This is a genomic window from Pseudomonas sp. P179 (assembly GCF_000478485.2).
GTDB lineage: Bacteria > Pseudomonadota > Gammaproteobacteria > Pseudomonadales > Pseudomonadaceae > Pseudomonas > Pseudomonas aeruginosa.
On record NZ_KI517354.1, the window covers coordinates 4,174,794 to 4,229,804 of the forward strand.

Annotated in this window: 48 protein-coding genes, 2 tRNA genes and 3 rRNA genes (1 of these 53 cut by a window edge); 28 read left to right on the top strand and 25 right to left on the bottom strand. The window is 64.0% G+C overall.

Annotation, left to right across the window (positions count from 1 at the left end; genetic code table 11):
• The 12 genes from acs to dksA form a co-directional block, all read right to left on the bottom strand.
• Positions 1–1,514 carry the 5' portion of an acetate--CoA ligase gene (gene acs, locus HMPREF1224_RS31675; protein ID WP_003095161.1) on the bottom strand. It extends 424 nt beyond the left edge of the window, so only the first 1,514 of its 1,938 coding nucleotides appear in the window; it begins with the start codon at positions 1,512–1,514; the stop codon falls past the left edge of the window.
• A gap of 193 nt (positions 1,515–1,707) precedes the next feature.
• Positions 1,708–3,372, bottom strand: coding sequence for a glucose-6-phosphate isomerase (pgi, locus tag HMPREF1224_RS31680; protein ID WP_003100194.1), 1,665 nt, complete (start codon positions 3,370–3,372; stop codon positions 1,708–1,710).
• 89 nt (positions 3,373–3,461) lie between these two features.
• Positions 3,462–3,842, bottom strand: a complete 381-nt coding sequence (gene panD / locus HMPREF1224_RS31685; protein ID WP_010793740.1) for an aspartate 1-decarboxylase — start codon at positions 3,840–3,842, stop codon at positions 3,462–3,464.
• A 93-nt stretch (positions 3,843–3,935) separates the two neighbouring features.
• Positions 3,936–4,787, bottom strand: coding sequence for a pantoate--beta-alanine ligase (gene panC / locus HMPREF1224_RS31690; protein WP_003109313.1), 852 nt, complete (start codon positions 4,785–4,787; stop codon positions 3,936–3,938).
• Positions 4,784–5,584 carry a 3-methyl-2-oxobutanoate hydroxymethyltransferase gene (gene panB / locus HMPREF1224_RS31695; RefSeq protein ID WP_003095147.1) on the bottom strand — a complete coding sequence of 267 codons (801 nt, stop codon included), beginning with the start codon at positions 5,582–5,584 and terminating at the stop codon, positions 4,784–4,786. The genes panC and panB overlap by 4 nt, the downstream gene beginning before the upstream one ends.
• A gap of 249 nt (positions 5,585–5,833) precedes the next feature.
• Complete coding sequence (gene folK / locus HMPREF1224_RS31700; protein WP_003095144.1) at positions 5,834–6,322, bottom strand: 2-amino-4-hydroxy-6-hydroxymethyldihydropteridine diphosphokinase; 489 nt, start codon at positions 6,320–6,322, stop codon at positions 5,834–5,836.
• Positions 6,319–7,722 carry a polynucleotide adenylyltransferase PcnB gene (locus tag HMPREF1224_RS31705; protein ID WP_010793741.1) on the bottom strand — a complete coding sequence of 468 codons (1,404 nt, stop codon included), beginning with the start codon at positions 7,720–7,722 and terminating at the stop codon, positions 6,319–6,321. The genes folK and HMPREF1224_RS31705 overlap by 4 nt, the downstream gene beginning before the upstream one ends.
• Before the next feature lie 900 nt (positions 7,723–8,622).
• Positions 8,623–10,059: a two-component system response regulator CbrB gene (gene cbrB / locus HMPREF1224_RS31710; protein WP_003095138.1), complete on the bottom strand. Its 1,437-nt coding sequence runs from the start codon at positions 10,057–10,059 to the stop codon at positions 8,623–8,625.
• 26 nt (positions 10,060–10,085) lie between these two features.
• On the bottom strand, positions 10,086–13,037 hold the full coding sequence (cbrA, locus tag HMPREF1224_RS31715; protein WP_003095132.1) for a two-component system sensor histidine kinase CbrA: 2,952 nt from the start codon (positions 13,035–13,037) through the stop codon (positions 10,086–10,088).
• A complete protein-coding gene (locus HMPREF1224_RS31720; RefSeq protein ID WP_003095129.1) occupies positions 13,021–13,197 on the bottom strand; it encodes a hypothetical protein in 177 nt (58 codons plus the stop codon). Before HMPREF1224_RS31720 ends, cbrA begins: the two co-directional genes overlap by 17 nt.
• Before the next feature lie 69 nt (positions 13,198–13,266).
• Positions 13,267–14,148: a tRNA glutamyl-Q(34) synthetase GluQRS gene (gene gluQRS, locus HMPREF1224_RS31725; RefSeq protein WP_003116072.1), complete on the bottom strand. Its 882-nt coding sequence runs from the start codon at positions 14,146–14,148 to the stop codon at positions 13,267–13,269.
• 67 nt (positions 14,149–14,215) lie between these two features.
• Positions 14,216–14,662 carry an RNA polymerase-binding protein DksA gene (gene dksA, locus HMPREF1224_RS31730; protein ID WP_003095122.1) on the bottom strand — a complete coding sequence of 149 codons (447 nt, stop codon included), beginning with the start codon at positions 14,660–14,662 and terminating at the stop codon, positions 14,216–14,218.
• Between the two features lie 192 nt (positions 14,663–14,854).
• Here dksA and HMPREF1224_RS31735 point away from each other — a divergent pair, with 192 nt between their 5' ends.
• Positions 14,855–16,027 (top strand): pyridoxal phosphate-dependent aminotransferase, encoded by a 1,173-nt coding sequence (locus HMPREF1224_RS31735; protein WP_003113459.1) that lies wholly within the window; start codon positions 14,855–14,857, stop codon positions 16,025–16,027.
• Positions 16,027–16,734: a DNA/RNA nuclease SfsA gene (gene sfsA, locus HMPREF1224_RS31740; RefSeq protein WP_003100180.1), complete on the top strand. Its 708-nt coding sequence runs from the start codon at positions 16,027–16,029 to the stop codon at positions 16,732–16,734. Before HMPREF1224_RS31735 ends, sfsA begins: the two co-directional genes overlap by 1 nt.
• Before the next feature lie 31 nt (positions 16,735–16,765).
• Here sfsA and trmA read toward each other — a convergent pair whose 3' ends face one another.
• Positions 16,766–17,857: a tRNA (uridine(54)-C5)-methyltransferase TrmA gene (gene trmA / locus HMPREF1224_RS31745; protein WP_010793742.1), complete on the bottom strand. Its 1,092-nt coding sequence runs from the start codon at positions 17,855–17,857 to the stop codon at positions 16,766–16,768.
• Positions 17,854–19,149, bottom strand: coding sequence for an NCS2 family permease (locus tag HMPREF1224_RS31750; RefSeq protein ID WP_003095114.1), 1,296 nt, complete (start codon positions 19,147–19,149; stop codon positions 17,854–17,856). Before HMPREF1224_RS31750 ends, trmA begins: the two co-directional genes overlap by 4 nt.
• A 413-nt stretch (positions 19,150–19,562) precedes the next feature.
• Between HMPREF1224_RS31750 and HMPREF1224_RS31755 the strand changes: the two genes are divergently transcribed.
• Entirely contained in the window at positions 19,563–20,039 is a 477-nt protein-coding gene (locus tag HMPREF1224_RS31755; RefSeq protein ID WP_010793743.1) for a SecDF P1 head subdomain-containing protein, read from the top strand.
• A gap of 21 nt (positions 20,040–20,060) precedes the next feature.
• Here HMPREF1224_RS31755 and HMPREF1224_RS31760 read toward each other — a convergent pair whose 3' ends face one another.
• On the bottom strand, positions 20,061–20,954 hold the full coding sequence (locus HMPREF1224_RS31760; RefSeq protein ID WP_003095112.1) for a KPN_02809 family neutral zinc metallopeptidase: 894 nt from the start codon (positions 20,952–20,954) through the stop codon (positions 20,061–20,063).
• 67 nt (positions 20,955–21,021) lie between these two features.
• Positions 21,022–21,876 (bottom strand): PhzF family phenazine biosynthesis protein, encoded by an 855-nt coding sequence (locus HMPREF1224_RS31765; RefSeq protein WP_003116070.1) that lies wholly within the window; start codon positions 21,874–21,876, stop codon positions 21,022–21,024.
• Positions 21,877–22,045: 169 nt separating this feature from the next.
• Here HMPREF1224_RS31765 and alaC point away from each other — a divergent pair, with 169 nt between their 5' ends.
• Positions 22,046–23,281, top strand: coding sequence for an alanine transaminase (gene alaC / locus HMPREF1224_RS31770; RefSeq protein WP_003100170.1), 1,236 nt, complete (start codon positions 22,046–22,048; stop codon positions 23,279–23,281).
• A gap of 58 nt (positions 23,282–23,339) precedes the next feature.
• Here the strand turns inward: alaC and HMPREF1224_RS31775 are convergent, their stop codons facing one another.
• Positions 23,340–23,789 (bottom strand): DUF411 domain-containing protein, encoded by a 450-nt coding sequence (locus tag HMPREF1224_RS31775; RefSeq protein ID WP_003095106.1) that lies wholly within the window; start codon positions 23,787–23,789, stop codon positions 23,340–23,342.
• A 248-nt stretch (positions 23,790–24,037) separates the two neighbouring features.
• Here HMPREF1224_RS31775 and HMPREF1224_RS31780 point away from each other — a divergent pair, with 248 nt between their 5' ends.
• Positions 24,038–24,487 carry a DUF4345 family protein gene (locus HMPREF1224_RS31780; protein WP_003095105.1) on the top strand — a complete coding sequence of 150 codons (450 nt, stop codon included), beginning with the start codon at positions 24,038–24,040 and terminating at the stop codon, positions 24,485–24,487.
• A 3-nt stretch (positions 24,488–24,490) separates the two neighbouring features.
• On the opposite strand, the gene HMPREF1224_RS31785 is transcribed toward HMPREF1224_RS31780, so the two are convergent.
• The 3 genes from HMPREF1224_RS31785 to phuR all read right to left on the bottom strand — a co-directional run bounded on the left by HMPREF1224_RS31785 (position 24,491) and on the right by phuR (position 27,828).
• The gene (locus tag HMPREF1224_RS31785; protein WP_003100166.1) at positions 24,491–25,003 is read right to left on the bottom strand and encodes a DUF4136 domain-containing protein; all 513 of its coding nucleotides are present in this window, start codon (positions 25,001–25,003) and stop codon (positions 24,491–24,493) included.
• A gap of 80 nt (positions 25,004–25,083) precedes the next feature.
• Positions 25,084–25,431 carry a Rieske (2Fe-2S) protein gene (locus HMPREF1224_RS31790; protein WP_003121065.1) on the bottom strand — a complete coding sequence of 116 codons (348 nt, stop codon included), beginning with the start codon at positions 25,429–25,431 and terminating at the stop codon, positions 25,084–25,086.
• 102 nt (positions 25,432–25,533) lie between these two features.
• Positions 25,534–27,828 carry a heme/hemoglobin uptake receptor PhuR gene (gene phuR, locus HMPREF1224_RS31795; protein WP_010793744.1) on the bottom strand — a complete coding sequence of 765 codons (2,295 nt, stop codon included), beginning with the start codon at positions 27,826–27,828 and terminating at the stop codon, positions 25,534–25,536.
• Positions 27,829–28,008: 180 nt separating this feature from the next.
• Here phuR and HMPREF1224_RS31800 point away from each other — a divergent pair, with 180 nt between their 5' ends.
• Genes HMPREF1224_RS31800 through HMPREF1224_RS31820 form a run of 5 tightly spaced genes read left to right on the top strand, consistent with a single transcriptional unit; the run spans position 28,009 to position 32,675 of the window.
• Positions 28,009–29,073: a hemin-degrading factor gene (locus tag HMPREF1224_RS31800; protein ID WP_003113452.1), complete on the top strand. Its 1,065-nt coding sequence runs from the start codon at positions 28,009–28,011 to the stop codon at positions 29,071–29,073.
• 9 nt (positions 29,074–29,082) lie between these two features.
• Positions 29,083–29,976: a hemin ABC transporter substrate-binding protein gene (locus HMPREF1224_RS31805; protein ID WP_010793745.1), complete on the top strand. Its 894-nt coding sequence runs from the start codon at positions 29,083–29,085 to the stop codon at positions 29,974–29,976.
• Between the two features lie 50 nt (positions 29,977–30,026).
• Positions 30,027–31,010 (top strand): FecCD family ABC transporter permease, encoded by a 984-nt coding sequence (locus tag HMPREF1224_RS31810; protein ID WP_010793746.1) that lies wholly within the window; start codon positions 30,027–30,029, stop codon positions 31,008–31,010.
• Complete coding sequence (locus tag HMPREF1224_RS31815; protein ID WP_003095098.1) at positions 31,010–31,777, top strand: heme ABC transporter ATP-binding protein; 768 nt, start codon at positions 31,010–31,012, stop codon at positions 31,775–31,777. The genes HMPREF1224_RS31810 and HMPREF1224_RS31815 overlap by 1 nt, the downstream gene beginning before the upstream one ends.
• A 10-nt stretch (positions 31,778–31,787) precedes the next feature.
• Positions 31,788–32,675: a ChaN family lipoprotein gene (locus HMPREF1224_RS31820; protein ID WP_010793747.1), complete on the top strand. Its 888-nt coding sequence runs from the start codon at positions 31,788–31,790 to the stop codon at positions 32,673–32,675.
• A 463-nt stretch (positions 32,676–33,138) separates the two neighbouring features.
• Here HMPREF1224_RS31820 and cbpA read toward each other — a convergent pair whose 3' ends face one another.
• The 4 genes from cbpA to HMPREF1224_RS31840 form a co-directional block, all read right to left on the bottom strand.
• Entirely contained in the window at positions 33,139–33,936 is a 798-nt protein-coding gene (gene cbpA, locus HMPREF1224_RS31825; protein ID WP_003095096.1) for a cAMP-binding protein CbpA, read from the bottom strand.
• A gap of 105 nt (positions 33,937–34,041) precedes the next feature.
• On the bottom strand, positions 34,042–34,314 hold the full coding sequence (locus HMPREF1224_RS31830; protein WP_003095094.1) for a TfoX/Sxy family protein: 273 nt from the start codon (positions 34,312–34,314) through the stop codon (positions 34,042–34,044).
• A 225-nt stretch (positions 34,315–34,539) separates the two neighbouring features.
• The gene (locus HMPREF1224_RS31835) at positions 34,540–34,887 is read right to left on the bottom strand and encodes a pentapeptide repeat-containing protein (RefSeq protein ID WP_003095090.1); all 348 of its coding nucleotides are present in this window, start codon (positions 34,885–34,887) and stop codon (positions 34,540–34,542) included.
• 91 nt (positions 34,888–34,978) lie between these two features.
• On the bottom strand, positions 34,979–36,541 hold the full coding sequence (locus HMPREF1224_RS31840; RefSeq protein ID WP_010793748.1) for a bifunctional aminoglycoside phosphotransferase/ATP-binding protein: 1,563 nt from the start codon (positions 36,539–36,541) through the stop codon (positions 34,979–34,981).
• Positions 36,542–36,753: 212 nt separating this feature from the next.
• On the opposite strand from HMPREF1224_RS31840, the gene mrcB reads away from it, so the two are divergent.
• The 3 genes from mrcB to HMPREF1224_RS31855 are packed head-to-tail and all read left to right on the top strand — an operon-like array spanning position 36,754 to position 40,203.
• Positions 36,754–39,078, top strand: coding sequence for a penicillin-binding protein 1B (mrcB, locus tag HMPREF1224_RS31845; RefSeq protein WP_010793749.1), 2,325 nt, complete (start codon positions 36,754–36,756; stop codon positions 39,076–39,078).
• Positions 39,079–39,094: 16 nt separating this feature from the next.
• Positions 39,095–39,874 (top strand): penicillin-binding protein activator LpoP, encoded by a 780-nt coding sequence (gene lpoP, locus HMPREF1224_RS31850; protein ID WP_010793750.1) that lies wholly within the window; start codon positions 39,095–39,097, stop codon positions 39,872–39,874.
• Positions 39,874–40,203, top strand: a complete 330-nt coding sequence (locus HMPREF1224_RS31855) for a YqcC family protein (protein WP_003123490.1) — start codon at positions 39,874–39,876, stop codon at positions 40,201–40,203. Before lpoP ends, HMPREF1224_RS31855 begins: the two co-directional genes overlap by 1 nt.
• 107 nt (positions 40,204–40,310) lie before the next feature.
• Here the strand turns inward: HMPREF1224_RS31855 and HMPREF1224_RS31860 are convergent, their stop codons facing one another.
• Complete coding sequence (locus HMPREF1224_RS31860) at positions 40,311–40,763, bottom strand: DUF4124 domain-containing protein (protein WP_003095076.1); 453 nt, start codon at positions 40,761–40,763, stop codon at positions 40,311–40,313.
• Here HMPREF1224_RS31860 and HMPREF1224_RS45420 point away from each other — a divergent pair.
• From HMPREF1224_RS45420 to HMPREF1224_RS31930, 15 genes are all read left to right on the top strand, one after another.
• The gene (locus HMPREF1224_RS45420) at positions 40,753–41,025 is read left to right on the top strand and encodes a hypothetical protein (RefSeq protein ID WP_152934532.1); all 273 of its coding nucleotides are present in this window, start codon (positions 40,753–40,755) and stop codon (positions 41,023–41,025) included. The two genes, HMPREF1224_RS31860 and HMPREF1224_RS45420, sit on opposite strands and share 11 nt — an antisense overlap.
• A 288-nt stretch (positions 41,026–41,313) precedes the next feature.
• The gene (locus tag HMPREF1224_RS31865) at positions 41,314–43,038 is read left to right on the top strand and encodes an acetolactate synthase 3 large subunit (protein ID WP_003095071.1); all 1,725 of its coding nucleotides are present in this window, start codon (positions 41,314–41,316) and stop codon (positions 43,036–43,038) included.
• 2 nt (positions 43,039–43,040) lie between these two features.
• Positions 43,041–43,532 (top strand): acetolactate synthase small subunit, encoded by a 492-nt coding sequence (ilvN, locus tag HMPREF1224_RS31870; protein WP_003095069.1) that lies wholly within the window; start codon positions 43,041–43,043, stop codon positions 43,530–43,532.
• A 42-nt stretch (positions 43,533–43,574) separates the two neighbouring features.
• The gene (ilvC, locus tag HMPREF1224_RS31875; RefSeq protein WP_003095066.1) at positions 43,575–44,591 is read left to right on the top strand and encodes a ketol-acid reductoisomerase; all 1,017 of its coding nucleotides are present in this window, start codon (positions 43,575–43,577) and stop codon (positions 44,589–44,591) included.
• Positions 44,592–44,745: 154 nt separating this feature from the next.
• Positions 44,746–45,561 (top strand): CDP-diacylglycerol--serine O-phosphatidyltransferase, encoded by an 816-nt coding sequence (gene pssA, locus HMPREF1224_RS31880; RefSeq protein ID WP_003095061.1) that lies wholly within the window; start codon positions 44,746–44,748, stop codon positions 45,559–45,561.
• A 60-nt stretch (positions 45,562–45,621) separates the two neighbouring features.
• Positions 45,622–46,635, top strand: coding sequence for a protein-methionine-sulfoxide reductase catalytic subunit MsrP (gene msrP / locus HMPREF1224_RS31885; RefSeq protein ID WP_003100146.1), 1,014 nt, complete (start codon positions 45,622–45,624; stop codon positions 46,633–46,635).
• A complete protein-coding gene (gene msrQ / locus HMPREF1224_RS31890; RefSeq protein WP_003113449.1) occupies positions 46,635–47,243 on the top strand; it encodes a protein-methionine-sulfoxide reductase heme-binding subunit MsrQ in 609 nt (202 codons plus the stop codon). Before msrP ends, msrQ begins: the two co-directional genes overlap by 1 nt.
• 542 nt (positions 47,244–47,785) lie before the next feature.
• Positions 47,786–49,321 (top strand): 16S ribosomal RNA (locus tag HMPREF1224_RS31895).
• A 64-nt stretch (positions 49,322–49,385) separates the two neighbouring features.
• Positions 49,386–49,462, top strand: a tRNA-Ile gene (locus tag HMPREF1224_RS31900).
• 28 nt (positions 49,463–49,490) lie between these two features.
• Positions 49,491–49,566: transfer RNA gene (locus HMPREF1224_RS31905), tRNA-Ala, on the top strand.
• Between the two features lie 226 nt (positions 49,567–49,792).
• A 23S ribosomal RNA gene (locus HMPREF1224_RS31910) occupies positions 49,793–52,683 on the top strand.
• 143 nt (positions 52,684–52,826) lie between these two features.
• Positions 52,827–52,942, top strand: a 5S ribosomal RNA gene (gene rrf / locus HMPREF1224_RS31915).
• The 16S, 23S and 5S rRNA genes sit together here with 2 tRNA genes alongside, the layout of an rRNA operon.
• Before the next feature lie 146 nt (positions 52,943–53,088).
• Positions 53,089–53,796 carry a paraquat-inducible protein A gene (locus HMPREF1224_RS31920; RefSeq protein WP_023187661.1) on the top strand — a complete coding sequence of 236 codons (708 nt, stop codon included), beginning with the start codon at positions 53,089–53,091 and terminating at the stop codon, positions 53,794–53,796.
• Positions 53,783–54,403, top strand: a complete 621-nt coding sequence (locus HMPREF1224_RS31925; protein ID WP_003107436.1) for a paraquat-inducible protein A — start codon at positions 53,783–53,785, stop codon at positions 54,401–54,403. Before HMPREF1224_RS31920 ends, HMPREF1224_RS31925 begins: the two co-directional genes overlap by 14 nt.
• A partial coding sequence (locus HMPREF1224_RS31930) for a PqiB family protein (RefSeq protein ID WP_010793751.1) occupies positions 54,396–55,011 on the top strand: 616 nt, incomplete at its 3' end. The genes HMPREF1224_RS31925 and HMPREF1224_RS31930, both read left to right, overlap by 8 nt.

Below are 55,011 nucleotides of genomic sequence, written 5' to 3' on the forward strand. Positions count from 1 at the left end.
CCGTCCTCGTCGCGGCGCGCGCCGTCGCCGCTGAAGTAATACCCGGGGTAGGGCTTGAAGTAGGTGTCGATCATCCGCTGGTGGTCGCCGTAGACGCTGCGGATCTGACTCGGCCAACTGGCCTTGATCGCCAGTACGCCGCTGCCCGCGCCGTCGATTTCCTTGCCTTTCTCGTCGAGCAGCACGGGTTGCACGCCGAAGAACGGGCGGGTAGCCGAGCCTGGCTTTAGCGCAGTGGCGCCGGGCAACGGGGTGATCAGGATGCTGCCGGTCTCGGTCTGCCACCAGGTATCGACGATGGGGCAGCGCTTCTCGCCGACCACCTGGTAGTACCATTCCCAGGCCTCCGGGTTGATCGGCTCGCCCACCGAGCCGAGCAGGCGCAGGCTGCTGCGCGAGGTCTGGCGGACCGGGGCGTCGCCTTCGCGCATCAGCGCGCGGATCGCGGTCGGCGCGGTGTAGAAGATATTCACCTGGTGCTTGTCGATCACCTGCCAGAAGCGCGAGGCGTCCGGGTAGTTGGGCACGCCCTCGAACATCAGGGTGGTGGCACCGTTGGCCAGCGGGCCGTAGACGATATAGCTGTGTCCGGTGACCCAGCCGACGTCGGCGGTGCACCAGTAGACGTCGCCATCGTGGTAGTCGAACACGTACTTGTGGGTCATCGCCGCGCCGAGCAGGTAGCCCCCGGTGGTGTGCAACACGCCCTTCGGCTTGCCGGTGCTGCCGGAGGTATAGAGGATGAACAGCGGGTCCTCGGCGTCCATCGCTTCCGCCGGGCAGTCGGCTGAGGCCGCGTGGAGCGCCTCGTGGTACCAGATGTCGCGGCCTTCGACCCAGGGTATGTCGCCCTGGGTGCGCTCGACCACCACCACGGTAGAGACGTCCGGGCAGTCCTTCAGTGCCTTTTCCACATTCTGCTTCAGCGGGATGTACTTGCCGCCGCGCACGCCCTCGTCGGCGGTGATCACGGTGCGGCAGTCGGCATCGAGGATGCGGTCGCGCAGCGAGTCCGGCGAGAAGCCGCCGAACACCACCGAGTGCACCGCCCCGATACGGGCGCAGGCGAGCATGGCGTAGGCGGCCTCGGGAATCATCGGCATGTAGATGCAGACCCGGTCGCCCTTTTCCACGCCGCGGCTCTTCAGCACGTTAGCCAGGCGGCAGACGTTGTGGTGCAGCTTGCGGTAGGTGATGTGCGCGGATTCGCTGGGGTTGTCGCCTTCCCAGACGATCGCGATCTGTTCGCCGCGGCGTTCCAGGTGGCGATCGATGCAGTTGTAGGCGACGTTCAACTGGCCGCCCTTGAACCAGGTGGCCTGGCCTTTCCTCAGGTCGCCGTGGTGGACGCTGTGCCAGGGCTTGAACCAATCGAGGAAGGCCTTGGCCTGCTCGCCCCAGAACTCGTCGGGGTTCTCGACGGATTGGCGGTACAGGCGCTGGTAGTCGTCGTCGTTCAGGTAGGCACGCTGGCGGACGGCGTCCGGCACCGGGTGGACGCTGATCTCGAACATGGCGGTTTCCTTTGTTTTTCTGCTCCGCAAGGTGTCGAGAGACCGCACGCGGCCCCTCTCCAGGTTCGACCAAGGGTGGGCCAGGCGAGAGCCATGTTCAAGTGCCAAAGGCGCGAGCGGGGAAGGCGCCGGGGTCAATCGCCGGACGGAATGAAAAAGCCCGGCCTAGGGCCGGGCTTTGGGGAGAGGCGGATCAGCCGCGATGGCGGCCGCGGAAGAAGTCGATCAGGCCTTGGGTCGAGGCGTCCTCGGCCGGGGTTTCCTCGCTGCCGACCAGGCGCGAATAGACACCCTTGCCGAGTTCCTTGCCAAGCTCCACGCCCCATTGGTCGAAGGCGTTGATGCCCCAGAGGATGCTCTGTACGTAGACCTTGTGCTCGTACATGGCGATCAGCGCGCCGAGGCGGCGGGCGCTGATGCGCTCGACCACCAGGGTGTTGCTCGGTCGGTTGCCCGGAATCACCTTGTGCGGCGCCAGGCGCTGCACTTCGGCTTCCGGCAGGCCCTTGGCGCGCAGTTCGGCCTCGGCCTCCTCGCGGCTCTTGCCGAGCATCAGCGCCTGGCTCTGCGACAGGCAGTTGGCGTACAGCCACTGGTGATGGTCGGCCACCGGGTTGTAGCTGCTCACCGGGACGATGAAGTCCGCCGGGATCAACTGGGTGCCTTGGTGCAGCAACTGATGGTAGGCGTGCTGGCCGTTGCAGCCGACACCACCCCAGATCACCGGCCCGGTGCCGCTGGTGACCGGCGTGCCGTCCTGGCGCACGCTCTTGCCGTTGGATTCCATGTCCAGTTGTTGCAGGTGGTCGGTGATATTCCGCAGATAGTAGTCGTAGGGCAGGATCGCGTGGCTGTTCGCGCCCCAGAAGTCGCCGTACCAGACGCCGAGCAGGCCGAGCAGCACCGGGATGTTGCGTTCGAACGGCGCGGTCTGGAAGTGCTGGTCCATGTTGTAGGCACCGGACAGCAACTCCTTGAAGTTGGAGATGCCGATGGACATGGCGATCGGCAGGCCGATGGCCGACCACAGCGAGTAGCGGCCGCCGACCCAGTCCCACATGGGGAAGATGTTTTCCTCGCGGATGCCAAAGGCGATCGCGGCCTCCTTGTTGCTGGAGACGGCGATGAAATGGCGGTAAAGCTCTTCCTCGGTGCCGCCCTGGGCCAGGTACCAGGCGCGTGCGGCCTGGGCGTTCTTCAGGGTTTCCAGGGTCCCGAAGGACTTGGAGGAAACGATGAACAGGGTGGTCTCGGCGTTCAGGCGGCTGGCCAGTTCATGGAACTCGCTACCGTCGATGTTCGCCAGGTAGTGGCAGCGCACGCCTTTCTGGGCGAATGGCAGCAAGGCTTCGGATACCAGTTGCGGGCCGAGGAAGGAGCCGCCGATGCCGATGTTCACCACGTCGGTGATCGGCTTTTCGGTATAGCCGCGCCACAGGCCGTTGTGCACGTAGCCCACCAGCTCGGTCATCTGGTGCAGGACGCGGTGGACTTCCGGCATCACGTCGACGCCATCGACCAGCACCTTGTCGCCGATCGGTCGACGCAGCGCGGTATGCAGTACCGGCCGGCGCTCGGAGGCATTGATCGCCTCGCCGTCGAACATCGCCCGGATCGCGTCGCTCAGCCGTGCTTCCTCGGCCAGCTTCACCAGCAGGTCGATGGTGTCCTGGCGAATCAGGTTCTTCGAGAAGTCGAGGAACAGCCCACAGGCGCTGAAGGAAAACCGCTTGAAGCGCTCCGGATCGTCGATGAACGCCTGGCGCATCCTGAAGTCCTGCAGTTCCTGGCGATGGGCGGCCAGGGCGCGCCAACTGTCGAGTTGCGTGGCATCCAGCGGAGTGAGGTGGTGCTTCATGGCTGACCTTCTGGTTGGAATTCGATGGCGCACTTATTTGAACATGAAAAAGCCCGGATGAAACCGGGCTTTATCCAGAGGAGGCGAGGTCAGGCGACCTGTATCGGAATCGCCTCGCTGGTATGGCTGAGCTGGTTGCCCGGCGCCATGTACAGCATGCGCGGCTTGTGGCTGGCCAGTTTGGCTTCGCTGTAGTGTGCGTAGGCGCAGATGATCACGCGGTCGCCGACCTTGGCCTTGTGTGCCGCGGCGCCATTCACCGAGATCATCTTCGAGCCGTTCTCGGCGCGGATCGCATAGGTGGTGAAGCGCTCGCCGTTGTCGACGTTGTAGATCTGGATCTGTTCGTACTCGCGGATTCCGGAGAGGTCCAGCCAATCGCCGTCGATGGCGCAGGAGCCTTCGTAGTCGAGGACGGCATGGGTGACTTCGGCGCGATGCAACTTGGCTTTGAGCATGATGGCGTGCATGGGGCGACTCCTATCGGGTCCGCGGGGGGCGGCAGAGTATGGCGAGTCCGTGGTGAGCGCTCAAGCCCCCGGGAACCGGGGGCTCGGCATGCGTCAATCGAGGTGGACTGAGAGGTTGTCGATCAGCCGCGTACTGCCCAGGTAGGCGGCGGCCAGGATCACCAGTTGGCGGTCGCCGGGTACCCCGGGGCGCAGGCTGATCGGCTCGCGGATTTCCAGGTAGTCGGGGCGCAGCCCGGCCTGTTCCAGGGCCTGGCGGGCGTCGGCGAGCAATGCCGGGAAGTCCTCGGCGCCGGCGCGGATGCGTTCGCCGAGCTGCCGCAGGGTGCGGTAGATCGCCGGGGCGGCGGCGCGCTGCTGCTCGTCGAGGTAACCGTTGCGCGAGGACAACGCCAGGCCATCGGCGGCACGCACCGTCGGCTCGCCGAAGATCTGCACCGGCAGGTTGAGGTCGCGGACCAGCTTGCGGATCACCGCCAACTGCTGGAAATCCTTTTCGCCGAACAGCGCGAGGTCCGGCTGGACCATGTTCAGCAGCTTGCTGACCACGGTCGCCACGCCTTCGAAATGGCCGGGACGACTGGCGCCGCAAAGGCCTTCGGAGACGCCGGGAACATGGATGCGGGTCTGCCCGTCCATGCCGTCGGGGTACATTTCCTCGACGGTCGGGGTGAACAGCAGGTGGCAGCCGGCTTCGAGCAGGCGTTCCTGGTCGGCTGCGAGGGTCCGCGGGTATGTGTCGAGGTCTTCGCTGGGGCCGAATTGCAGCGGGTTGACGAAGATGCTGACGACCACGAAGTCGGCGCGCTCGCCGGCTTTCTTTACCAGCGCGGCATGGCCGGCGTGGAGGTTGCCCATGGTCGGCACGAAGCCGATGCGCTTGCCTTCGCTGCGGGCGCGCGCCACCGCGGCGCGCAGTTCACGGACGGTCTTGACGGTGTTCATGCGTTGAATCCGTGTTCGGCGGCGGGGAAGGACACGTCCTTGACGGCGCGGACATAGGCCGCGATGGCGGCCGGGATGCTCTCCTGGCCTTGCATGAAATCCTTGACGAACTTGGGCGAGCGGCCGGTCAGCGAGAGACCGAGCATGTCGTGCATGACCAGCACCTGGCCATCGGTCGCCGCACCGGCGCCAATCCCGATCACCGGGATCTTCACCGCCTGGGTGATCTCTTCGGCCAGCACGCTGGGCACGCACTCCAGCAGCAGCATGGCGGCGCCGGCCTGCTCCAGGGCGATGGCATCGGCGCGCAACTGGCGCGCCTGGGTTTCCTGGCGGCCCTGGACCTTGAAGCCGCCGAACAGGTTGACCGCCTGCGGGGTCAGGCCGAGATGCGCGCAGACCGGCACGCCCATCTGTGCCAGGCGGGCGATCGGCTCCGCCAGCCAGGCCCCACCCTCCAGCTTGACCATGTGTGCGCCGGCCTGCATCAGGCGGACCGCGTCGGCAAGGGTCTGGGCCACGGAATGGCTGGATTCGAAGGCCAGGTCGGTGACGATCAGGGAACCTTTGTTACCGCGTTTCACGCAGGCCGTGTGATAGGCCATTTCCTCGTTGCTGACCGGCAGGGTGCTGTCGTGACCCTGCAATACCATTCCGAGCGAATCTCCGACCAGAAGCACGTCCACGCCGGCCTGGCTGGCGGTGTGGGCGAAGGTGGCGTCGTAGCAGGTCAGCATGGCGATCTTCTCGCCGCTCTGCTTCAACCCTTGCAGGGTGGTCAGGGTTACATCAGGCATGGAAAGGCTCCTCGTTGGGCCGGTGATGAGCCGGCGCGGGGCAAACGGCCACTTATAGTCCGGATGGGGTGGCTCGAAGTCAATTGCAGGTGTTACCGCATTGTTACGGCGTTACTGCCACTGCCGAACGCCGCGCCGCCTGCGGTTGCGCGCGCAGTGTACGCCCATCCGCGGCGTCCTTCGTCAGCTTTTCGGTAACAGTGTGAAGAGCCCGCCGCGAGGTATCCGCGCAGCGGCGGGCAGGCAGGGTCAGGCGCCCGGAAGGCGTTCGATGCCCTCGAACGGACAGGCCGCGAGCAGCTCCGGCAGGTGGCGGCCATCGGGCAGGCGCAGGTCGGGGGCGAGATCTGCGAGGGGATAGAGCACGAAAGCGCGCGCCTGCATGTGGTAGTGCGGCACCTTCAGGCGCGGCAGGTCGAGCAATTGTTCGCCGAACAGCAGGATGTCCAGGTCGAGCGTGCGCGGACCCCAGCGCAGGTCGCGGACGCGCCCCTGTTCCAGTTCGATGGCCTGCAGGGCGTCGAGCAGGTCGAGCGGCGCCAGGTTGGTGTCGAGGGCCGCCACGCCGTTGACGAAGCGCGGCTGGTCGGCGGGGCCGAGCGGGTCGCTGATATAGAGCGGCGAGACGGCGACCAGGCGGGTCTCGGGAAGCCGCTCGAAGGCGTCGAGGGCAGCCTGGATCTGCTCGCGCGGTTCGGCCAGGTTGCTGCCCAGCGCCACGTAGACGCGCTGGATCATTCGCCGCTTCCGCCGCTGCCTTCCTTGCGCGGCCCGCGGCGCCGACGGCCGCTGTTGCCGCCGCGGCGACGCTTGCGCGGGGCGCTGCCGTCTTCCTGGCTGACCAGGTCGCGGATCATGTTGCGCCGCTCGCTGTCGCTGACTTCCTGGTAATCGGTCCACCATTGGCCAAGCCCTTCGGTTTCCTCGCCGGCGCTTTCGCGCAGCAGGAGGAAGTCGTAGCCGGCGCGGAAGCGCGGGTTTTCCAGGAGCAGGTCGGCGCGCTTGCCCTGGCGTCGCGGCAGACGTTCCTGCATATCCCAGATCTCGCGGATCGGCAGGGTGAAACGCTTGGGAATGGCAATCCGCTGGCACTGTTCGCTGATCAGTTCGTGGGCGGCTTCCTGCATCGCCGGGATAGCCGGCATGCCTTTCTCCTGCAACTGCGCGACGCGCGCCGGCAGGGCCGGCCAGAGCAGCGCGGCGAAGAGGAAGGCCGGGGTTACCGGCTTGCCCTGGTGAATGCGCGCATCGGTATTGGCCAGGGCCTGGCGGATCAGCTTGCCGGTGTAGTCGGGGTTGGCCTGCAGTGCCTTGGCGCTGGCCGGGAACAGCGGCGCGAACAGTTCGTACTCGACCAGCAGTTCGAAAGTGCGCTCGGCCCGGCCGGCGAGGAACAGCTTGAGCACCTCGTCGAACAGGCGCGCCGAAGGGATTTCCCGCAGCAGCGGGGCCAGCCGGCGAATCGGCGCGGCGCTGTGCTTCTCGATCTCGAAGTCGAGCTTGGCGGCGAAACGTACCGCCCGCAGCATCCGCACCGGGTCTTCCAGATAACGCTGCTCCGGATCGCCGATCAGGCGGATCAGGCGATTGCGGATGTCGTGAACGCCATTGGCGTAGTCCAGCAGCCGCTCGCTGGTGACGTCGAAGTACAGGGCATTGATGGTGAAGTCACGGCGCTGGGCGTCGTCTTCCAGGCTGCCATAGACGTTGTCGCGCAGGATGCGGCCGCTTTCGTTGCTGGACGCGCGGCTATCGCCATCGTCCTGGCCTTCCGGATGATGGGCGCGGAAGGTGGCGACCTCGATGATCTCGCGGCCGAAGTGCACGTGTACCAGTTTGAAGCGGCGGCCGATGATCCGCGCGTTGCGGAATTCGGCGCGGACCTGCTCCGGCGTGGCGCTGGTGGCGACATCGAAGTCCTTGGGAGCGATGCCGAGCATCTGGTCGCGTACGCAGCCCCCGACCACGTAGGCCTGGTAGCCGGCCCGCTGGAGGATCTCGACGACCTTGACGGCGTTCCGGCTGAACTGGTCCCGGCGCAGGGAGTGCTGGTTGTTACCGATGACTTCCGGGGTTGTACGGACGGCGCGCGGACGGCGCAGGGGGGAACGAATGGTCTGGATCAGCTTTTTCAGCATGGATGTGTTATCGGGAGCACGATGTGGGTGATTGCACGCCTGCGTTGCTCAAACAGGACGGACGTCGGGTAATGCTGCGGCATTATCAGGACCTCTCGGGCGAGGCGTGTTCTGTACCCGTTGAATGTTTGGCCCCGCGACGCACAGGGCGTCCCGGGCGCCGGAACCGACTGCGCCATGCATCCTGACAGAAACGAACAGGGGCCGTACATCCTGTTCCCGCGAAGCGGGAGAGGGCCGGGAAGGCTGCGGTGAATCTGGCAAGGCATGCGGATGGCCGCATAGTCTGCGCGGATTCTAGCATTGGATGGGGAAATGGTGTAAGGCGAAGGAAAAACGGGGAAAACGGAGGGAGGGGGTGAAGCTACTGGGGGAGCCGAAGCTCCCCCCCAAGTAGGTGCGTGCTTTGTTTTTATTATGATTTCGGGCTTGTTGTTTTTGTTTGTCGACCCGTCCCTTGAGCCAGTCGCTTCAGGGATATCTCCCAGGCTGGGAGTTCAATAGCAAACGGATTGCTTTGGTCGCTGATGCTGCCATGATCGTCGAGCGATCCAACCAGTCTGTGCGCTGCCTCGAGGCAGTTTTATTCTTCTTCCGACTGGCTGCGGGACGGGTCCCGACAGCAACTCCTCTCCAAAAGAATCAGTTAGCTGCGCCTCCGCGATTTTGTTTTTGTTGTGCTGGAGTCGTTACGTGTTGTTTTTATTGTCTTCGTCGTTGCTTGTTATTGTTGTTGTGCCAATACATAAGCAGATGCCGTGCCAGTTTTTCGAAACCCAGTAAAATCAAGGGGTTGAGGTTTTCGGTGGGTCGGCGGAGGGCACAAAAAAACCGGGTTCCCGTTACCGATGAACCCGGTTTCTGTTACGCGGTACGTCCGCGGTAACAGGTTGCAGGGTGTTACGAGTCGGCCGAGGCCCCTGATTTACGCCGCGGAATGCCCAGGCGCTGGCGGCGTTCCCACAGGCATTTGCGGCTGATGCCCAGCTTGCGGGCCAGCTCGGTCTCGGTCATGTGGTCCTGGTGCTCGAGGACGAAGTGCTGGAAGTAGTCTTCCAGCGAAAGGTCCTCGGTGGGCTCGTGGTTGCTGGCCGCGGCGCCCGCCGGGCCGAGGCCGAGGTCGGCGGCGAAGTCGTCCTCGAGGTCGTCCAGCTCGATGTCGATACCCAGCAGGTCGGCGTGGATTTCCTGGCTCTCGCTGAGGATCACCGCCCGCTCGATGGCGTTTTCCAGTTCGCGCACGTTGCCCGGCCATGGGTAATGGCGGATCGCCTGTTCGGCGTCGTGGGCGAAGCTGAGCGGCGCGCGCCCCATCCGGGTGCACTGGCGAGCCAGAAAGGCGCGGGCGATCTCCATCACGTCGTTGCCACGCTCGCGCAGGGCGGGCAGCTTCAGCGAGATCACATGCAGGCGGTAATAGAGGTCTTCGCGGAATTGCCCGGTCTTGGCCAGGGTTTTCAGGTCGCGGTGGGTGGCGGCGATCAGGCGCACGTCGACCTTCTGCGATTGCACCGAGCCGACCCGGCGGATCTCGCCTTCCTGCAATACGCGCAGCAGGCGGGCCTGGGCCTCCAGCGGCAGTTCGCCGATCTCGTCGAGGAACAGGGTGCCGCCGTCGGCCGCTTCGACCAGCCCGGCGCGCCCGGCGCTGGCACCGGTGAAGGCGCCTTTTTCATGGCCGAACAGCTCGGATTCGATCAGGGTTTCCGGAATCGCCGCACAGTTCACCGAGATCAGCGGCGCCTTGGCGCGCTTCGACAGGTTGTGCAGGGCGCGGGCGACCAGTTCCTTGCCGGTGCCGGACTCGCCCTGGATCAGTACCGTGGAGTCGGTCGGCGCGACCTTGCGAATCTTGCTGTACAGCTCTTGCATCGGCGCACAGGAGCCGATGATGCCTATCTCGCCGTCGGCTGCCGCCGGGCTGGCGCCGCGCTCGCCGCCGGCCTTGCCGCCGTTGGCGGAGACCGGGGCCGCGCTGCGGTTCTCCTGGCGGTCCTTGAGGATGCGCGCCACGGCCTGGAGCATTTCGTCGTGGTCGAAAGGCTTGGCGATGTAGTCCACCGCGCCCATCTTCATCGAATCCACCGCCGAACGCAGGCTGGCGTAGCTGGTCATGATCAGCACCGGAATGCCTTCGGCGAGCTTGATCAGTTCGGTGCCGGGGGCGCCCGGCAGGCGCAGGTCGCTGACCACCATGTCGAAGGAGGGGATGGTGTAGCGCTCCTGGGCTTCCTGCACCGAGCCGGCTTCGCTGACCTGGTACTGGTTGCGCTCCAGCAGGCGTCGCAATGCAGATCGGATAATGGTTTCGTCTTCGACGATCAGAATATGTGCCATGTATTCAGCTCTCTCGACGTGCTCGTCTACAGCTCGGCCGTCGGGCCAGGGTGCCGCGGCAGGGTCACGCGGAAGCGGGTGCCGCCTTCTCGCTGGTGATCCGTCGGGCTCTCGATGGTTATCTGTCCATAATGCTCTTCCACGATCGAATAGACCAGTGCGAGGCCGAGCCCGGTCCCCTTGCCGGGGTCCTTGGTGGTGAAGAACGGTTCGAACAACTGGTCCATGATCGCCTTCGGGATGCCGCTGCCCTCGTCCTCGACGACCAGGTCCACGGTATGTTCCGAGGCTTCGCTGCGGACCCGGATCGCGCCGCCCGGCGGGCTGGCGTCGCGAGCATTGGAGAGCAGGTTGATCAGCACCTGGGCCAGGCGCTGCGAGTCGCCCTCGACCCAGTGCGCCGGATCGCAGAGGTTGAAGAACTCTACTTCGACGCTACGCCGGTTCAGCGACAGCAGTCCGATGGCCTCCTGGGCGACTTCGCTCAGGCACACCGGTTCCAGGGCCTGCAGGTGGCTGCCGGAGTGGGCGAAGCTCATCAACGACTGGACGATGCGCGATACGCGCTTGGTCTGGTCGAGGATCTGCTCGCTGATCTCGGTCAGCTCGCCGTCGCCTTCGCGTTCCTCGCGCAGGTTCTGCGCCAGGCAGGCGATGCCGGTGATCGGATTGCCGATCTCGTGGGCCACCCCGGCGGCAAGGCGGCCGATGGAAGCCAGGCGCTCGGAGTGGACCAGCTTGTCTTCCAACAGTTGGGTTTCGGTGAGGTCTTCCACCAGTAGCACCAGGCCGCTGTTGCCCGGCGCCAGGGGTTCCTCGATGGCCGCCTTGTGCAGGTTCAGCCAGCGGGTGTGGCCGTCGTAGACTAGGCGCTGCTTGTGCAGGTGCTCGTCGGGGGCGTCGATGAAACGTTCCAGCAGGCCCTTCCAGGGTTCGGGCAAGGCCGACAGGCGCGAACCGACGACCTTCTGCGCGCCGACCCCGGTGAGTTCCTCGATGGCGCGGTTCCACATCAGCACTTCCTGGTCCTTGGCCAGGGAGCAGACGCCCATCGGCAGGTCTTGCAGGGTCTGCCGGTGGTAGCGGCGCAGGGTGTCGAGTTCGGCAGCCAGGCCGGTCAGCCGGGAGTGATAGTCCTCCAGGCGGCTCTCGATGAAGTGGATGTCCTCGGTGACATAGCTTTCTTCGCTGGTCTTGTAGGGAAGGAAGGTCTCCACGATGTCCTGGGCGACACTGGGTCCCATCAGCCCGGAAAGGTTCGCCTCGATGCGGTCGCGCAAGCGACGCAGGGCATAGGGGCGACGTTCGTCGAAGGGCAGGTGGAGATCGCGCAGGGCCTGCTCGACCTCCTTCTGCGCGGTCTTGGCGCCCAGCGGCTTGGCCAACTGGCTGGCGAACTCCTGCGGCGAGCCGGCGAACAGTTCGCGGCGTTGCGGACGGCGTACGTTGTCCACCGCGCAGGCCTCGGCGGCGCCTTTTTCCTCGTCGCTGGCCTCGGTGAACAGCGAGACCAGGGTGAATACCAGCACGTTGGCCGCCAGCGAGGACAGCGCCGCCAGGTGCCAGTTGGAGTCGTCCAGCACGTAGATCACGTCGAACAGCGGCAGGTACAGGCCCTGTACGTTCCCCATCAGGGGCAGCAGCATGGTGATCGCCCAGACCAGCATGCCGGCGATCAGCCCGGAGATGAAGCCGCGGCGGTTGGCGGTCGGCCAGTACAGCACCGAGAGGGCGCCGGGAAGGAATTGCAGGGTGGCGACGAAGGACACTATGCCCAGGTTGGAGAGGTCCTGTTCGGCGCCCAGCAGCAGGTAGAAGGCGTAGCTGGCCATTATGATGGCGACGATCAGCAGGCGCCGGGTCCATTTCAGCCAGCGGTAGATATTGCCCTGCGCCGGCGGCTGGTAGAGCGGCAGCACCAGGTGGTTGAGGACCATTCCCGAGAGCGCCAGGGTCATCACGATGGTCAGCCCGCTGGCGGCGGAGATGCCGCCGATGAAGGCGGCCAGGGCCAGGGCCGGGCTGTCCACCGCCAGGCCGAGGCCGATGGTGTAGTACTCCGGTGTGGTCGAGGCGCCGAGGCGCAGCCCGGCCCAGAGGATCGGCGGTACCGCAAGGCTCATCAGCAGCAGGAACAGCGGCAGGCCCCAGCTGGCGGAAATCAGCGCCCGCGGGTTGAGGTTCTCGGTGAAGATCATGTGGAACATGTGCGGCATCACGATGGCCGCGGCGAAGAACACCAGCAGCAGCGTTCGCCATGGACCCTCGGCCAGCGGCGTGTGCAGGGTGGTCAGCGCGGTCTGGTTCTGCAGCAGCCAGACTTCCAGGCCTTCCGGCCCGCCGAAGACGCCGTACAGGGCGTAGAGGCCGATACTGCCGAGCATCACCAGCTTGACCAGCGACTCGAAGGCGATGGCGAACACCAGTCCCTCGTGGCGTTCGCGGGTGGCGATGTGGCGAGCGCCGAAGAGGATCGCGAAAAGGGTGATCAGGGTGCAGAAGACGAATGCGACCCTCTCCTGGGCCGGGTCGCGGGTGAGAATGCTGATCGAGTCGGTGACCGCCTGGATCTGCAGGGCCAGCATCGGCAGCACGCCGATCAGCATGAACAGCGTGGTCAGGGCGCCGGCCCAGGTACTGCGGAAACGGAAGGCGAAGAGGTCGGCCAGCGAGGACAGCTGGTAGGCGCGTGTCACCCGGAGGATCGGATAGAGCAGCACCGGGGCGAGCAGGAAGGCCCCGGAAATCCCCAGGTAGATGGCGAGGAACCCGTAGCCGTACTGGTAGGCCAGGCCTACCGTGCCGTAGAACGCCCAGGCACTGGCGTAGACGCCCAGCGACAGGGTGTAGACCAGCGGGTGGCGTACCAGCCGGCGCGGCACGTAGCCGCGCTCGGTGATCCAGGCGATGCCGAAGAGGGTGGAGAGGTAGGCGACGCTGATCAGGATCAGCTGGGTCAGGCTAAAGCTCGTCAGCATCGCGCTGGCTCTGCAGGATGAAAGTGACCACGATGAGGATCAGCCACAGCAGGTACGGGCGGTACCAGGCGCCGTTGGGGTCGATCCACCAGTCCATGATGGCGGGGGAAAAGAGATAGATGCCCACGACCAGGAGCAGGACCAGTCGGTAGATGTACATGCCGCTTCCCTCATGCTTGGGCCGGCAGGCTACAGGCTGCGGGTGGGTGCCGGCAAGCCGCCGGGCGGGCTACAGGCGTTCCTCGGGAAGGGTAGCGCAGCGCGGGATGCGCGTGGCGTCCCAGTGCGCGACGCCCCAGGCCAGCGCCTCGCTGGCGCTGGCCTGGGCCAGTTCGGCCGGCGGCCGCTGGCCGAGCGCGCGCAGGGCGCGGGTCAGCGGCGCGGCGGCCTGCTCGGCGGGCAGTGGCGGGGAGCGGTAGGACTTGCCGAGCTTGTGCCCGTCCGGCTGGACGATCAGCGGCACGTGCAGGTAGCGCGGCTGGCTCAACCCCAGCAATTCCTGGAGGTAAAGCTGGCGCGGGGTCGAGTCGAGCAGGTCGGCGCCGCGGACGATGTCGGTGATGCCCTGCCAGGCGTCGTCCAGCACCACCGCCAGTTGGTAGGCGTAGAAGCCATCGCGGCGCTGGATGACGAAATCGCCGACCTCGCGGCCGAGATGCTGGTGGACTTCGCCCTGCACGCGGTCGACGAAGCGATATTCCAGCTCCGGCACGCGCAGGCGGATCGCCGCATCCTCGCGGGCGTGCCCGGCGTCGCGGCAGAAGCCCGGGTAGATCCCGGCGAATCCCTCAAGCTGCTTGCGCGAGCAAGTGCAGGCGTAGGCCAGGCCGCTGCGCAGCAGTTGCTCGACCACTGCGGCGTAGTCCGGGAAGCGTTCGCTCTGCCGCTCCACCGCGCCGTCCCATTCGAAGCCGTAGCGCTCCAGGGTTTCCAGGATCGCCTGCTGGGCGCCCGGGACTTCGCGGGGCGGGTCGAGGTCCTCCATGCGCACCAGCCAGCGGCCGCCGACGGCACGTGCGTCCAGGTAGGAGGCGACGGCCGCCACCAGGGAACCGAAGTGCAGGTAGCCGCTGGGCGTCGGGGCGAAGCGGCCTACATAGGAAGAGGTCATGGCGCGAGCGGTGCGGCGGGGAACGGCGGAAACGAAACGGGGCGCCTTGGCGCCCCGTCGGTCCGGCTCAGGAGCCGAGTTGCTTCTCGCGGATTTCCGCGAGGGTCTTGCAGTCGATGCAGAGGGTCGCGGTGGGGCGCGCCTCCAGGCGACGGATGCCGATCTCGACGCCGCAGGAGTCGCACCAGCCGTACTCTTCGTCTTCGATCAGTTGCAGGGTCTCGTCGATCTTCTTGATCAGCTTGCGCTCGCGGTCGCGGGCGCGCAGTTCCAGGCTGAATTCTTCTTCCTGGCTGGCGCGGTCGGCCGGATCGGGGAAGTTGGCCGCTTCGTCCTGCATGTGATGCACGGTACGGTCGACTTCTTCCATCAGCTCCTGTTTCCATTTGTTCAGGATCGCGGTGAAGTGCGCGCGCATGCGCTCGCTCATGTACTCCTCGCCCTTGGTTTCCTGATAGGGTTCGAAGCCGCGGGTCATCTGCTGGCTGCTCTGTTGTTTTGCTTTGGTGGACATGAATGGCCGCCTCTCACTTTCGCTAATCCTGTCCGCGGCAGGGTTCCCTCGCCGGCTCTCCGGCCCCGCGGTCGCAAGCGGGCGAACTTACCAGAACGATAACCTTGGCGCTACTCCCGGTTGTCGAGGCTGGTGTCGCCCGCGTAATGGCTTGGTTAGAATCGGTTTTTCCTCGCAAAGTTCGGAATATCCATGGCTACCTCCTATAGCGCGCGCAGTCGGGCCATCGAGCCTTTCCATGTCATGGCCCTGCTGGCGCGGGCCAACGAGTTGCAGGCCGCCGGCCACGATGTGATCCACCTGGAGATCGGCGAGCCGGACTTCACCACGGCCGAGCCGATCGTCGAGGCCGGGCGCGCCGCCCTGGCCGCCGGGCATACCCGCTACACCGCCGCCCGCGGCCTGCCGGCGCTGCGCGAGGCGATCGCGAAATTCTACGGCGAACGCTACGGGGTCGACCTCGACCCACAGCGCGTGCTGGTCACTCCGGGCGGTTCCGGAGCCCTGCTGCTGGCCAGCAGCTTGCTGGTCGACCCCGGCCGCCACTGGTTGCTCGCCGACCCGGGCTACCCGTGCAACAGGCATTTCCTGCGCCTGGTGGAAGGCGCCGCGCAACTGGTGCCGGTGGGGCCGGACAGCCGTTACCAACTGACACCGGATCTCATCGAGCGGCACTGGGATTCAGACAGTGTAGGCGCTCTGGTGGCGACGCCGGCGAATCCGACCGGGACCCTGCTCGATCGCGACGAACTGGCCGGCCTGTCGGGCGCCTTGAAGGCCCGCGGCGGGCACCTGGTGGTGGACGAGATCTATCACGGGCTGACCTATGGAGTGGACGCCGCGTCGGTGCTGGAAGTCGACGACGACGCTTTCGTCCTGAATAGTTTTTCCAAGTATTTCGGCATGACCGGCTGGCGCCTGGGCTGGCTGGTGGCGCCGACAGCGGCGGTGCCTGAACTGGAGAAGCTGGCGCAGAACCTCTACATCAGCGCGCCGAGCATGGCCCAGCAGGCCGCGCTGGCCTGTTTCGAGCCGACCACCATCGCCATTCTCGAAGAGCGTCGCGAAGAGTTCGCCCGCCGTCGCGACTTCCTCCTGCCGGCCCTGCGCGAGCTGGGTTTCGGAATCGCCGTGGAGCCGGAAGGCGCCTTCTATCTCTACGCCGATATCAGCGCGTTCGGCGGCGATGCCTACGCCTTCTGCAAGCACTTCATCGAGACCGAGCACGTGGCCTTCACTCCGGGGCTGGATTTCGGCCGCCACCAGGCCGGCCACCACGTGCGTTTCGCCTATACCCAGAACCTGCCGCGCCTGCAGGAAGCGGTGGAGCGGATCGCCCGCGGCCTGAAGAACTGGCGGCCCTGATGCGTTTCGAGCAGCCACTGGAAGAAGGCCGCCTGCTGCGTCGCTACAAGCGTTTCCTCGCCGATATCGAGAGCGCCGGCGGCGAGCGCCTGACCATCCACTGTCCGAATACCGGTTCGATGCTCAATTGCATGAGCGAAGGTTGCCGGGTCTGGTTCAGCCGCTCCAACGACCCCAAGCGCAAGCTGCCGGGGACCTGGGAGCTGAGCGAGACCCCGCAGGGCCGCCTGGCCTGCGTCAACACGGCGCGGGCCAACCGCCTGGTAGAGGAGGCGCTGCTGGCCGGGGACATCGCGGAGCTTGCCGGTTTCACCGCTCTGCGCCGGGAAGTGGCCTACGGCGTGGAGAACAGTCGCGCCGACTTTCGCCTGGAATACCCCACGGGCGCACTGTTCATCGAGGTGAAGAGCGTCACCCTGGGCTTCGACGAAACCGCCGTGGCGGCCTTTCCCGACGCGGTGACGCTGCGCGGCGCCAAGCACCTGCGCGAACTGGCGGCGCTGGCGCGGGAGGGGATCCGCGCGGTGCAGCTGTACTGCGTGAACCTTTCCGGGGTCGAGGCGGTGCGCCCCGCCGACGAGATCGATCCAGCCTATGGCAAGGCGTTGCGCGAGGCGGCGCAAGCGGGCGTCGAGGTGCTGGCCTATGGCGCCGAGGTGACGACGGAAGGATTGCACCTGGCGCGGCGCCTCCCGGTGCGACTCTGAGGCACGGCCGCGCCGTGGGGCGCGGCCACTCTCAGCGGCGTTCGAGCAGGACGCCGCTTTCCATGTGGTGGGTGTAGGGGAACTGGTCGAACAGCGCGCAGCGGCTGATCCGGTGCGTGTCGTGCAGTTGGGCGATGTTCTGCGCCAGGGTTTCCGGGTTGCACGAAATGTACAGGATGCGCTCGAAGCGTCGGGCCAGCTCGCAGGTGTCCGGATCCATGCCGGCTCGTGGCGGATCGACGAAGACACTGCCGAAGGCGTAGCTCTTCAGGTCGATGTCGGCCAGGCGGCGGAACGGGCGAACCTCGTTCAGCGCCTGGGTCAGCTCTTCGGCCGACAGGCGCACCAGGTTGACGTTGTCCACCGCGTTGTCGGCCAGGTTGGCCAGCGCCGCATTGACCGAGGACTTGCTGATCTCGGTGGCCAGCACCTTGCGTACCCGGGTGGCCAGGGGCAGGGTGAAGTTGCCGTTGCCGCAGTACAGTTCGAGCAGGTCGTCGTCGCGCTGGCCGAGCGCCTCGTAGGCCCAGCCGAGCATCTTCTGGTTGACCTCGCCGTTGGGCTGGGTGAAAGCCCCCTCGGGCTGGCGGTAGCGGAAGCGCCGGCCGGCGACCGACAGTTCCTCCTCCACATAGTCGCGTCCGACGACGATGCGCTTGCCGCGCGAACGCCCCACCAGGTTCACGCCCAGTTCCGCCGCGAGCTTTTCCGCTGCCTGTCGCCAGGCGTCGTCGATCGGCCGGTGGTAGCAGAGGGTGATCAGCGCGTCGCCGGCCAGGGTGGTGAGAAACTCCACCTGGAACAGCTTGAAGCCCAGCGCCGGGTCGGCCCAGGCCGCCTTCAGGCGCGGCATCAGTTCGTTGATGCGGCGGCTGGCGATGGGGAAATCCTCGATCAGGATCGGCGTGTGCTTGTCGCCCTGCTCGAACATCGCGTAGTGACGCTTCTCGTTGCCGGTTTCCCGCCACAGGCGGAATTCGGCGCGCAGCCGGTAATGCTCGCGCGGCGACTCGAAGACCTCCGGCGCGGGTGCCGCGAACGGGGCCAGCAATCCGGCGAGGCGGGACTTCTTGTCTTCCAGTTGCGCGGCGTAGGCGCTGGGGTCGAACTGTGGACGGCTCATGCGTTGAAGAAGCCCAGCTTGATCACGAACAGCACGGAGAGGATCACCAGCGCCGGGTTCAGTTCGCGCCAGCGCCCGGACAGCACCTTGATCGCGGTCCAGGAAATGAAGCCGAAGGCGATGCCGGTAGCGATCGAATAGGTGAACGGCATGGCCAGCGCGGTGACGACCACCGGCGCGGCGACGGTGATGTCTTCCCAGTCGATCTCTGCCAGGCCCGAGGCCATCAGTACGGCGACGAAGAGCAGCGCCGGGGCGGTGGCGAAGGCCGGTACGCTGCCGGCCAGCGGGGCGAAGAACAGCGCGAGGAGGAACAGGATTGCGACGACGATGGCGGTCAGGCCGGTGCGGCCGCCGGCGCTGACGCCCGCGGCGGACTCGATGTAGCTGGTGGTGGTCGAGGTGCCCAGCAGCGAGCCGCCCATGGCGGCGGTACTGTCGGCGATCAGCGCGCGGCCCATCTTCGGCATGTGGCCGTCCTTGCCCATCAGTCCGGCGCGCTTGGCGACGCCGATCAGGGTGCCGGAGTTGTCGAACAGGTCGACGAAGAGGAAGGCGAAGATCACGCTGACCAGGCCGATGTCCAGCGCGCCCTTGATGTCCAGTTGGAGGAAGGTCGGCGCCAGCGACGGCGGCATCGAGACCACGCCGCCGAACTGGGTCACGCCGAGCAGGATGGCGATGGCGGTGACCACCAGGATACCGATCAGCACCGCGCCGGTGACGCTACGCGCCTCCAGGGCGACGATCAGGATGAAGCCGAGGGTGGCGAGGATCGGTGCCGGCTTGGTCAGGTCGCCCATGCCGATCAGGGTTGCCGGGTTGTCCACCACGATGCCCGCGTTCTGCAGGGCAATCAGTGCGAGGAACAGGCCGATGCCGGCGGCGATCGCCGAGCGCAGCGGCAGGGGGATGCTGTTGATGATCCATTCGCGGATGCGAAAGATCGACAGCAGGAAGAACATGGTGGCGGAAATGAACACTGCGCCCAGCGCGACCTGCCAGCTGTGGCCCATGTGCAGCACCACGGTGTAGGTGAAGAAGGCGTTGAGGCCCATGCCGGGGGCCAGGGCGATCGGGTAGTTGGCGATCAGGCCCATGATGGTCGAGCCGATGGCCGCTGCCAGGCAGGTGGCGACGAACACCGCGCCCTTGTCCATGCCGGTCTCGCCGAGGATGCTCGGGTTGACGAAGAGGATGTAGGCCATGGTCAGGAAGGTGGTGATCCCCGCCAGGATCTCGGTGCGCACCGTGGTGTTGTGCGCCTTTAGTTGAAACAGCTTTTCCAGCATGTTGGATTCCCCTGAATGTGCTCTGCAACGATCCCCATGGCGCCAGCAGAAGTGGCCGGCCGTGGAGCCGGCCGCCGACCAGGGAAAACCGAATTTCCGCGTGGCGGGCGTTGCATCGCTGTCTCGTCGGCGCGGTATCGCGAACGATCCCGGCAGACGGCTGAGTCCCGAAAATGCGCGAGCCGCATGAAACGACCCACGCACGCCAGGGGCCTCGCGGCGGCCTGCGTGGGGTTCATACGGCTCGAAAAGGCGCGCATCATACCAGTTCGCGGGAGAGGGGTGAATTTCCGCCAGTCTAGTCGATCGTCGCCTCGCGGAAGGGCCTGCTCGCCCGCCCGGCGCGGGCGGCGTTAACATAGGCGTTGGCGTCCGGACGGACGCTCCGCCCAGGTTTTCTGCAGTACCTCATCATGAAACGCTCGAAACTCGCACTCCTTCCGCTGGGCCTGACGCTGCTGCTGGCCGCCTGCGCCAGCGATCCGCTGCCGATCCCGCAGCACAGCTTCGGGGTCTATGCCACCGCCAGCACGCCTTCCGCGGCGTTCCGCACCCTGGCCGACCCGCAGGGCAAGGCCATGCTGGTGGCGCTGAAGCCCAGCCTGACCCAGGCTGACGTACTCCGCGCCGAGGTCCTGTACGACCAGAACGGTCGACCCGGCGTCGAAGTCACCTTCACCGAACCGGCCGCCCGCCGCCTGGCCGCGCTGACCGGCGAGGCCCGGGGGCGCACTCTCGCGGTACTGGTGGACGGGCGCCTGCGCCTGGCGCCGCGGGTGCGCGAGCCGATCCGCAACGGCAAGGTCTATCTCGACGGGTTGGCTTCGGTCTACGAGGCCAGGGAACTGGCCGATCAGTTGAATGCGCTGGGAAGCCAGCCGGGGCGCTAAGCGCCCGGCTGGCGGCGAGGCTCAGAGCGTCTGGGCCTTGAAGGTATCGCAACTGGCCGGCGAGCCGCTCTCGAAGCCGGTCTTGAACCAGCGCATGCGTTGCGCCGAGGAGCCATGGGTGAAGGAATCCGGCACCACCATGCCGCGGCCCTGGCGTTGCAGGCGATCGTCGCCGATGGCGTTGGCGGCGTTCAGGGCTTCTTCGATGTCGCCCGGCTCCAGCCAGTTCAGCCGCTGCTGTGCACGGTTGGCCCAGACCCCGGCGAAGCAGTCCGCCTGCAGTTCCTGGCGTACCGACAGGCCGTTGGCGCCCTCCATGCGCGCGCCGCGCTGGCGGGCTGCGTTGATCTTGGCCGAGATGCCCATCAGGTTCTGCACGTGGTGGCCGACCTCGTGGGCGATCACATAGGCCTGGGCGAAGTCGCCGGCGGCGGAGAAGCGCTGTTCCATCTCGCGGAAGAACTCCAGGTCGAGGTAGACCCGGCGGTCGGCCGGACAGTAGAACGGCCCGGTGGCCGACGAGGCGAAGCCGCAGGCGGAATTCACCCCATTGCTGAACAGTACCAGCTTGGGCTGTTGGTATTGTGCCTGGCCGCTGGCGAAGATCTGTTCCCAGGTGTCCTCGGTGTCGCCGAGGATCGAGCGGACGAACTCGCTCTGCTCGTCATTGGCCGCCGGGGCCCGACCGCCGGCCTGCTGCTGGGTGGCCGGCGCCGGGCTGTCCATCTGGCCGAGCAGCGACCCGAGGATCTGCATCGGGTCCTGGCCCATCAGCAGGCCGACCACCACCACGATGGCCACCCCACCCAGGCTGAGGCCCTTGCCGCCGATGCGCATGCCGCCACCGCCGCCTGCGCCTCCTTCGCCCCGGGCATCAATCACGTTGTCACTGCGTCGTCCTTTGCGCCAGAGCATGGCGGTTCTCCTGTACGTTTCGCTTCTTCAGTGTTGTCGTCGTCCGCCGCCAGCGCCACCCCGACCGTCAGGCCGAGGTCAGCAGCTCGGCGCGGGCGAGCAGTTGGACGTGGCCGCCGACCCTTACGCTACCGTCTGTCGCGACCTGGACGTCGAGTCGGCTCGGCCGGTCGAGGAAGCGTCCCTGGTGCAGGACGAAGGGTTCGCCGCGCGCGGCAAGCCCGTATTCCACCAGGTAGGCGGCGACCGGACCGGCAGCGCTGCCGGTAGCCACGTCTTCCACCAGCCCCAGGTTGTCCCAGGTGCGGCCCTCGCGCCCGTCGACGTCGAGCAGATAGACAAACGCCGCGCCGAGTTTATCCAGGGCTTCTTGCAAATCGTTGACCTGACGGGCTCGACCCAGTGCCTCGGCGGTCACCGGCAGGAGCAGGTAGGGCAGGCCGGTGCTCACCACCCGCGGCGGATGCCCGGACAGGTCGTTGGCCGATAGCGAGAAGGCTTCGGCGAACCAGCGGCAGGTCCCGGCGTCCGGGGTGGCGCCGAATTCGGCGCGGCCCTGGTCCATCTCGGCGTAGAAACCGCTGCCCGCCCGCACGCTGCGCAGGGCCACCGACTTGCTGGCCAGGTGCAGCGTCCAGTGCTGTTCGTTGTCGCCGCCGCGCAGGTGATGGAGCAGGGCGGCGGCGCCGAGCAGCGGGTGGCCGGCGAACGGCAGTTCTTCCTCCAGGGTGAAGATCCGTGCGCGGAAGGCCCGTGGGTCGTCGCCCGGCAGCAGGAAGATCGACTCGAACTGGCGCAGTTCGCGGGTCCAGGCCTGCATGGCGGCGTCATCGAGGGCGCTGGCGTCGTCGAATACGGCCAGGCCGTTGCCGGTGAGCGGACGCTCGGCGAACACATCGAGTTGCCAGTAGCGTCGGGACATGGGCCTTTTCCTGTGAAATGGAATGAAAAACGCGAGGGGGGACTCGACAAGCAGCCTATCGGCCTTTATGTTCGCCGACAAGAAAGCGCCTGGCTGGCGCTTTCCAGGCCGCCGCAGCGGTCGGCGTCGCTCGGACGGTTCCGGGCGCTTACGTTACTCCGAGGACAGCATGGCTGAATCACGCCCTGCGCGCCGTTTCGCGCGCATCGACCGCCTTCCCCCCTACGTTTTCAATATCACCGCCGAACTGAAGATGGCCGCTCGTCGCCGTGGCGAGGACATCATCGACCTGAGCATGGGCAATCCCGACGGGCCGACCCCGCCGCATATCGTCGAGAAGCTCTGCACCGTCGCCCAGCGCGAAGACACCCATGGCTACTCCACCTCGCGTGGCATCCCGCGCCTGCGCCGGGCCATCTCGCACTGGTACCGTGACCGCTACGACGTGCAGATCGACCCGGAAAGCGAAGCCATCGTCACCATCGGCTCCAAGGAAGGCCTGGCGCACCTGATGCTGGCGACCCTCGACCATGGCGACACCATCCTCGTGCCCAACCCGAGCTATCCGATCCACATCTACGGTGCGGTGATCGCCGGCGCCCAGGTGCGCTCGGTGCCGCTGGTGCCGGGCATCGATTTCTTCAACGAGCTGGAACGGGCGATCCGCGAATCGATTCCCAAGCCGCGCATGATGATTCTCGGTTTCCCCTCCAACCCTACCGCGCAGTGCGTCGAGCTGGACTTCTTCGAGCGCGTGGTGGCGCTGGCCAAGCAGTACGACGTGATGGTCGTGCACGACCTGGCCTATGCAGACATCGTCTACGACGGCTGGAAAGCGCCGTCGATCATGCAGGTACCGGGTGCCAAGGATATCGCCGTGGAGTTCTTCACCCTGTCGAAGAGCTACAACATGGCCGGCTGGCGGATCGGCTTCATGGTCGGCAATCCCGAGCTGGTCTCGGCCCTGGCGCGGATCAAGAGCTACCACGACTACGGCACCTTCACGCCCCTGCAGGTGGCGGCCATTGCCGCTCTGGAAGGCGACCAGCAGTGCGTCCGCGATATCGCCCGGCAGTACCAGCAGCGCCGCGACGTCCTGGTGAAGGGGCTGCGCGAGGCCGGCTGGATGGTGGAGAACCCGAAGGCCTCGATGTACGTCTGGGCGAAGATCCCCGAGCCCTACGCGCATCTGGGCTCGCTGGAGTTCGCCAAGAAGCTGTTGCAGGACGCCAAGGTCTCGGTGTCGCCGGGGATCGGCTTCGGCGACTACGGCGACGATCATGTGCGTTTCGCCCTGATCGAGAACCGCGACCGCCTGCGCCAGGCGGTGCGCGGGATCAAGGCGATGTTCCGCGCCGACGGGCTGCTGTCGCCGCAGAGGAAGGTCGATAGCCTGGCGGAGTGATCCTCACGTCCTGCTACAAGGAAAAACGCCGTTTTCCCTGGGGAAAACGGCGTTTTCGTTAGCGTCCCGGGTACTCCGCCAGTACCGAGGCCTGGCCGCTCCTGGTCAGGCCGACGACCTGGTAGGCGTCCTGGCGGTCGCCCATTTCCATGCCCGGCGAGCCGACCGGCATGCCCGGTACGGCGGCGCCGACCAGGTCGGCGCGTTCGCGCAGCTTGAGGATGTCGGCTGCCGGCACGTGGCCTTCGACGAACTTGCCGTCGATCACTCCGGTATGACAGGAGCCCATGCTGTAGGGCACGCCGAGACGGCTCTTGACTGCGCTCATGTCTGCTTCCACATGGTCGGTGACCTTGAAACCGTTGGCTTCGAGGTGCTTGATCCAGTCCTTGCAGCAGCCGCAGTTGGCGTCGCGGTGGACGTCGATGGCCAGCGGTTCGGCGGCCTGGACCAGGGAACCGTGGAGCAGGGTGGCGGCCAGGACGGCCAGGGGTGCGAAGCGGCGCATGGGATTCTCCTTGCTGCGAGCGAATGCCGGGAGCATACCGCTGGCACCCGCCGCCACCCAGCCGGTGAGCTGTATCCACTTGTGACGAAGCGATGCGCTGCCCGCCGCGCCGGGTTGCCGTTGGGCAGGGACGGATTGTCGCAGCGAACTCGTCGGCGCGGTTTGGGTCTGCTGTCCTTAGGGTTGCCGGGGCGTTCGCCGCCGGTGTCGAACTGACCGCTGGGGCAACAGGCCCGAGGAGAAAGGGGATGCTCTTCGCCCGTTTGGTTTTGCTGGTTCAGGCGCTGGTATGGGGCGCGCTGGGAGTGCTGTACTGGGTGCGTCCCTACGAGATGGCCAATCTCAGTGGCATGCTGCTGATGGAGCCTTCGGCGGTCAGCGATGCGCGGGTGTTCTATGGCGGCCATCAGTTCGCCCTGGCGTTGTTCCTGCTGTTCGCCCTGCGCCGGGCTTCGCTGGTGCAGCCGGCGTTGATCCTGGTAGTGCTGCTGCAATCGATCCTGACCCTGTCGCGGCTATTGATTGCCTGGATCGAGGGCGGGATGGAGGCCGACGGCAACCTGTTCGGCCTGCTGTTCCGCGGCGCAATGGCTGCCCTGGGGATCGCCGCCCTGTGGTGGCTGCAACGGCGGCCGCCCCGGCTGTCGGCACCCGGCGAGAGCGCCGAGCGTCGCGAGGACGACTTCGACGGCCTGTGACATTCAAGGTTGACTGCGACTCGGGAAGTCCTTCAGCAACTGCGCGACGCCGCGGTCGAACGCTTCCTGGGTCAGCGCCGGATCGTGCAGTTGGCGGCTCAGCACGCTTTCCAGAAGGACCCTGCCGTTGCTTTCATCAAGGATGCGCAGCGCCAGCCTGGCCTCGGTGTCTTCGGTCAGTTGGGTCTGGGTGAAGACGCCATCCTGGGTGATCACCGGGCGCATTTCCAGGCCCGGCTGGCGTTGCAGGCCGAGGGCGTAGATCACCCGCAGGTCGCCGTGTTCCGCGTGGTAGCGATAGCCCTTGGCCTCCAGGGCGCGGCGCACGGCCGTATCGAAACGCTCCTCGAAGTCGATGCGGTGCCCCTCGGCGCGTACCGCCTGGATGAAGAAAGTCCGGTAATCCGCCGCTGTTACGCCAGGGGCGAGCCGTACGGGGCCCGGTTCATTGCGGCAGGCATAGAGCAGCAGGCCGAACAGGAGCAGCAGGACGAAGCGCAGGCTGAATCGGCGCATGGCGCGTTCCTTCCTCTTTTTTATCTTTGTGCCGCAAGCCTAGCCGTTGCCTCGCGGCTTGCCGCCCATCCCCCGTTGGGTCAGTCGTCCAGCTCCACCCAGAGGCCTTCGGCGTCTTCCCGGCAGGGCAGGGCGCGCAAGCGCTCGCCAGCGCAGGGGCCGGCGACGCACTCGCCGGACTCGATGAGGAACAGCGCGCCGTGGCTGGCGCAACGGATCAGGCTGGCGCTGTCGTCGAGGAAGGCATCGGGCTGCCACTCCAACGGGATGCCGCGATGCGGGCAGCGGTTCAGGTAGATGTAGGCGCGGCCGTCGCGACGCACCGCGAACAGCCGCCGCTCATCGACGAGGAAGCCGCGGCTGTTGCCTTCGGCGAGATGGGAAGAGGGACACAGGTGGATCATGGGCGCTCCGTTTGCCGGGATCATTATCCCTGATCCGGAGGACGGCTTTCACCTGTGGCATGGAAAGCGCCCGGCATGGCCAGGCGCTGGGTATGGGGGCACTTCCGTGTGCGAAGGGGTAACGGGTCAGATGTCCCAGACCAGGTTGACCGCGAAATTGCGGCCTGGCTGGGACAGTCGGTCGATGTTGGCCGGGGCCAGCGCCGAAGCCTCGCCGACGCTGTCGTAGCCGCGCACGTCATCCCACAGCCAGTATTTCTTGTCGGTCAGGTTGTAGAGACCGGCGTTGAGGGTCAGGTCCTTGCTCAGCCTGTAGTAGGCGCTGAGGTCGAGGACGCCGAAGCCCGGGGTCTTGAACTGGCTGGCGGTGCCATCCGGGGTGTGGAAGGTGCTGTCGTCGACGCGATCCTTGCGTTTGACCAGGGTCCAGCTGAGCAGCCCGCCGTAGTTGCCGTCTGCTTCGTCGTAGCCCAGGCCGAACACTCCGGTGAGTGGGTTGACGCTGTTGATCGGCTCGCCGTTGTCCTTGTTGCGACCGTAGGCGTAGGCCACGCTGCCCTGGGTGTAGAGTCCCTGCGGCGCGCCGAAGGCGCCCAGCTCCAGGCGGCCCTTGAGCTCGACGCCCTTGATCACCGCCCGCTCGATGTTGTTGGACTGGAAGGTCTGGCCGTTGCCGCCGGTGCTATCGGTATTCAGGGCGTCTTCGTCGATGAAGTCGCGATATTTGTTGTAGAACACCGCTACGCCGAAGCTGCCTTCGTCGAACTTGCCGCGCAACCCGGTCTCGAAGCTCTGGCTCTTTTCCGGCTTGAGGTTGGGGTTAGGCTCGATGTGGTAGCCCGCCTGCAGGTTCTCGAATCGACCGTACAGCGCCTTGGCGGTGGGCGTGCGGAAGCCCTGGGCGTATTGGCCGTACCAGGTGTAGTGCTGGGCGAAGTCGTAGGTCACGCCGAACTTGGGCGAAACCCGGTGCCATTTCTTGTCCGACTCGTCGACCGCGGTGTTCTGGCTCTGCTTCATGGTGCGCAGGAACTCGTCGGTGATGTGCGGCTCCATGCGCGTGTAGTCGTAACGCAGGCCGGGAGTGAAGGTCCAGTCGTTCCAGCTGATGCTGTCCTGGGCGAACAGGGCGTAGGTCTTCACCGTCGGATCGGGAAAGTCGCTGCTGCGTTCCAGGGCATCGCGCGGGCTGTCCGCGCCGGTGTCCAGGTTGGTGCCGGTGCCGCTGCGCATGCCGGTGACCTTCTGGTGCTTGAGATTGATCCCGTAGCTCAGCAGGTGCTCGGTCTCGCCGATGGCGAAGCTCTTGTCCAACTGGCTGTCGAAGACCCACAGGCGTTCCTTGTAGGTAGTGTCGCGGGTGCGCAGGACCTTGCGGGTGATCGGGTAGTAGAACTCGCGGGTCGCCTGGTCGGTCTTCGCCAACTGGTAGTTCAGGCTCCACTGGATGCGATCGGCGACCGGGCTGTCGAGCAGGAAATGGTGCTCCAGGCCGTAGCGCTCGCGAGTCAGGGTGTCGTTGCCCTTGCGCCACTGGTACATGCCGCCCGGCAGCATGCTCGGCGGGATGGCCGGCTTGCCCTTGTCGTACGGGCCGCCATAGGCGCTCTTCTGGTCGGTATCGACGTCGCTCTTGTACTTCTCGAAGACCAGCCCGAAGCGGCTGCCCTCGGCGTAGTTCCAGCCCAGCTTGCCGAGCAGGCTGTAGCTGTCGGCGTCTTCCGGGTTGGCTTCGCTGCGCGAGAGCCCGGTGCCGCCGTGGCCGCCGTTGGATTCGGTCTCGTGGCCCTGGCGGTAGCCATAATGCAGCAGACCGTCGAAGTCGTCGGCGCGGCCGGCGACGGTGGCCGAGGTCAACCAGGAGTGGCTGGCCGACTCGTAGCCGGCCTTCAGCCGGGCGCCGACGTCCTTGCCGTCCTTGAGGATGTCCGACGGGTCGAGGGTGAAGTAGCTCACCGCGCCGCCGATGGCGTTGCTGCCGTAAAGCGCCGAGGCCGGGCCGCGAAGGATCTCCACGCGCTTTACGATGTCCGGATCGACGTAGTTGCGGTGGGTCTGCGCGTAGGGGCCGCTGAAGAAGTCGTTGGGCAGTTCGACCCCGTCGATCTGCGTAAGGATGCGGTTCCCGTCGATGCCGCGGATGTTGTAGCCGGTGATCCCGGCACGCTGGCCGGCGCCGCCGACCGAGACTCCCGGTTCGTAGCGCACCAGTTCCTTGATGTTGTTGACGTTCTGCCGGTCCAGTTGTTCGCGGGTCTGCACGCTGACGGTGCTTGGCACCGAATCCACTGCCTGCTCGGTACGGGTGGCGGTGATGGTGGTCGGGGTCAGCGGGACGGCGTTCCCCGCCAGGGCCAGGGAAGGGCTGAGCAACAGCAGGGCCAGGCAGGGGCGCAGGGCGAAGGGCGGGGAGAGCGGCATGTGGGACTCCTTGGGTCGGGCCGGTGGCGAATAGCCAGGGGGACGTCGGGCGCACAAGGTACTGCCAGAAAAACGCTAATGCAAATAATTATCAAATGGATTCAGATATGCGTTTTGTGGCAAAGTTCACCTGTTTTTGCGCGTAGCGCGACCGAACCGGATATGCCCGAGGAACCGTCGATGAGCAGCACTCCCAGCCTTTCCCATTCCCCTGCCGAGCTTTACCGCGCCTGGCAGGACCTGCGCGCCGAGCGACCGCAGCTACGCGCGCGCGACGCCGCCGCGCTGTTGCAGGTCAGCGAAGGCGAGCTGGTCGCCAGCCGGGTCGGCATCGATGCCGTGCGCCTGCGGCCGGACTGGGCCGCCTTGCTGCCGGCGCTCGGCGAACTGGGGCCGATCATGGCGCTGACCCGCAACGAGCATTGCGTCCACGAACGCAAGGGGCCGTATCGCGAAGTGACGGTCTCTGCCAATGGGCAGATGGGCCTGGTGGTCTCGCCGGATATCGACCTGCGCCTGTTCCTGGGGGGGTGGAACGCCGTCTTCGCCATTGCCGAGGAGACAGCGCGGGGTACCCAGCGCAGCATCCAGGTGTTCGACCAGCAGGGCGTGGCGGTGCACAAGGTGTTCCTTGCCGAGGCCAGCGACGTCCGCGCCTGGGAACCGCTGGTCGAGCGCCTGCGGGCTGCCGAGCAGGATGCCGTGCTGGCGCTGCACGAACCCCGCGCACCGGCTGCGGCGCTCGTCGATGCGCAGATCGATGCCGCCGCCTTGCGCGAAGGCTGGGCCGCGTTGAAGGACACCCATCATTTCCACGCCCTGCTGAAGAAGCATGGCGCGCAGCGCACCCAGGCGCTGCGCCTGGCTGGCGGCGAATGGGCCGAGCGCCTGGATAATGGCGACCTGGCGAAACTCTTCGAAGCGGCGGCCGAAAGCGGATTGCCGATCATGGTGTTCGTCGGCAACGCCCACTGCATCCAGATCCATACCGGGCCTGTGTGCAACCTGAAGTGGCTGGACGACTGGTTCAACGTGCTTGATCCGGAATTCAACCTGCACCTGAAGACCACCGGCATCGCCGAGCTTTGGCGGGTGCGCAAGCCGAGCACCGATGGCATCGTAACCAGCTGGGAGGCCTTCGACGCCGACGGCGAACTGATCGTGCAACTGTTCGGCGCGCGCAAGCCCGGCGAGCCCGAGCGCGACGACTGGCGCGAACTGGCCGAATCCTTCAAGGCGCTCTGAGGAGAGATCATGCGTATCGATCGACTATTCAACGGGTTGGCGCTGGGCATCCTGCTCGGCACCGGCATGGCCCAGGCCGCCGAGCTGCCGCAACGCTGGGTGAGCGCGGGCGGCTCGCTGAGCGAATGGGTGGTGGCGCTGGGCGGCGAGAGCAAGCTGGTCGGGGTGGACACCACCAGCCAGCATCCGCAGGCGCTGAAACAGTTGCCGAGCGTCGGCTACCAGCGCCAACTGGCTGCCGAGGGCGTGCTGGCGTTACGTCCGGATATCCTCATCGGCACCGAGGAAATGGGGCCTCCGCCGGTACTCAAGCAGCTCGAAGGCGCCGGCGTGCGGGTCGAGACCCTCTCCGCCAGGCCGGATCTGGAGGCACTGGAAAGCAACCTGAAGAAGCTCGGCGACTGGCTCGGCGTGCCCCAGCGCGCCGAGGCCGCCGAACTTGACTATCGTCAGCGGCTGCGGCGCCAGGCGGACTGGATCGCGGCCGCGCAGAAGAGTCAGCCGGCCCCGGGCGTCCTGCTGGTGATCGGCAACGCCGGCGGTCAGTTGCTGGTAGCCGGGCGCAATACCGGCGGCGATTGGGTCCTGAACCGAGCCGGAGCACGCAACCTGGCTACCCATGAGGGTTACAAGCCGATCTCGGTGGAAGCCCTGGCAGCGCTCGATCCGGTCGCGGTGGTGATCGCCGACCGCAGCCTCGAAGGTGATGCGGCGCGTGCCGCGCTGCTCAAGCAGAACCCCGGGCTCGCCGCGACCCGCGCGGCGCGTGACGGACGTCTGCTGGTGCTTGACCCGACGCTCCTGGTGGGCGGCCTCGGTCCGCGCCTGCCGGATGGCCTGGCGGCTCTCTCCGCAGCCTTTTATCCTTCCGCGAAACCGCTGAGTATGGAAGCCGCCCATTGAAATCGGTTGTTCGCCCCCGCGCACTGTTCGGTGCGCTGGGGATTTCGCTCGTGTTGGTCCTCTGGTTGTCCCTCGCCCTCGGTCCCGTCAGCCTGCCGCTGGGCGATACCCTGCGCGCCGCGCTGCGCCTGGCCGGGCTGCCGCTCGATGGAGCGGGCCTGGCCCAGGCGGAAATGATCCTCGGCCAGATCCGCCTGCCGCGGACCCTGCTCGGCCTGGCCGTGGGCGCGGTGCTGGCGCTGTCCGGGGTGGCGATGCAGGGCCTGTTCCGCAACCCGCTGGCCGATCCAGGGCTGGTCGGGGTGTCCAGCGGCGCGGCCCTTGGCGCGGCGCTGGCCATCGTGTTCGGCGCCTCGCTGGGTGGCTTGCCGGCGTTCCTCGCGCCTTACCTGCTGTCACTGTGCGCCTTCGGCGGCGGCCTGGGGGTGACCTGGCTGGTCTATCGACTTGGCCGCCGCGATGGCCAGACCAGCGTGGCCACCATGTTGCTGGCAGGGATCGCCCTGACCGCGCTGTCCGGCGCGGTGATCGGACTGTTTACCTATCTCGCCGATGACGCCACCTTGCGTACCCTGACCTTCTGGAACCTGGGCAGCCTGAACGGCGCCAGCTACCCACGACTCTGGCCGCTGCTGCTGGTGGCGCTGCTGGTGGCCTGCTGGCTACCGCGCCGGGCAGATGCGCTGAACGCACTGCTGCTCGGCGAGTCCGAGGCCCGTCACCTGGGCTTCGACGTCGAGCGATTGAAGGCCGAACTGGTGCTTTGCACTGCCCTTGGCGTCGGCGCCGCAGTGGCGGCGGCGGGGATGATCGGCTTCATCGGCCTGGTGGTACCGCACCTGATCCGTCTGGTTGCCGGTCCGGATCATCGGACGTTGCTGCCGGCCTCGATGATGGCCGGCGCCATTCTCCTGCTGCTTGCCGACCTGCTGGCGCGCCTGGCGCTGGCTCCGGCGGAGTTGCCGATCGGCATCGTCACGGCACTGATCGGCGCGCCGTTCTTCCTTTATCTGCTATTGCGGGGGCGGGCCTGATGCTGCGCGTGGAGAACCTGTCCATCCGCCGTGGCGGAAAGACTGTACTGGAAGGCCTCGAACTGGAGCTGCGGCCTGGCGAGATGCTCGGCGTACTCGGCCCCAACGGCGCTGGCAAGAGCACCTTGCTTGGCGCTCTCTGTGGCGAACTGGAGCCGGCCGAAGGGCTGGTGCTGCTCGACGAGCGCGGCCTCGACGACTGGCCGGGCGTCGCTCGCGCGCAGCGCCTGGCGGTGCTGCCGCAGAGTTCGTCGCTGGGCTTCGCCTTTCCGGTGGAGGCGGTGGTCGGCTTCGGTCGGCTGCCCCATTCCAGCGGCCGCGAGCGCGATGTGCAGATCGTCGCCGAGGCCTTGGCGGCGGCCGACGCCAGCCATCTGGCCGGGCGCAGCTACCTGGCGCTGTCCGGCGGCGAACGCCAGCGCGTGCACCTGGCGCGGGTGCTGGCGCAGCTGTGGCCGGGCGAGCCGGGGCAGGTGCTGCTGCTCGACGAACCGACCTCGGCGCTCGACCCGCTGCACCAGCACACCACCCTGCAGGCGGTGCATGATTTCGCCCGCCGCGGTGCCTCGGTGCTGGTGATCCTCCACGATCTCAACCTGGCCGCGCGCTATTGCGACCGCCTGCTGCTGTTGCAGAATGGTCGCCCGCACCTGCTCGGTACGCCCGAGGAAGTCCTGCGCCCCGAGCCGTTGCGCGCGGTGTTCGGCCTCGAGGTCCTGGTCCAGCGTCATCCCGAGCGAGGTCATCCGCTGATCGTCGCCCGTTGAAGGAGTCGCCATGCGCATTCGCCTGTTCGCTTTCTGTCTGCTGCTGGGCGGCTGCCAGTCCCAACTGCCGCCGCTGCCTGATTGGCAGAGCGCGGAAGGGCGCGACGATCCGCAGACGGGACGAATAGTCGAATTGCGCAGCGGCGTGACGCTGAGCCCGCAGCAACTGGTCGCACGCCTGGCGGCCGCGCCGCGAGTGATCGTCGGCGAGAAGCACGACAATCCCGATCATCATGCCGTGGAACTGTGGCTGGCGCAGGCCCTGGGCGAATATCGGGCGCAGGGCAGCCTGCTGCTGGAAATGCTCGATCCCGGCCAGCAACCACGGGTGGATGCGGTCCGCGCACAACTCGGGACCGGCAAGCCGGTGGCGAACCTGGAGCAGGCCCTGGACTGGCAGAAAGGTTGGGACTGGACGCAGTACGGACCCCTGGTGTCCTGGGCGGTTGCGCAACCCGCGCCGTTGCTGGCGGCGAACCTCCAGCGGAGCGAGATCATGCGCATCTACAGGGAGCGTCCGCCGCTTCCCGGAACGGCCTCCAGGCGTGACAGCGTGCGCCTGCCGCTGCTTGCGCAGATTCGCGAATCCCACTGCGGCATGCTTCCCGACGATCAATTGCCGGCGATGCTCGCCGTCCAGCAGCAACGTGACCGCCGTATGGCCGAGCGTTTTCGCGATGCGCCACTGCCGGCGATGCTCGTCGCCGGCAGCTTCCACGCCCGGCGCGACCTCGGCGTACCGGTCCACCTGCGCGACCTTGGTGCGGAGAAGGGTGCGCAGGTACTGATGCTGGTCGAGGCCGGGCAGGCGGTAACGACGCGTGAGGCCGACTACGCCTGGTACACGCCGGCACAGCCGGACAAGGACTATTGCGCGGAGATGAAGAAGGCACGTTGAAGGAAGGGCGCGAGGCCTGGAGCCGTGTATCGCGCTACGTTTTCGCGGGCAAAAAAAGACCCGGCAAAGTGCCGGGTCGAAACCGTGATTAGCCTGATGAGGAGATAATCTGAAGAGTCCGACTGCTTGGTCTCTCAGCTTACCTGCTGGCCTCGCGACCAGTTGTTGTAATAATAACTATTCTCATTATCAGGTCAAGCCGGTTCTCATTCATTCCATCGCCAGCCGATGAACGGTCGTCTCCGGCCGAATCGCAGGCAAAAAAAGACCCGGCAAAGTGCCGGGTCAAAAACCGTGATTAGCCTGATGAGGAGATAATCTGAAGAGTCCGACTGCGTGGGTCTCTCAGCTTACCGGCTGATCTCGCGACCAGTTGAGTGACATAATAATGATTCTCATTTCCATGTCAAACGCTTTCGCCAAACTTTTCTGCTAGCTAGTCGCGAGCCCTCTGGAATGGGCCTCAGGCGCTGCGGCGAAGGCGCAGCTGGGTCACTTCCCGGTTAAGCAGGTCTATCCGCCGGGCCATGCCTTCGATCAGGCTATGGGCGATTCGCGGGTTGTTCTGCATAAGGCCGAGGAACTGCTCCTTGGGAATCACCATCACCGTGCAGGGTTCGCTGGCGACCACCGTGGCGCTGCGTTTCTCGCGAGTGAACACGGCCATGGCGCCGAAGATCTCGTCCTTCTGCACATCGCCGACTTTCTGGCCGTCCACCAGCGCTTCGGCATGCCCCTCGATGATGATGAACACATGATCCGCATCGTCGCCCTGGCGGATCAGCGCCTCGCCCGCGGCGAAGTGGCGGAAGCCGGTGGCCGGGCGGACTTCCGGCTGCTTCAGGTGCGCCAGCGCATCGCCGAGCAGGGCAGTCTGTCCGATCAGGTACTGCAATAGCAGTTCCTGACGTTCCTGGTCAGCATGGATGTGCTGGAGCAGCGCATCGCGCGAATAGGGCAGCAGGCGGATCGGTTCTTCGTTGGCATGCCGGCAGGCGGGGAGCTCGAGTCCGCGTCGAAGTCCGAGGAGGTCGCCTTCCTGGAGGTAGAACAGTGGGCGTTCGTCGACCAGCGCATGCAGCAGGCCGCTTTCCACCAGGAATACCTGGTCGGCGGGCAGCTCGCGTTCCAGGTCGTCGCTACGTTCCAGTTCCAGGGCGGGGCCGCTGGGTGCCAGGCCTTCGAGCAAGCGGTGAGGGATTCCCTGCAGGCGATTGATCAATTGGTCGGCATACGCCGGTTGCTCGCCGAGTAGATACATGGCCATTTCCTTGAGCTGCCTGGTCGGGAGAGGAGGTACGAACGTCCACGAGACGATAGGTGGGCGCCCGGGGGGGAGTAAATATCTTCCCGTGGCAGGTGTGAGCTAGCTCTTGTTTCGCACGGGGAAAGTCTCCAGCTCGCCGAGCAGTGCGGCCTTGTGGTCTGGGGACAGCTCGTTCCAGTGAACGTCGAGGAGTGCGCCTTCGATGGCATAGAGCAAGACTTTCGAGGCTCGGAAGCCGCGCGCGCGGACCGCGCGATAGGCTCCCACCGAGCCGAGCCGACGCAGATCGGTGGCGCTGTGGATACCCACGGCATGCAACCATTGGGTCGAGGTTTTCCCGAGGTTTTTCAGGTTCAGCAGTTCGTCGTTCATCGTCGGTCCTTGCGATGCCGCTCAGAAGCGTGATGGCGCGGAACTGCCTGGAACCGGTCCGGAGCCGACAGGGCCGGCGCGATGGAGCGAGATGGCCGACGCGAGCGGCCTTCGCCCTTACGATCCGGCGTAGGCGGTCCGGGACCGATCCTCAGCCGGCCGGGTACCTGCCAGAAGTGTAGCGGCCTCCCGGCAAAACGTGGCCTGGCGTGGTCCTTCCGCTTCTCAGGGCTCCGGCAGGTAGCGCAGGCGGGTGCCGAAGTTCACCGACATGCGGATCTCGTCCGGCGCCAGGCGCAACGGGAAATACGTACCGGATATCTGCGCATGGGCCAGGCTGGCGCCCTCCAGGCGCGCCTCGCGCAGATCCACGCCGCGCAGGTCGGCGCCGCGGAAATAGGCATCGCTGAAGTCGACGCGGGCGGCATCCAGCAGACGCAGGTCGAGGCCGCGGAAGTCGCCGCCGGCCAGGTCGATCCAGCCGTCGGCCGGCTTCTGTCGGTTGAAGCCTTCGATGTCTTCGGCGTGGAGCAGTTGGTAGAGCGGCGAGTCGAGCTGACGGGGCGAGTTCATGGGCGGCGTCCTGTGCAGAAGGCTCGCCGTGAGTATAGAAGAGCAGCGGCATGGCGCCCGCCCTGGAGGGGCGGGCGCCATGGCAGTTCGTTCAGAGACCGGGCAGGCGCTGGCGAATGCCGTCGACCAGCCCGTCGAGGCTGGCCGCGTCGTGGGTGTCTACGCGCTTGCTCTGGACCGTCTCCGCCGCTGTCAGCGGCTCGCGGGTAGCCTGCTGGGTGCGGATCACGTCGAGAGTCGCGTCGGACGGATCCTTGCCTTCCGCCTGGCGTTGCGCAAGCCAGCCGGCGATCACCGCTTCGGGCGCCTGGCAGTCGAGGATCAGGAACGGCACGCCGGTTTCTTCCGCGATGTGGCAAGCGGCCTGGCGCTGATTCTGCTTCAGGTAGGCGGCATCGATCACCACCGGATAGCCGGCCTGGAGGATCTTCGCGGCCAACTGGTGAAGGTGCGCATAGGTCGCTTCGCTGGCCTGGCTGCTATAGATGCCGGCGGCGAACTGGCCCCTGTCGTGTTCCGGCTGCTCGCCGAACAGACGCTTGCGTTCGATATCCGAGCGCAGGCGCACGGCGCCCAGAGCCTCCACCAGACGCATGGCCACCTGGCTCTTGCCGACCGCGGAGACACCATGGGTGACCGCCAGGAAGCGCGAGGGAATGGCGCTGTAGCTTTCCGCCAGGTTGGCGTAGTTGCGGTACTGGCGCAGGGTCGCGGCGCGCTGCACGGCATCGGTCTGGTAGCCGAGGCTGAACAGCGCGACCTTGGCGCGGACCATGGCGCGGTAGGCCTTGTAGAAGTTCAGCAGTTCCAGGGCCTGGTAGTCGCCGGTGTGTTCCAGATAGAGGCTGACGAAGCGTCGAGCGTGGCACTTCAGGCCGCGATCTTCCAGGTCCATCGCGAGGAAGGCGAAGTCGGCGCAGACATCGGTGAAGCGGAACGGTTCGTTGAATTCGATGCAGTCGAACAGCACTACCTTGCCGTCGATCAGCGCGGCGTTGCCCAGGTGGATGTCGCCGTGGCATTCGCGGATGAAGCCCTTCGCCTTGCGCTCCTGGAGCACCGGCAGCAGGCGTTCGAAGCTGCTTTCCGCCCAGGCTTCGAGGGCATCCAGCTGTTGCAGGTCGGCCTTGTCCTTGAGCAGCGGGCGAACCTGCTCGAAATTCTGCCGCACCGGCGCCATGCAGGACTCGGCGGTGCCCAGCGGGTGCTCCAGCGGCACCTTCGGAGTGTTCTGGTGGAAGTGCGCGATCTGCTCGGCCAGTTCGTCAATATGCTGGTTGGACAGTTCGCCGCGGCCCTGGATTGCCGCCAGCAGGTTGTCCTGCGGGAACTGGCGCATCTTCAGCAGGTATTCGATTGCCTCGCCGTCGCCGCCGATCCGCGGCGCCTCTTCGCTGCCGGTGATCGGCAGGACCTCCAGGTAGAGATCGTCGGTGAGGCGCTGGTTCAGGCGCAGCTCTTCGTTGCAATAGAAGCGGCGCTTGTCCAGGCTGGTGAAATCGAGAAAGCCGAAATCCATCGGCTTCTTGATCTTGTAGGCGTAGGGACCGGTCAACAGGACCCAGGAGATGTGCGTCTCGATGACCTCGAAGCGCTCCACCGGGTGGGGGTAGAGGGCCGGGTTCTGCAGGGCGGCGATCAGGGTCTGGCTCACGGGATATCCTTGCCTCTGAAATATGCGAAAACCCGCATTATGGCGGGAAGGGGTGACAGTGCAAACCTCGCTGGCGGATAGCAACCATTTGCCGGATCGCCGGTCGAATGCGCCGCGCTGCCGCCGCGTCTATCCACCGGGGCCGCGCAGACCGTGGATGCCGCCGATGCGGTGTCTGTCCGCTGTGGATAAAGTACGTATAATGCGCCGCCATGACGCGTCCCCGATCCCCCCGTTCCCGTAACAGCAAAGCACGCCCGGCACCCGGCCTGAACAAATGGCTCAGCTGGGCTCTCAAGCTCGGCCTCGTCGGCCTGGTGCTCCTCGCCGGCTTCGCCATCTATCTCGATGCCGTGGTGCAGGAGAAATTCTCCGGCCGGCGCTGGACCATCCCGGCGAAGGTCTATGCCCGCCCGCTGGAGCTGTTCAACGGCCTGAAGCTGAGCAGGGAAGACTTCCTGCGCGAACTCGACGCCCTCGGCTACCGTCGCGAGCCCAACGTGAGCGGCCCTGGAACCGTATCGGTGGCGGCCAGCGCGGTCGAACTCAATACCCGTGGCTTCCAGTTCTACGAAGGCGCGGAACCGGCCCAGCGCGTGCGCGTGCGCTTCAACGGCAACTACGTCAGCGGGCTGAGCCAGGCCAACGGCAAGGAACTGGCGGTGGCGCGCCTTGAGCCGCTGCTGATCGGCGGCTTGTATCCGGCGCACCATGAGGATCGCATCCTGGTCAAGCTCGACCAGGTGCCGACCTACCTGATCGACACCCTGGTCGCGGTCGAGGATCGCGACTTCTGGAACCACCATGGTGTGTCGCTGAAATCCGTGGCGCGGGCGGTGTGGGTCAACACCACGGCCGGCCAGTTGCGCCAGGGCGGCAGCACCCTGACCCAGCAGTTGGTGAAGAACTTCTTCCTGAGCAATGAGCGCAGCCTGAGCCGCAAGATCAACGAAGCGATGATGGCGGTGCTGCTGGAACTGCACTACGACAAGCGCGACATCCTCGAGTCCTATCTCAACGAGGTGTTCCTCGGCCAGGATGGGCAACGAGCGATCCATGGCTTCGGCCTGGCCAGCCAGTATTTCTTCAGTCAGCCGTTGGCCGAGCTCAAGCTCGACCAGGTGGCGCTGCTGGTCGGCATGGTCAAGGGGCCGTCCTACTTCAACCCGCGGCGTTACCCGGATCGTGCGCTGGCGCGGCGCAACCTGGTGCTCGACGTGCTCGCCGAGCAGGGCGTGGCGACCCAGCAGGAAGTCGACGCCGCCAAGCTGCGCCCGCTCGGCGTGACCCGGCAGGGCAGCATGGCCGACAGCTCCTATCCGGCCTTCCTCGACCTGGTCAAGCGCCAGTTGCGCCAGGACTACCGCGACGAGGACCTGACCGAGGAAGGGCTGCGCATCTTCACCAGCTTCGATCCGATCCTGCAGGAGAAGGCCGAGACCTCCGTCAACGAAACGCTCAAGCGTCTCAGTGGGCGCAAGGGGGTCGACCAGGTCGAGGCGGCGATGGTCGTGACCAATCCGGAAACCGGTGAGATCCAGGCCCTGATCGGCAGTCGCGACCCGCGCTTCGCCGGCTTCAACCGGGCCCTGGACGCGGTGCGGCCGATCGGTTCGCTGATCAAGCCGGCGGTCTACCTGACCGCTCTCGAGCGGCCGAGCAAGTACACCCTGACCACCTGGGTACAGGACGAGCCCTTCGCGGTGAAAGGCCAGGACGGCCAGGTCTGGCGACCGCAGAACTACGACCGGCGCTCGCATGGCACGATCTTCCTGTACCAGGGCCTGGCAAACTCCTACAACCTGTCCACCGCCAAGCTCGGCCTCGACGTCGGTGTGCCCAACGTGCTGCAGACCGTCGCCCGGCTGGGTATCAACCGTGACTGGCCGGCCTATCCTTCGATGCTGCTGGGCGCCGGTTCGCTCAGTCCGATGGAGGTCGCCACCATGTACCAGACCATCGCCAGCGGCGGCTTCAACACGCCGTTGCGGGGGATCCGCAGCGTCCTCACTGCCGACGGCCAGCCGCTCAAGCGCTATCCGTTCCAGGTCGAACAGCGCTTCGACTCGGGCGCCGTCTACCTGGTGCAGAACGCCATGCAGCGGGTCATGCGCGAAGGCACCGGGCGTTCGGTGTACAGTCAATTGCCGTCGTCGCTGACCCTCGCCGGCAAGACCGGCACCAGCAACGACTCGCGCGATAGCTGGTTCTCCGGTTTCGGCGGCGACCTCCAGGCTGTGGTCTGGCTCGGTCGCGACGACAACGGCAAGACGCCGCTTACCGGCGCCACCGGTGCCTTGCAGGTGTGGGCCAGCTTCATGCGCAAGGCGCATCCGCAATCGCTGGAAATGCCGATGCCGGAGAACGTGGTGATGGCCTGGGTCGACGCGCAGACCGGGCAGGGCTCGGCGGCGGATTGCCCGAATGCCGTACAGATGCCCTATATTCGTGGCAGCGAGCCCGCCCAGGGCCCAGGCTGCGGGAGCCAGAACCCCGCCGGCGAGGTGATGGACTGGGTACGTGGCTGGCTGAATTGATCCGAGAGGACCTGACGTGAAGAAGATTTTCGTATTCGCCGCGCTTGCCGGCAGTGCCCTGCTCGCGGGCTGTGCCAGCCCGCAGCATGGGGCGATCCCGGTGGTGGATTCCGGCACTCCGGTTTCCAACCAGGAAAGCGGCGGTTTCCGCATCACCCGTACCCAGGTACCGCGTACCCAGCAAGGCGCCGCCACCCAGGGCATTCCCCAGGGCGGCGACTCCGGCGTGGTGGTGATGGTGCCGCAGGGCGCCAATTCCGCACCGATCCAGACTTTCCCGGCGCAGTCCGGCGCCGCGCCGATCAGCAGCGCTCCGCTCGGCACCGGCACCCAGTACCAGGCTCCGCCCAGCAGCGCCTCCACGCCACCGCTGGGCGACAGCTACAACATGCCGCCCAGCGGCGCCAGTCGTTCCGCGCCCACCGGCATTCCGGCCTCCGGCTCGGCCGGCAGCCTGGCAGCCGACGAACAGTTGGACGGGCCGGTCCTGGCGATGCTCACAACCGCCCAGCAACAGCAGGGCAGCGGCGACCTGAACAGTGCCGCCGCCAGCCTCGAGCGAGCCCAGCGCATCGCTCCGCGCGAGCCTCAGGTGCTCTATCGCCTGGCCCAGGTGCGCCTGGCCCAGGGCGATGCGGCTCAGGCCGAGCAGGTCGCGCGCCGTGGCTTGAGCTACGCCAATGGCCGGCCGACCTTGCAGGCCGGGCTCTGGGAACTGATCGCCCAGGCGCGGGAGAAGCAGGGAGACTCCGCCGGCGCTGCGCTGGCCCGGCAGAAGGCAAAGGTCAGCTCCTGATGGATCGACGGGTCTATGCGCTGGCCGACCAGTTGTTGCTGATCGAGCGTGAGTTGCGTGCCCTCGGCTGGTGGAGCGAAAGCCGCCCCGCCCCGGAAGCGCTGGCCAGCCCCGAGCCGTTCTGCGTGGATACGCTGGCGCTCGAGCAATGGCTGCAATGGATCTTCCTGCCGCGGATGAAGCTGATTCTCGAAAGCGACAGCGCCTTGCCGCAGGCCTCGGGTATCCTGGCCATGGCCGAGGTGGCCTATGCGCAGCGTGGCGAGGAAGTCGCCGGTCTGTTGGCGGCGCTTGGCGAGTTCGACCGGCTGATCGGCGGGCCGTCATGAAGCTTCGGCAGTAAAGAAAAACCCGGCTACAGGCCGGGTTTTTCTTTGCTTCAAGCAAGGCGGAGAGCCGGGTCAGCCCCCAGCTGCGGGACGGGGCTGTGTTCGCCTCAGCGGCAATTCTCCTGGATCGCCTTTTCGGCCTTGGCGATTCGCTCTTGGCGTTCTTCCTCGCCGAGGCGACGGAGTTCGCCCTTGCCTTCGTCGACCCTTACGCGCGGGTTGTTCTTCAGTTGCGCGAGGTTGTTGCGGGTCTCTTCGCAGAACTGCTTGCGCTCGGCCTCTTCCTTCGCCACTTGCTGCTTCACCTTGTCGTCGATCGCCTTCTGCTCGGGATCGGCCGGTTTCTGCTGGATGGTCGGTGCCGGGGTCGAGGGGGGCAGGGGGAAGTTGTCCGGCGGCGGGGCGGTCTGGGTATTCACCGTGGTCGCTTGCGCACCTTGCGGCGGTTGTGCGCCGAAGTGGGTGACGCCCTCGGCGTCGACCCATTTGTAGATCGGGGCGGCCATGGCGAAAGAGGAAAGGGCGAGCAACAAGCTGGCCGGGAGGATCATGCGTCGCATGCGGAGTCCTTGGAATGCGCTAACTGCGGCTAACTATAACCAAATCCGCCAGCGCGGCATGCTGCACGGCATCACAACCGCCGCCGGAGACGGCCTCGCCGTGGCAAGTCCTCGCGGGAATCATGGGCATTTTGGAAAAGTTTGCTCTAAATCGGAATTTTCTAGCCATAAAATCTGTTTTTGGTCATTGATCAGCTTTTTTATGGAAGGGTATGGCAGCTTCCTTGGAATTTTTTTTGATAATTTTCAGAATAAAGCTTGACTTGCGTTCGACGAATGCGAAGAATCCAAGCTCGCTGTAGCGGGCCGTCTGCAACCCAGTCCCCTCTCCGGCAGACCATGAGGTGCCTACCCGCGCCGAAAGTTACACCCTGCTTCGCGTTACCTCGCGCTGGGTGGAAGAGCTCCGTAACACCAGGCGCCCTTCCAAGTTTGCTCAATCGGCAGTTGACGTAGCCGGTGACTACCGTCACCCATGCTCTGCCGGGCAGCCAACCGAATTTCGGTCGCCCGCCCCTGGGTGGCCGTATAGCGTTCTAGAGGTGAAAACGTGGAGCTTTTATCTGGCGCTGAAATGGTCGTCCGCTCGTTGCGCGACGAAGGCGTTAAGTACATCTACGGGTACCCGGGTGGTGCCCTCCTGCATATCTACGACGCGCTCTTCAAGGAGCACGACGTGACCCACATCCTGGTGCGCCACGAACAGGCGGCTACCCATATGGCCGACGGCTACGCCCGCGCCACCGGCAAGCCCGGTGTCGTGCTGGTGACTTCCGGCCCGGGCGCGACCAACGCCATCACCGGTATCGCCACCGCATACATGGACTCCATCCCGATGGTGATCCTGTCGGGCCAGGTGCCGAGCAACATGGTCGGTACCGATGCGTTCCAGGAAACCGACATGGTCGGGATCTCCCGGCCGATCGTGAAGCACAGCTTCATCATCAAGCATCCCTCGGAAATTCCCGAGGTGATCAAGAAGGCCTTCTACCTGGCGCAGTCCGGTCGTCCGGGGCCGGTGGTCGTGGATATTCCGAAGGACATGGGCGACCCGACGCAGAAATTCGAATATTCCTATCCGAAGAAGGTCAAGTTGCGTTCGTACAGCCCGGCCGTTCGCGGTCACTCGGGACAGATCCGCAAGGCCGCCGAGATGCTCCTGGCCGCCAAGCGCCCGGTGGTCTATTCCGGCGGCGGCGTGATCATGGGCAATGCCGCGGCGCCGCTGACCGAGCTGGCGCAGATGCTCAACCTGCCGGTGACCAACACCCTGATGGGCCTCGGCGGGTATCCCGGCGCAGACCGCCAGTTCCTCGGCATGCTCGGGATGCATGGCAGCTTCACCGCCAACCTGGCGATGCATCACAGCGACGTGATCCTCGCGGTCGGCGCGCGTTTCGACGACCGGGTCATCAACGGTGCGGCGAAGTTCTGCCCGAACGCCAAGATCATCCACATCGACATCGATCCGGCGTCGATTTCCAAGACCATCAAGGCCGACATCCCGATCGTCGGCCCGGTGGACAGCGTTCTCACCGAAATGGTCGCGATCGTCAGGGAAATCGGCGAGACCCCGAACCAGGATGCCCAGGCTGCCTGGTGGAAGCAGATCGACGAGTGGCGTGGTAACCGTGGGTTGTTCCCGTACGACAAGGGCGACGGCAGCATCATCAAGCCGCAGACCGTCATCGAGACGCTCTACGAGGTTACCCATGGCGATGCCTTCATCACCTCCGATGTCGGCCAGCACCAGATGTTCGCCTCGCAGTACTACAAGTTCAACAAGCCCAATCGCTGGATCAACTCCGGCGGTCTCGGCACCATGGGCTTCGGCTTCCCGGCGGCGATGGGCATCAAGCTCAACTTCCCGGACGACGATGTCGCCTGCGTGACCGGCGAGGGCAGTATCCAGATGAATATCCAGGAACTGTCTACCTGCCTGCAGTACGACCTGCCGGTGAAGATCGTCAACCTGAACAATGGTGCCCTGGGCATGGTCCGCCAGTGGCAGGACATGCAGTACAACAGCCGTTATTCGCATTCCTACATGGAATCCCTGCCGGACTTCGTCAAGCTTGCCGAAGCCTACGGGCATGTCGGCATGCGCATCACCGACCTGAAGGATCTGAAGCCGAAGATGGAGGAGGCGTTCGCCATGAAGAATCGCCTGGTCTTCCTCGACATCCAGGTGGACGCCAGCGAACACGTCTATCCGATGCAGATCCGTGACGGCGCGATGCGCGACATGTGGCTGAGCAAGACGGAGCGTACCTGATCATGCGACACATCATTTCCCTGCTGCTGGAAAACGAGCCAGGCGCATTGTCCCGCGTGGTCGGCCTGTTCTCCCAACGCAACTACAACATCGAAAGCCTGACCGTGGCGCCGACCGAGGACCCGACCCTGTCGCGTCTGACGCTGACCACCGTGGGGCACGATGAGGTGATCGAGCAGATCACCAAGAACCTCAACAAGCTGATCGAAGTGGTCAAGCTGGTGGATCTGTCGGAAAGCGCCCATATCGAGCGCGAGCTGATGCTGGTGAAGGTCAAGGCCACGGGCGCCCAGCGCGCCGAGGTCAAGCGCACCACCGATATCTTCCGTGGGCAGATCGTCGACGTCACCAGTAGCGTCTATACCGTGCAACTGGCGGGTACCAGCGACAAACTGGACAGCTTCATCCAGGCCATCGGCACTGCGTCGATCCTGGAAGTGGTCCGCAGTGGCGTCACTGGCATCGCCCGTGGCGACAAGACTCTGAGCATCTGAACTGAAAGCAGGCCCGCGAGGCCTTACTGAAGGGGAATTCCCATGCGCGTTTTCTACGATAAAGACTGTGACCTCTCGATCATCCAGGGCAAGAAAGTTGCCATCATCGGCTACGGCTCCCAGGGCCACGCCCATGCCTGCAACCTGAAGGACTCCGGCGTCGACGTCACCGTGGGCCTGCGTAGCGGCTCCGCCACCGTGGCCAAGGCCGAAGCGCACGGTCTGAAGGTTGCCGACGTGAAGACCGCCGTCGCCGCAGCCGACGTGGTCATGATCCTCACCCCGGACGAGTTCCAGGGCCGCCTGTACAAGGAAGAGATCGAGCCGAACCTGAAGAAGGGCGCCACCCTGGCCTTCGCTCACGGCTTCTCCATCCACTACAACCAGGTCGTCCCGCGCGCCGACCTCGACGTGATCATGATCGCGCCGAAGGCACCGGGTCACACCGTGCGTTCCGAGTTCGTCAAGGGCGGTGGCATCCCTGACCTGATCGCCATCTACCAGGACGCTTCCGGCAACGCCAAGAACGTCGCCCTGTCCTACGCCTGCGGCGTCGGCGGCGGTCGTACCGGTATCATCGAAACCACCTTCAAGGACGAGACCGAAACCGACCTGTTCGGTGAGCAGGCCGTTCTCTGCGGTGGTTGCGTCGAGCTGGTCAAGGCCGGTTTCGAAACCCTGGTCGAAGCCGGTTACGCGCCGGAAATGGCCTACTTCGAGTGCCTGCACGAGCTGAAGCTGATCGTCGACCTGATGTACGAAGGCGGCATCGCCAACATGAACTACTCCATCTCCAACAATGCCGAATACGGTGAGTACGTAACCGGTCCGGAGGTGATCAACGCCGAGTCCCGTGCTGCCATGCGCAACGCCCTGAAGCGCATCCAGGACGGCGAGTACGCGAAAATGTTCATTACCGAAGGTGCGGCCAACTACCCGTCGATGACTGCCTACCGCCGCAACAACGCCGCTCACCCGATCGAGCAGATCGGCGAGAAGCTGCGCGCGATGATGCCGTGGATCGCAGCCAACAAGATCGTCGACAAGAGCAAGAACTAAGCGGCTCCGGCGACAGACGAAGAAACGCGGCCCCGGCCGCGTTTTTTCGTTCTTGCCTGGCGATCTGGTATAAAGCCTGGGCCGGCGGAGTTGTCTTCCTAGTCAGAAGTGCTGTCGGCATATTCGTACCCCATCAGTTCCCAAGGAATTGTCCATGAGTGAACGTCCCGAGGAGCCGAACAAGGCCTCCGACGAAGAAAGCCTGCTGCCCATCGACGAACATATAGAAGAAGGGCACGACGCCGAAGGGCGGAAGGTTCGTCACCGCGGTATCTACCTGCTGCCCAACCTGTTCACCACGGCGGCCCTGTTTTCCGGCTTCTACGCCATCATCAATGGCATGAGCGGCCAGTTCGCCAACGCCGCCATCGCTATCTTCGTGGCCATGGTCCTTGATGGACTGGACGGCCGCGTGGCTCGCCTGACCAACACCCAGAGCGCCTTCGGCGCCGAGTATGACTCGCTGTCCGACATGGTCGCCTTCGGTGTGGCGCCGGCGCTGGTCGCCTTCGAATGGGCGCTTGGCAGCCTCGGCAAGGTCGGCTGGATGGTCGCCTTCATCTACGTTGCGGGCGCAGCCCTGCGTCTGGCTCGTTTCAACACCCAGGTCGGCAAGGCCGACAAGCGCTATTTCATCGGCCTGGCCAGTCCGGCCGCCGCGGCTCTGGTGGCGGGCACGGTATGGGCGTTCAGCGATTTCGAGATCCAGGGCGCCAAGGTTGCCTTCCTCGTCGCCCTGCTGGTCGCCGCCGCCGGTGTGCTGATGGTCAGCAACATCAAGTACCACAGCTTCAAGGATCTCGACCTGCGCGGCCGGGTGCCGTTCGTGGCGATCCTTATCGTGGTGCTGGCCTTCGCCGTGGTCTTTACCGACCCGCCGCGCATCCTCCTGTTGCTGTTCCTTGCCTACGCGGCCTCCGGTCCTGTGCAATACCTGCTGCAACTGCGTCGCCGGAAGCAGCCGAGCTGATGTAATTTCCAACGGGCTCCGTAGTCTACTGGCACAAAGCTGGTCATTGCGGAGCCCGTCATGCTGATCAAGATTCCCTCCCGTTCCGACTGTTCCGAGTCGGAAGTCACGTCCGAAACCCTCTACCTGTCCCGTCGGCGTCTGCTCGGTGCTTCCTTCGCCGGATTGGCGCTGGCCAGCGGCCTGCCGCGCCTGGGCTTTGCCGACGAACAGCGCTATGCCGGCGTCGAGTCGGTACCGGCGCCGGGCTGGTTCGCCGAAAAGCTACCGCAGACCCGCTGGCAGGCGGTGAATGTCCAGGGGGAGGCGATCACGCCATTCAAGGACGCCACCCACTACAACAATTTCTACGAGTTCGGGCCGAACAAGGGCGACCCGGCGGAAAACGCCTCGGCCCTGAAGACCGAGCCCTGGTCGGTGGTGATCGACGGCGAGGTCGGCAAGCCGGGTACCTATGCCCTCGAGGATTTCGTCAAACCCTACCAACTGGAAGAGCGCATCTATCGGCTGCGCTGCGTGGAAGCCTGGTCGATGGTGATCCCTTGGCTGGGCTTTCCCCTGGCGGACCTGCTCAAGCGGGTCGAACCCAATGGGCAGGCGAAGTTCGTCCGTTTCGAAACCCTGCAGCGTCCGGAACAGATGGTCGGCCAACGCTCCGGTTTCTCGGTGATCGACTGGCCTTATATGGAAGGCTTGCGCATGGACGAGGCGATGCATCCCCTGGCAATTCTGGCGGTGGGCATGTACGGGCGGCTGTTGCCCAACCAGAATGGCGCGCCGTTGCGCCTGGTGGTGCCGTGGAAGTATGGCTTCAAGAGCATCAAGTCTATCGTGCGTATCAGTCTGGTCCGCGAGCAGCCGAAGACCACCTGGGAAAGCATTGCCGCCAACGAGTACGGGTTCTATGCCAACGTCAATCCGCAGGTCGACCACCCGCGGTGGTCCCAGGCCCGCGAGCGGCGCCTGCCCAGTGGGTTGTTCAGTCCCAATGTGCGGGATACGCAGATGTTCAATGGCTACGGGAGTGAGGTCGCTTCCCTTTATAGCGGCATGGATCTGAGGAAGTACTACTGATGCGCTACTGGTATCTGCGCCTTGCGGTATTCCTGGGGGCGTTGGCGGTGCCGGCCTGGTGGTTGTACCAAGCCTGGATCTTTGCCCTCGGACCTGACCCGGGCAAGACCCTGGTCGATCGACTGGGGCTGGGCGCCTTGGTATTGCTGCTACTCACCCTGGCGATGACGCCACTGCAGAAGCTGAGCGGCTGGCCGGGCTGGATCGCCGTGCGCCGCCAGTTGGGGTTGTGGTGCTTCACCTATGTGCTGCTGCACCTGAGCGCTTACTACGTGTTCATCCTGGGGTTGGACTGGGGGCAGTTGGGCATCGAGTTGAGCAAGCGTCCCTACATCATCGTGGGAATGCTTGGATTCGTCTGCCTGTTCCTGTTGGCGATCACTTCCAACCGCTTCGCCATGCGCAAGCTCGGTAGCCGCTGGAAGAAGCTGCATCGCCTGGTCTACCTGATCCTTGGGCTCGGCTTGTTGCACATGCTCTGGGTGGTGCGGGCAGACCTGGAGGAGTGGACCCTGTACGCTGTGGTTGGTGCGTCGCTCATGCTGCTGCGGCTACCCTCGATCGCTCGCCGCCTGCCCAGGCTTCGAACTCGTCACGGTGTTTCGTAATAAAAGTTTCAAATAAGTGTTGACGCCAGTTTCTATCTCCCTATAATGCGCACCACTCCCGGCGACGACGAAGAGTAAATGCTTGAAAATCAAGTATTTACGGATTCTCTCCCAGGGGTGGTGAAGCGCTCCGGCAGGTTGTTCGCCGCAGCGGTTCGGTCCCGAAAGGGGTTCGAAACGAAGCTTCATCGAGGTGCTTGACAGCGAGTTTGAACGCTGTAGAATGCGCCTCCCGCTGATCGGAAGATGGTTTGAAGGTCGGCGCAAGCGGTTGAGTAGAAAAGAAAATTTTCGAAAATAACGCTTGACGGAACGAGAGGTTGCTGTAGAATGCGCGGCCTCGGTTGAGACGAAAGCCTTGACCAACTGCTCTTTAACAAGTCGAATCAAGCAATTCGTGTGGGTGCTTGTGATGTAAGACTGGTGATCGCAAGATTATCAGCAACGCAAGTAACACTCGTGAATTCGAGAGTTTTATCTCTTTTTAAGAGAATGCGATTGCTGAGCCAAGTTTAGGGTTTTCTCAAAACCCAAGCAGTATTGAACTGAAGAGTTTGATCATGGCTCAGATTGAACGCTGGCGGCAGGCCTAACACATGCAAGTCGAGCGGATGAAGGGAGCTTGCTCCTGGATTCAGCGGCGGACGGGTGAGTAATGCCTAGGAATCTGCCTGGTAGTGGGGGATAACGTCCGGAAACGGGCGCTAATACCGCATACGTCCTGAGGGAGAAAGTGGGGGATCTTCGGACCTCACGCTATCAGATGAGCCTAGGTCGGATTAGCTAGTTGGTGGGGTAAAGGCCTACCAAGGCGACGATCCGTAACTGGTCTGAGAGGATGATCAGTCACACTGGAACTGAGACACGGTCCAGACTCCTACGGGAGGCAGCAGTGGGGAATATTGGACAATGGGCGAAAGCCTGATCCAGCCATGCCGCGTGTGTGAAGAAGGTCTTCGGATTGTAAAGCACTTTAAGTTGGGAGGAAGGGCAGTAAGTTAATACCTTGCTGTTTTGACGTTACCAACAGAATAAGCACCGGCTAACTTCGTGCCAGCAGCCGCGGTAATACGAAGGGTGCAAGCGTTAATCGGAATTACTGGGCGTAAAGCGCGCGTAGGTGGTTCAGCAAGTTGGATGTGAAATCCCCGGGCTCAACCTGGGAACTGCATCCAAAACTACTGAGCTAGAGTACGGTAGAGGGTGGTGGAATTTCCTGTGTAGCGGTGAAATGCGTAGATATAGGAAGGAACACCAGTGGCGAAGGCGACCACCTGGACTGATACTGACACTGAGGTGCGAAAGCGTGGGGAGCAAACAGGATTAGATACCCTGGTAGTCCACGCCGTAAACGATGTCGACTAGCCGTTGGGATCCTTGAGATCTTAGTGGCGCAGCTAACGCGATAAGTCGACCGCCTGGGGAGTACGGCCGCAAGGTTAAAACTCAAATGAATTGACGGGGGCCCGCACAAGCGGTGGAGCATGTGGTTTAATTCGAAGCAACGCGAAGAACCTTACCTGGCCTTGACATGCTGAGAACTTTCCAGAGATGGATTGGTGCCTTCGGGAACTCAGACACAGGTGCTGCATGGCTGTCGTCAGCTCGTGTCGTGAGATGTTGGGTTAAGTCCCGTAACGAGCGCAACCCTTGTCCTTAGTTACCAGCACCTCGGGTGGGCACTCTAAGGAGACTGCCGGTGACAAACCGGAGGAAGGTGGGGATGACGTCAAGTCATCATGGCCCTTACGGCCAGGGCTACACACGTGCTACAATGGTCGGTACAAAGGGTTGCCAAGCCGCGAGGTGGAGCTAATCCCATAAAACCGATCGTAGTCCGGATCGCAGTCTGCAACTCGACTGCGTGAAGTCGGAATCGCTAGTAATCGTGAATCAGAATGTCACGGTGAATACGTTCCCGGGCCTTGTACACACCGCCCGTCACACCATGGGAGTGGGTTGCTCCAGAAGTAGCTAGTCTAACCGCAAGGGGGACGGTTACCACGGAGTGATTCATGACTGGGGTGAAGTCGTAACAAGGTAGCCGTAGGGGAACCTGCGGCTGGATCACCTCCTTAATCGAAGATCTCAGCTTCTTCATAAGCTCCCACACGAATTGCTTGATTCACTGGTTAGACGATTGGGTCTGTAGCTCAGTTGGTTAGAGCGCACCCCTGATAAGGGTGAGGTCGGCAGTTCGAATCTGCCCAGACCCACCAATTGTTGGTGTGCTGCGTGATCCGATACGGGGCCATAGCTCAGCTGGGAGAGCGCCTGCTTTGCACGCAGGAGGTCAGGAGTTCGATCCTCCTTGGCTCCACCATCTAAAACAATCGTCGAAAGCTCAGAAATGAATGTTCGTGAATGAACATTGATTTCTGGTCTTTGCACCAGAACTGTTCTTTAAAAATTCGGGTATGTGATAGAAGTAAGACTGAATGATCTCTTTCACTGGTGATCATTCAAGTCAAGGTAAAATTTGCGAGTTCAAGCGCGAATTTTCGGCGAATGTCGTCTTCACAGTATAACCAGATTGCTTGGGGTTATATGGTCAAGTGAAGAAGCGCATACGGTGGATGCCTTGGCAGTCAGAGGCGATGAAAGACGTGGTAGCCTGCGAAAAGCTTCGGGGAGTCGGCAAACAGACTTTGATCCGGAGATCTCTGAATGGGGGAACCCACCTAGGATAACCTAGGTATCTTGTACTGAATCCATAGGTGCAAGAGGCGAACCAGGGGAACTGAAACATCTAAGTACCCTGAGGAAAAGAAATCAACCGAGATTCCCTTAGTAGTGGCGAGCGAACGGGGATTAGCCCTTAAGCTTCATTGATTTTAGCGGAACGCTCTGGAAAGTGCGGCCATAGTGGGTGATAGCCCCGTACGCGAAAGGATCTTTGAAGTGAAATCGAGTAGGACGGAGCACGAGAAACTTTGTCTGAACATGGGGGGACCATCCTCCAAGGCTAAATACTACTGACTGACCGATAGTGAACCAGTACCGTGAGGGAAAGGCGAAAAGAACCCCGGAGAGGGGAGTGAAATAGAACCTGAAACCGTATGCGTACAAGCAGTGGGAGCCTACTTGTTAGGTGACTGCGTACCTTTTGTATAATGGGTCAGCGACTTATATTCAGTGGCAAGCTTAACCGTATAGGGTAGGCGTAGCGAAAGCGAGTCTTAATAGGGCGTTTAGTCGCTGGGTATAGACCCGAAACCGGGCGATCTATCCATGAGCAGGTTGAAGGTTAGGTAACACTGACTGGAGGACCGAACCCACTCCCGTTGAAAAGGTAGGGGATGACTTGTGGATCGGAGTGAAAGGCTAATCAAGCTCGGAGATAGCTGGTTCTCCTCGAAAGCTATTTAGGTAGCGCCTCATGTATCACTCTGGGGGGTAGAGCACTGTTTCGGCTAGGGGGTCATCCCGACTTACCAAACCGATGCAAACTCCGAATACCCAGAAGTGCCGAGCATGGGAGACACACGGCGGGTGCTAACGTCCGTCGTGAAAAGGGAAACAACCCAGACCGCCAGCTAAGGTCCCAAAGTTGTGGTTAAGTGGTAAACGATGTGGGAAGGCTTAGACAGCTAGGAGGTTGGCTTAGAAGCAGCCACCCTTTAAAGAAAGCGTAATAGCTCACTAGTCGAGTCGGCCTGCGCGGAAGATGTAACGGGGCTCAAACCACACACCGAAGCTGCGGGTGTCACGTAAGTGACGCGGTAGAGGAGCGTTCTGTAAGCCTGTGAAGGTGAGTTGAGAAGCTTGCTGGAGGTATCAGAAGTGCGAATGCTGACATGAGTAACGACAATGGGTGTGAAAAACACCCACGCCGAAAGACCAAGGGTTCCTGCGCAACGTTAATCGACGCAGGGTTAGTCGGTTCCTAAGGCGAGGCTGAAAAGCGTAGTCGATGGGAAACAGGTTAATATTCCTGTACTTCTGGTTACTGCGATGGAGGGACGGAGAAGGCTAGGCCAGCTTGGCGTTGGTTGTCCAAGTTTAAGGTGGTAGGCTGAAATCTTAGGTAAATCCGGGGTTTCAAGGCCGAGAGCTGATGACGAGTCGTCTTTTAGATGACGAAGTGGTTGATGCCATGCTTCCAAGAAAAGCTTCTAAGCTTCAGGTAACTAGGAACCGTACCCCAAACCGACACAGGTGGTCGGGTAGAGAATACCAAGGCGCTTGAGAGAACTCGGGTGAAGGAACTAGGCAAAATGGCACCGTAACTTCGGGAGAAGGTGCGCCGGCTAGGGTGAAGGATTTACTCCGTAAGCTCTGGCTGGTCGAAGATACCAGGCCGCTGCGACTGTTTATTAAAAACACAGCACTCTGCAAACACGAAAGTGGACGTATAGGGTGTGACGCCTGCCCGGTGCCGGAAGGTTAATTGATGGGGTTAGCGCAAGCGAAGCTCTTGATCGAAGCCCCGGTAAACGGCGGCCGTAACTATAACGGTCCTAAGGTAGCGAAATTCCTTGTCGGGTAAGTTCCGACCTGCACGAATGGCGTAACGATGGCGGCGCTGTCTCCACCCGAGACTCAGTGAAATTGAAATCGCTGTGAAGATGCAGTGTATCCGCGGCTAGACGGAAAGACCCCGTGAACCTTTACTGTAGCTTTGCACTGGACTTTGAGCCTGCTTGTGTAGGATAGGTGGGAGGCTTTGAAGCGTGGACGCCAGTTCGCGTGGAGCCATCCTTGAAATACCACCCTGGCATGCTTGAGGTTCTAACTCTGGTCCGTAATCCGGATCGAGGACAGTGTATGGTGGGCAGTTTGACTGGGGCGGTCTCCTCCTAAAGAGTAACGGAGGAGTACGAAGGTGCGCTCAGACCGGTCGGAAATCGGTCGCAGAGTATAAAGGCAAAAGCGCGCTTGACTGCGAGACAGACACGTCGAGCAGGTACGAAAGTAGGTCTTAGTGATCCGGTGGTTCTGTATGGAAGGGCCATCGCTCAACGGATAAAAGGTACTCCGGGGATAACAGGCTGATACCGCCCAAGAGTTCATATCGACGGCGGTGTTTGGCACCTCGATGTCGGCTCATCACATCCTGGGGCTGAAGCCGGTCCCAAGGGTATGGCTGTTCGCCATTTAAAGTGGTACGCGAGCTGGGTTTAGAACGTCGTGAGACAGTTCGGTCCCTATCTGCCGTGGACGTTTGAGATTTGAGAGGGGCTGCTCCTAGTACGAGAGGACCGGAGTGGACGAACCTCTGGTGTTCCGGTTGTCACGCCAGTGGCATTGCCGGGTAGCTATGTTCGGAAAAGATAACCGCTGAAAGCATCTAAGCGGGAAACTTGCCTCAAGATGAGATCTCACTGGGAACTTGATTCCCCTGAAGGGCCGTCGAAGACTACGACGTTGATAGGCTGGGTGTGTAAGCGTTGTGAGGCGTTGAGCTAACCAGTACTAATTGCCCGTGAGGCTTGACCATATAACACCCAAACAATCTGATGATTGTGTGTTGTAAGGTGAAGTCGACGAACCGAAAGTTCGCATGAACCGCAAACACCTTGAAATCACATACCTGAATCCGGATAGACGTAAGCCCAAGCGAACGGATATCCAACCGAATTGCTTGACGATCATAGAGCGTTGGAACCACCTGATCCCTTCCCGAACTCAGAAGTGAAACGACGCATCGCCGATGGTAGTGTGGGGTCTCCCCATGTGAGAGTAGGTCATCGTCAAGCTCCTATCCCAAAACCCCTGGTCAGCGATGACCGGGGGTTTTGCTTTTGCGCGCGGAAAAGTGGCAAGCCAGCAGCGCTGCGGACGGTAATCGAAAAACTTCGAGAGCTGCCGGGCGGCGTACTTCCGAGGGCATGGGAGACGCGATTTGCACTGTGCGCTCGTCTACAATAGCCGACAAATCCAGCCGAGCTCATTCATGTCCGATACCGATGTCCGTGGCCTGCAGGATCTTCCCCTGGAAGAACTGGTTGCTTGCCATGAGTGTGATCTGTTGATGCGCCGGGAACCCCTGGGACCGGGCGAGAAAGCCAATTGTCCGCGCTGCGGTTTCGAGTTGGCCGCGCATCGCCATCAATGGAAACGCCGTTGCTTCGCGCTGGTTCTGACGGCGCTATTTCTCTATATCCCAGCCAATTTCCTGCCGATCATGAATCTCAGCCTGCTCGGCCAGACCCGCAGCGATACGGTCTGGACGGGAGTGCTCGGTCTTTACGACAGTGGCATGCAGGGCGTCGCCATCCTGGTATTCCTGTGCAGCATGGTGATCCCGTTGGTCAAGTTGCTCTGCCAGTTGCTGGTGATGATCAGCGTGCGTTTCGGCATCGCCCGCCACATCGGCATGCTGCTCTACCGCGGCTATCACCATCTGCGCGAGTGGGGGATGCTCGAGGTCTACCTCATGGGTATCCTGGTTTCCATCGTCAAGCTGATCGACATGGCCGACCTCAGCCTGGGCATCGGCCTGGCCTGTTTCGTGGCGCTGCTGTTCACCCAGGTCTGGCTGGAGGTCACCATGTCGCCGCACCAGGTATGGGAAGCGCTGGGCGGCGAGGACGACGATGCGCGCGCTTGATGCCGGAATCCTGGTGTGCGGCGAGTGCCACCAGTTGAATCGCGCCGACGGGGACGAGCATCCGCGTTGCAGCCGCTGCGGTGCGGTGCTGCACGCCCGGCGCCCAAACAGCCTCACGCGCACCTGGGCGTTGCTGATCACCGCGGCGATTCTCTACATACCCGCCAACCTGTTGCCGATCATGACGGTCAACCTCTTCGGCAGCGGAATGCCCGCCACCATCATGGAGGGCGTGGTCGAACTGGTGCATGCCGACATGTTCCCCATCGCCATGGTGGTGTTCGTCGCCAGTATCCTGGTTCCTACTTTCAAGCTGGTGGGCATCGCCCTGCTGCTCTATTCGGTACAGCGGCACCAGCCGATGTCGGCCCGCCAGCGTATCCTGATGTATCGCTTCATCGAATGGATCGGGCGCTGGTCGATGCTCGATATCTTCGTCATCGCCATCCTCGTGGCGCTGGTGAATTTCGGCAACCTGGCGAGCATCGAGGCCAACCTCGGCGCCGCCGCCTTCGCCAGCGTGGTGGTGCTCACCATGCTCGCCGCCGTGACGTTCGACCCCCGGCTGATCTGGGACAACACCAATCTGGATGACGAGAATGAGTGATCTGCCAAGTCCGAAGAAACACAAGACCTCGAACTGGTCGGCGATCTGGGTGCTGCCGCTGGTGGCCCTGGCCATCGGTGCCTGGCTGGCGTGGCGTGCCTTCGACCAGGCTGGCGTGGACATCCAGGTTCGCTTCGAGAGCGGCGACGGGATCCAGGCCAACAAGACCGAGGTGCTGTACAAGGGCATCTCGGTGGGCAAGGTGACCGACCTGCATGTCAGCAAGGACATCAAGGGCGTGGTCGCGACCATCGAGATCAAGAAGGAAGCCCAGGAGTACCTGAGCAAGGACACCCGCTTCTGGCTGGTCAAGCCGCGGGTTTCCCTGGCTGGCGTCACCGGCCTGGAGACCCTGGTCTCCGGCGTCTACATCGCGGTCGATCCGGTGAAGGGCGAGAAGGAAGAACGCTACTTCACCGCGTTGAAGGAGCCGCCACCCCTTTCCGACAAGCTGCCCGGCCTGCACCTGACCCTCAAGGCCGATCGCCTGGGCTCCCTGGAGCAGGGCAGCCCGGTGTTCTACCGGCAGATCCAGGTCGGCCAGGTGAAGAGCTTCCAGTTAGGCGATGACCAGAGGACCATCGAGATCAAGGTGCACATCGAGCCGG

Coding starts and splice junctions, on each gene's coding strand:
- cbpA (WP_003095096.1), bottom strand. CDS start 33,936: ATGTATCTACTCGGCGAGCAACCGGCGTATGCCGACCAATTGATCAAT.
- ilvC (WP_003095066.1), top strand. CDS start 43,575: ATGCGCGTTTTCTACGATAAAGACTGTGACCTCTCGATCATCCAGGGC.
- HMPREF1224_RS45420 (WP_152934532.1), top strand. CDS start 40,753: ATGCGTCGCATGCGGAGTCCTTGGAATGCGCTAACTGCGGCTAACTAT.
- cbrB (WP_003095138.1), bottom strand. CDS start 10,059: ATGGCACATATTCTGATCGTCGAAGACGAAACCATTATCCGATCTGCA.
- HMPREF1224_RS31720 (WP_003095129.1), bottom strand. CDS start 13,197: ATGTACATCTACCGACTGGTCCTGCTCCTGGTCGTGGGCATCTATCTC.
- HMPREF1224_RS31815 (WP_003095098.1), top strand. CDS start 31,010: ATGCTGCGCGTGGAGAACCTGTCCATCCGCCGTGGCGGAAAGACTGTA.
- HMPREF1224_RS31860 (WP_003095076.1), bottom strand. CDS start 40,763: ATGCGACGCATGATCCTCCCGGCCAGCTTGTTGCTCGCCCTTTCCTCT.
- mrcB (WP_010793749.1), top strand. CDS start 36,754: ATGACGCGTCCCCGATCCCCCCGTTCCCGTAACAGCAAAGCACGCCCG.
- msrP (WP_003100146.1), top strand. CDS start 45,622: ATGCTGATCAAGATTCCCTCCCGTTCCGACTGTTCCGAGTCGGAAGTC.
- trmA (WP_010793742.1), bottom strand. CDS start 17,857: ATGAGCCGTCCACAGTTCGACCCCAGCGCCTACGCCGCGCAACTGGAA.
- HMPREF1224_RS31755 (WP_010793743.1), top strand. CDS start 19,563: ATGAAACGCTCGAAACTCGCACTCCTTCCGCTGGGCCTGACGCTGCTG.
- phuR (WP_010793744.1), bottom strand. CDS start 27,828: ATGCCGCTCTCCCCGCCCTTCGCCCTGCGCCCCTGCCTGGCCCTGCTG.
- dksA (WP_003095122.1), bottom strand. CDS start 14,662: ATGTCCACCAAAGCAAAACAACAGAGCAGCCAGCAGATGACCCGCGGC.
- gluQRS (WP_003116072.1), bottom strand. CDS start 14,148: ATGACCTCTTCCTATGTAGGCCGCTTCGCCCCGACGCCCAGCGGCTAC.
- HMPREF1224_RS31775 (WP_003095106.1), bottom strand. CDS start 23,789: ATGCGCCGCTTCGCACCCCTGGCCGTCCTGGCCGCCACCCTGCTCCAC.
- HMPREF1224_RS31830 (WP_003095094.1), bottom strand. CDS start 34,314: ATGAACGACGAACTGCTGAACCTGAAAAACCTCGGGAAAACCTCGACC.
- sfsA (WP_003100180.1), top strand. CDS start 16,027: ATGCGTTTCGAGCAGCCACTGGAAGAAGGCCGCCTGCTGCGTCGCTAC.
- ilvN (WP_003095069.1), top strand. CDS start 43,041: ATGCGACACATCATTTCCCTGCTGCTGGAAAACGAGCCAGGCGCATTG.
- panD (WP_010793740.1), bottom strand. CDS start 3,842: ATGCACGCCATCATGCTCAAAGCCAAGTTGCATCGCGCCGAAGTCACC.
- panC (WP_003109313.1), bottom strand. CDS start 4,787: ATGAACACCGTCAAGACCGTCCGTGAACTGCGCGCCGCGGTGGCGCGC.
- msrQ (WP_003113449.1), top strand. CDS start 46,635: ATGCGCTACTGGTATCTGCGCCTTGCGGTATTCCTGGGGGCGTTGGCG.
- HMPREF1224_RS31750 (WP_003095114.1), bottom strand. CDS start 19,149: ATGCTGGAAAAGCTGTTTCAACTAAAGGCGCACAACACCACGGTGCGC.
- HMPREF1224_RS31780 (WP_003095105.1), top strand. CDS start 24,038: ATGCTCTTCGCCCGTTTGGTTTTGCTGGTTCAGGCGCTGGTATGGGGC.
- pssA (WP_003095061.1), top strand. CDS start 44,746: ATGAGTGAACGTCCCGAGGAGCCGAACAAGGCCTCCGACGAAGAAAGC.
- alaC (WP_003100170.1), top strand. CDS start 22,046: ATGGCTGAATCACGCCCTGCGCGCCGTTTCGCGCGCATCGACCGCCTT.
- HMPREF1224_RS31760 (WP_003095112.1), bottom strand. CDS start 20,954: ATGCTCTGGCGCAAAGGACGACGCAGTGACAACGTGATTGATGCCCGG.
- HMPREF1224_RS31800 (WP_003113452.1), top strand. CDS start 28,009: ATGAGCAGCACTCCCAGCCTTTCCCATTCCCCTGCCGAGCTTTACCGC.
- HMPREF1224_RS31765 (WP_003116070.1), bottom strand. CDS start 21,876: ATGTCCCGACGCTACTGGCAACTCGATGTGTTCGCCGAGCGTCCGCTC.
- HMPREF1224_RS31835 (WP_003095090.1), bottom strand. CDS start 34,887: ATGAACTCGCCCCGTCAGCTCGACTCGCCGCTCTACCAACTGCTCCAC.
- HMPREF1224_RS31805 (WP_010793745.1), top strand. CDS start 29,083: ATGCGTATCGATCGACTATTCAACGGGTTGGCGCTGGGCATCCTGCTC.
- cbrA (WP_003095132.1), bottom strand. CDS start 13,037: ATGCTGACGAGCTTTAGCCTGACCCAGCTGATCCTGATCAGCGTCGCC.
- HMPREF1224_RS31735 (WP_003113459.1), top strand. CDS start 14,855: ATGGCTACCTCCTATAGCGCGCGCAGTCGGGCCATCGAGCCTTTCCAT.
- folK (WP_003095144.1), bottom strand. CDS start 6,322: ATGATCCAGCGCGTCTACGTGGCGCTGGGCAGCAACCTGGCCGAACCG.
- panB (WP_003095147.1), bottom strand. CDS start 5,584: ATGCCTGATGTAACCCTGACCACCCTGCAAGGGTTGAAGCAGAGCGGC.
- HMPREF1224_RS31785 (WP_003100166.1), bottom strand. CDS start 25,003: ATGCGCCGATTCAGCCTGCGCTTCGTCCTGCTGCTCCTGTTCGGCCTG.
- pgi (WP_003100194.1), bottom strand. CDS start 3,372: ATGAAGCACCACCTCACTCCGCTGGATGCCACGCAACTCGACAGTTGG.
- HMPREF1224_RS31820 (WP_010793747.1), top strand. CDS start 31,788: ATGCGCATTCGCCTGTTCGCTTTCTGTCTGCTGCTGGGCGGCTGCCAG.
- HMPREF1224_RS31790 (WP_003121065.1), bottom strand. CDS start 25,431: ATGATCCCGGCAAACGGAGCGCCCATGATCCACCTGTGTCCCTCTTCC.
- HMPREF1224_RS31705 (WP_010793741.1), bottom strand. CDS start 7,722: ATGCTGAAAAAGCTGATCCAGACCATTCGTTCCCCCCTGCGCCGTCCG.
- HMPREF1224_RS31855 (WP_003123490.1), top strand. CDS start 39,874: ATGGATCGACGGGTCTATGCGCTGGCCGACCAGTTGTTGCTGATCGAG.
- HMPREF1224_RS31925 (WP_003107436.1), top strand. CDS start 53,783: ATGCGCGCGCTTGATGCCGGAATCCTGGTGTGCGGCGAGTGCCACCAG.